This window comes from Delftia sp. WSY_16, assembly GCF_043104415.1.
GTDB lineage: Bacteria > Pseudomonadota > Gammaproteobacteria > Burkholderiales > Burkholderiaceae_C > Comamonas > Comamonas tsuruhatensis.
Genome location: NZ_JBICKS010000005.1, coordinates 54846 through 111342, shown reverse-complemented (window position 1 = coordinate 111342; position 56497 = coordinate 54846). Strand labels below are relative to the sequence as shown.

Here is a 56497-nt window from a genome sequence, read left to right as displayed (position 1 = left end):
CACGGTCTCGGTCAGCGAGGGCAGCAGGCTGACGATGCGCTGCGGCGGCTGTGGCAGCTCCACCGGAACGCCCCGCCCGTCCGTGACCCGGATGGCAGCCTGCGCCGCAGACAGCGCCAGTGCCAACGCCAGGCCCCACAGGGCGGGACGCCATGGCCTCACGGCTGCGGGCCCTTGAGCGCCAACGGCAGGCCGGCGCACATCAGCGTGACGGTTTCGCAGCTTTGCGCCGCGCGCTGGTTGAGCACGCCCAGCGCATCGACGAAGGCCCTCACCTGCGATCCCAGCGGGATCACGCCCAGGCCGATCTCGTTGCCGACCAGGATCACCGGACCGGGCGCGCCCTGCAAGGCGTCAAGAAAGGCCGCACATTGGCCCGACCATCCACGCGTCAGTTCCTCGGAAGGCTGGGCCGGCATCATCCAGTTGGTCAGCCACAGCGTCAGGCAGTCCACCACCAGCAGGCGCTGCGGCGTGCTGTGCCGCGCAAGCATGGCGGCCAGGTCCAGGGGCTCCTCAAGCGTGGCCATGCCGGGCACGCGCTCGGCGCGGTCGCGCCGGTGGCGGGCGATGCGCTCGCGCATTTCGTCGTCCCAGGGCTGGCCGGTGGCGATCAGCGCGGCCTCGCGGTCCGGTGCGCCATCGAGCCAGGCGCGCGCCAGCAATTCGGCGCGGCGCGACTTGCCGCTTTTCTGGCCGCCCACAATGAGCTGGCTGCGGGGAAGCGAAACGGTGGAGATGGGCTCGGTCATCACGCGGTCCCCGGATGAATGTCGGCGCCCAGCAGCGCGGCCACGGCACGCGGCTGCGAGGCAAACCAGGCATGGAAATAGCTGGCATGCACGCTGCCGTGGCGGTACAGCGCCTCGCCCCGGTCGGGATGGGCGTCCTGTCCCGGACGGCTGCTGCGCCCGGCCTCGGTCATGGAAGTCTCCAGCCGGCTGTAGTGAAAGGTGTGGCCGCGCAGCAGGCCCCAGGGCGTGGGCAGCTGCAGCATGCCCAGTCCCGCCAGGCGCGGCTGCATGCAGGCATGGCCGGGCAACAGGCCCCAGAGGTCCGTGGTCCGGCCCGCGGTGTCGGTCAGTCGCTCGCACAGCGCCAGCATACCGCCGCACTCAGCCCAGACCGGGCGGCCGGCAGCCACGTGGCCGGCGATGTCGCCGCGCAGCGCGGCATTGGCGGCCAGAGCATCCAGGTGCAGCTCGGGATAGCCGCCGGGCAGCCACAGCGCATCGCAATCCGGCAGGCGCTCGCCGGCCAGCGGCGAGAAAAACGCCAGCCGCGCGCCCATGGCACGCAGGCAGTCGAGGTTGGCCGCATAGATGAAGCTGAAGGCCGCATCGCGCGCCACGGCCACGGTGCGGCCCGCCAGCCAGGGCTGCACCTGCTCGGTGCGTTCGGCAGGCAGCTCAAAATCCACGGACCAGTCCTGCCAGCTGGCGCCCTGCCCCGGCCCGGCCTGCCAGGGCAACTGGCCCAGCGGCGTAGCCTGCAGCGCATCGGCGGCCACGTCCAGGCGCACCAGCGCATCGTCCAGTTCATGTGCGGCGACCAGGCCCAGGTGTCTTTCGGGCAGCAGCGAGGCGGCGCCTTTGCCCTGCACGCGCGCCAGCGCGCCCAGCCACAGCGAGGGATCGCGCAGGCCGGCACGCAGCAGATCGGCATGGTGGGCGCTGCCCACGCGGTTGGCCAGCAGGCCGGCCCAGCGCAGGCCCGGCCGATAGTGCTGCAGGCCATGGGCCAGCGCGCCAAAGGTGCCGGCCATGCCCGAGGCGTCGATGACGGCCAGTACCGCCAGGCCCAGCCGCTCGGCCACATCGGCCGCGCAGGGCGTGCCGTCGAACAGCCCCATGACGCCTTCCACCAGGATGAGATCGGCCTCGCAGGCGGCTGCGTGCAGGCGTGCACGCATGTCGGACTCGCCCGTCATCCACAGGTCTACGCTGTGCACGGGCGCGCCGCTGGCCAGTTCATGCCAGTGCGGATCCAGGAAGTCGGGGCCGCACTTGAACACGCGCACGCGCCGGCCCTGGCGCGCATGCAGCCGCGCCAGCGCAGCCGTCAGCGTGGTCTTGCCCTGGCCCGAAGCCGTGGAAGTGATCAGCAGCGCCGGGCAGCGTGCCCCGCCCTGGCCAAGGTCAATGTTCATGTGTTCGCTCCGCGCGGCGCATTGTAGTGCGCGCCCGCACCGCGGCCGCAACCAATGCTTACGCAATACATCCCGCCGAAGCAGACGAGTCCTACAGATGGCGCTACGATTTTGTGAGACAGTCTGGCGCTCGCTCTCCAATACCCGAGCAAGGCGCTGACGTCAAGCCGTGTACGCCTGCCTGTTACCAGGTTTCCTCGGATACTTCCACGGAATGTGCTCACTTCGTTCGCACGTCCTACAATCTCAGCGTCTATGACCTCCCAGACTTCCCTCGACCACATTGCAGAGCGCGTGGAGCGCCTGCTGGTTCGCCACGAGGAACTGCAACGCACCAATGCGCTGCTCGCCGAGCAGGTGGCGGCCCTGACCCAGGAGCGTGATTCGCTGCGCTCGCGGCTCAACGCCGCCCGGGCCCGCGTCGATGCCCTGATCGAGCGCCTGCCCTCCAACCAGGGGGCCTGACCCCTTCGCAACCGCCGACGCCCCGAACGCCCATGAAGCAGATCGAAGTGCAAATCCTGCAGCAAAGCTATGTGCTGACCTGCCCCGATGGCCAGGAAGAGCGTCTGCTCGAAGCCGTGCGCCGTGTGGACACGGCCATGACCCGCATCCGCGACAGCGGCAAGGTCCGCTCCCGCGAGCGCGTGGCCGTGCTGTCCGCGCTGAACATGGCCTTCGACGTGCTGGACCGCGAAGCCCAGGAAAGCGCCATGGCCACGGCCCAGGCCGAGATGCAGTCCCTGCATGACGAGGCCGCTTCCCAGCACAACGCCCCATCCCAGCCGCCCGAGCCCAGCCCCGAGGAGCTGGCCGAGCGTGCGCGCCAGCAGGCCCTTGCCGAGCAACTGGTGCTGCGCCTGGACCAGGCCCTGGAGGGCGATGCGCGGCTGATCTGAGCCTGGGCCGCCGCTGCCTTTCCTTGCCCCGCACGACAGCCTCTTCGGAGGCTGTTTTCATTGCATCGCCCATGTCAATGAAAAGCCCATGCCGTTCAAAGAACTTGATCGCGGGCCTGATCAACGGCCTTAGAATGGAGGCGTCTGCAAACCCGCCGGGCTTTATAGTTCCTTGGACCAATGCTCTATGAGCCCGGGCTTGGTACATTGCCATTCGAGCGTGATCGTCTCGCGTCAGATGAACCCAACGTCTGGCTGCCCTTGCCCCCCTGAACCCCGGTTCAGGATGACGGCCCGGTGGTCTTTGCAGACACCTGATTCCAACCCGGCGCACCTCCACGGTGCGCCGGGTTTTTTGTTGCCCGCCCCTCCACTACCGATCTGCCGCCGCATGCCTGATCTGCTGTTTCTCGAACTGGCCCTGCTGGGCCTGTGCTCCGGTTTCCTGGCCGGCCTGCTGGGAGTGGGCGGCGGCATGGTGCTTGTGCCGTTTCTGACCTACTTTCTCGACAAGCGCGGGGTCGGCCCGGACCTGTCCGTGAAGATGGCGATCGCCACGGCCATGGCCACCATCGTGTTCACCTCGATCTCCAGCCTGCGCGCCCACCACGGTCGCGGCGCCGTGCGCTGGGACATCGTGCGCAGCCTGGCGCCGGGCATCATCACGGGCGGGCTGCTGGCCAGCCTGGGAGTCTTCGCACTGCTGCGTGGCAAGTACCTGGCGCTGTTCTTTGGCGTGTTCATCGGCTACATGGCGCTGCGCATGCTGCGCAGCAACAGCCAGCCCACGGCCACGCGCGCCCTGCCGGGGCCACTGGGGCTGTACGGTGCCGGCACGGGCCTGGGCTTCATCTCGGGGCTGGTGGGGGCAGGCGGAGCCTTCATCAGCGTGCCCTTCATGATGCGCTGCTCGGTGCCCATGCACATGGCCGTGGGCACCAGCGCGGCGCTGGGCTTTCCGATTGCCGTGGTGAATGCGGCAGGCCTGATCTTCACAGGCGCCGGTGATGCGGGACGCCCCGAATATTCGCTGGGCTACCTGTGGCTGCCGGCCCTGCTGGCCCTGGCCTGCTGCAGCGTGCTGACCGCGCCGCTGGGCGCGCGGGCCGCGCACCGGCTGCCCGTGGCCCAGCTCAAGCGGATCTTCGCCACGCTGCTGTTCGGCCTGGCGGCCTACATGCTCTGGAAGGGCTTGAGCGCGGGCAGCTGAGCGCTTGCCACCTGGGCCATTCTCTGCCGGTAGGCGATGGCGCCGATGCCGGCGCGCTGGGCTTGCAGGCATTCGCCGAATTGCTCGCGCGGCAGGCCCGGCGCGCACAGAAAGCCCTGGAAGTAGTGGCCCTGCATGCGGTGGATGGCCGTCAGCTGCTCGTGCGTTTCCACGCCCTCGGCCACGATCTCCACGCCCAGCGCCAGACCCAGGCTGATAATGGCGCCGACGATGGCCTGGTCGCCCTCGTCGCTGGGCAGGCCGCGCACGAAGCTCTGGTCGATCTTGATCTTGGAGATGGGCAGCTTCTTCAGGTAGGCCAGGTTGGAGTAGCCGGTGCCGAAGTCGTCAATCACCATGCCCACGCCCAGATCGGCGATCTGGCATACGCGCAGCGCCATGTCCTGTGCATCCTGCAGCAGGATGCTTTCGGTCAGCTCCAGCTCCAGCAGATGGGGCTCCAGGCCATAGCGGCGCAGCAGCTCGGTCACGCGCTCGACAAAGCCCGACTGGCGAAATTCCAGCGCCGAGACGTTGACCGACACCTTGATCGGCATGCCCTGCTTCTGCCAGCGCGCAGCCTCCTGCACCGCCTGCTCCATGACCCAGGCGCCCAGCGTGACGATGTAGCCCGACTCCTCGGCCAGCGGGATGAAGACACCGGGCGAGACCACGCCGAATTCGGGGTCGGTCCAGCGCAGCAGCGCCTCGGCCGCGACGATGCGGTCGCTGTCGATGTGCACCTGGGGCTGGAAGTACACGGCCATGCGGCCATGCTCCAGCGCCTGGCGCATGGCATGCTCCAGCTTCATGCGCGACAGCAGGCCCGCGCTCATTTGCGGCTGGTAGAAGCTGAAATGGCCCCGGCCCCGCTCCTTGACGCGGTACATGGCCGTGTCGGCCTGGCGGATCAGCTCGTCCAGCGTGAGGCCGTCGGCCGGGTACTGAGCCACGCCGATGCTGCACTGCACGGAAAAACCCAGGCCGTCGAGCAGGAAGGGCCGCTCCATCTCCTGCAGGATGCGCCTGGCCACCGCGGCAGCCAGCTCGGCGTTGCAGCCGTGCAGGTAGAGCACGAACTCGTCGCCGCCCAGGCGGCACAGGATGTCCACGGGCCGCATGCAGTCGCTCAGGCGCTGTGCGACCAGCTTGAGCACTCGGTCGCCGAACTGGTGGCCCAGCGAGTCGTTGATGATCTTGAAGCGGTCCAGGTCGATGAACAGGATGCTGAACACCGTGCCGCCTGCGCGTGCGGCCTCGATGGCCGCATCCACGCGCTCCGTGAGATTGAGCCGGTTGGGCAGGCCGGTGAGCGCGTCGCTGTAGGCCAGCTGTTCGATGCGCTGCTGTGCCACGCGCTGCTGGGTGAGGTCGCGCATGAAGCCGATGCTCTGCACCACGTCGCCCTGCGCATTGCGCAGCGGCACCCAGGACAGGCGCACGGCGCAGCGCGCACCGCCGGCCTGGCGCAGCCACAGGTCGCCCTCCCAGAAGCCGCCTTGATGCCACTGTATGCGGGCCAGGTCGCCCAGCGTGTCGGATGGGTCTTCGGTGGCTTCGAACAGCGATTCCACCGTGCGGCCCTGCACGGGCATGCCGCCCAGCAAGCGTTCGCAGGCCGGGTTGGTACGTGCCACGTCCATGTGGCCATCGGCGATGAAGATGCCGTCCAGGCTGGACTCGAAGACCCGCGCAGCCAGCTCCAGGCCCGCCTGGGTCTGGGCCTCGGCCGTGATGTCGCGGAAGGAGAAAATGCGCCCCATGGGCAGGCCCCGGCGCAGCTGGGGCACGGCGCGGCGCTCCAGGATGCGGCCGTCGCGCAGGTCCAGTACGTCGGACGCTTCCATCAGGGGCTGGGCCGACAGCAGCTTCAACTGCTGCGCGTAGGACTCGGCATCGCGCACCTGGCCGGCCAGGTGATCGAGGATGGCCGCGTCGTTGCGGCGTACCAGCAACGCCTCGGGGATGCCCCAGAGCGTGGCGAATCGGTGGTTGAAGGCGCGGATGCGGCCATCGGGATCGCACACCAGGATGGCGTCGGCCGCCGACTCCAGCGTGGCGCGCAACTCGCCCAGCAGGCTTTCGAATTCGGCCTCGTGCAGCGCCTGCTCGCGCCGGTCCAGCATGCTGACCAGGAGCACCTCGCCGTCGAGCGCGCGCACGCGCATCTCCACGGGCGCCAGCTGGCCGTCGGCACGGCGCACCTCGGAAATGAACTGGGCGCCGGCCTGCCAGTTGAAGGGGTCGCTCCAGAACGCCTGCTGCTGCGGCGTGGCGGCCAGCACCTGCACGGGCAGTCCCACGGCGGCATCGGTCTCATAGCCGGTGACGGATTCGCTGGCGGCGTTGGCGCGCAGCACCTTCAGGCTGCGGGCATCGATCAGCCACAGCGCCTCCTGCAGTGCATCGAGCAGGCGGGGCCAGGCGCGGTTGAGCGCTTGCTTGTTCAAGACGCCACCTTCGGCGGATCCAATTCCACCGCCCGTTCAAAGTAATAGCAGACACGCCGGCGCGGCGACAGATAGTCCAGCGCGTCGCGCGGCAACTGCGCAGGAGCCACGCCCCGGCGTATGCCCAGCGCGGGAAACAGCTCCAGCGCCAGCACGGGCGCCTGGGCGGCCGGCACGCTGGCGTCATGGACCATCACCGAAGGCTTGAGCGGCCGTGATGCATTGACGGACATGACCATGGCATGGCGCCCATCGGTCAGCTCCACCACCGAGCCCGGCGGGAACACGCCCATCATGCGGATGAAGCCATTGAGCACGGGCGCGGCGAACTTGTCGCGCAGCCGGCTGAACAGCATGGACAGCGCCTCGTGCGGCGTGTGCGGCGTCTGCGCATCGCCGGGATTGCACAGGCGGTCATAGGTGTTGACCAGGGCCAGGATCTGGCCCGTGAGCTCCATGTCCTCGGCCACCAGGCTCAGCGGGAATCCCGTGCCGTCGGCCCACTCATGGTGCTGTGCGATGGCGGTGGTGACCTGGGCCGACAGGCCCATGCGCATGGCGATGGCCACCGATTCACCCACATGGCGCTCGTAGCGGTCGCGCAGCGCGTCGGGCACGGAAGACTCCAGGGCCAGGCCGTGCATGCCTTCGGCGCCGGCCACCGGCTTGCCGGCATCGTGCAGCAGCGCCGCCAGGCCCAGGTCGCGCAGCAGCACAGCCTCCAGGCCCAGGGCCCGGCCCAGCAGCAGGCCGAGCACGGTCACGTTGACGGCGTGCACGCTCTGGTTGCTGCCCACGCCATCGGACAGGAGGTGAATCGCCACGTCCTGCGGGCCGGCCAGTTCGGCCAGGCAGCCGTCGACCAGGGCTTCGGTGGGCATGCGCGCCTGCTCGGGCGCGCTGGCAAGGGTGGTTTCGATGGCCACATAGCCACGCTCCACCTTCTGAAAGCGCGCATTGCAGTCCTCCAGCCGGCCGCGCCAGTTGGGCACGGACAGCAGCAGCGGCGCTGCCGGTGCAGGTTCCTCGGCGGGTTCGGCTGCAGCGGCCGCCACAGCGGGCAGCGGCTGCGGCGGCGGAGTGCGCACCTCGGCCGGCCAGGCGTCGCTTTTGTGCGGAACGCAGCGCACCGCCTCCAGGCCCAGGGATTTCAGGGTCTGGATCTGTGCGCTGGAGGTGATCTTGAAGCTGCTGACCGGAAAGGGATGGTTCAGCCATCCAACATCGAGCTGGACAAACATGCCCGGACGGAGGTCTCGGATATCGATGAGGACGGAATGGTTCACGCGCGGCAACGGCCCCGAGGCTGAAGGAATCGGCAAATGTAAGCCGATGATTCGGGCATTATCTCCAGTTCTGAGGGCCTTGCAGGCAATCCGCGACCCTCAGGACCAAGTCTGTCCCCCGCTGTTGTTCATCGGCACCAGAGACTGGGCTTGTAGATCAGGTCCATCCAAAGCGCCCACACGGCCACGCCCACCAGCATCAGGCCGGCCAGCCGCGTGCCCCATTCGGCACGCAGGCCGTTCAGGCGCTGGCGGCCCAGCCGCCACAGCCAGGGGCCGGCCACCAGCCACAGCCCGCTGCCCACGCCAAAGGCCGCCATGGCCAGCGCGCCCTGCAACGGGCCGCCGCTGAGCGCGGCGACCAGCACGGCCGAATACAGCAGTCCGCAAGGCATGAGCGCCCAGGCATAGCCCGCCGCCAGCGTGCCGCCAGGGGCGGACACCCAGGGCTGCACGCGCCGCCAGGCGGCGCGGCCCGCAGACTCCAGCCAGGCGGGCTGGCGGGCCTGCACCATCATGGCCAGGCCCCAGGCCATCACGGCGACATGGGTCAGCGTCCAGAACGGCTGCAGCGCCGTGGTCTGGCTGGTGAGCCAGGACAGGCTTTCCATGGCCAGCGCCGAGGCAGCGCCCAGGCTGGCATAGCCGGCCAGCCGCCCGCTATGGAACAGCGCCGTGCGCAGCCACAGCCGGCTTTGCAGTCCATGGACGGCGACCACCTGCCCACCACCCTGTACCGTGCCCTGCCCCGCCCCGCCCGTGACCACGCCGCAGGGCGCGGCGCACATGGCAAGGCAATGGGGCCCGCCGACGAGCCCCATGATCAAAGCGGTCCAGAGCAGCGACAACAGCATGGGGCCTAGATGATCCTCGAAAACCGCGCCCGGTTCTTGTCGGCCTGCAGATATCGGTCAAACAGCATGGCCACGCCACGCACGAAGTACCAGCCCATGGGCGTGACCTGGAATCCCTCGTCGCTGATCTGCACCAGCCCCTTGGCCTGCAGGTCCTGAAGCGCCGCCAGCTCGGGGGCGAAGTACTCGCGAAAGCCCAGCAGCCAGGCCTGCTCCATGGGCTCGAACAGCACGGCGCCCTGGCACATGATGGCCATGATGACGGCGCGCCGCACCAGATCATCGCGCGACAGTGCCAGGCCGCGCACCACGGGCAGGTGGCCGGCGTCGATGGCGTCGTAGTACTCCTCCAGCGTCTTGGCGTTCTGGCTGTAGCTGGCCCCCACCTTGCCGATGGCCGACACGCCCAGCGCAATCAGGTCGCAGTCGGGCTGGGTGCTGTAGCCCTGGAAGTTGCGATGCAGCCGGCCCTGGCGCTTGGCCACGGCCAGCGCGTCCTCGGGCAAGGCGAAGTGGTCCATGCCGACGTAGACATAGCCGCCGTCCATGAAGGCCGCGATGGAGCGCGAGAGCATGGCCAGCTTGTCGGCGCCCTGGGGCAGGTCCTCGGCCGCGATGCGCCGCTGCGGCTTGAAGCGCTCGGGCAGGTGGGCATAGGCATAGAGCGCGATGCGGTCGGGCCGCAGCGCATTGACCTGGGCCAGCGTGCGCTCGAAGGACTCGGGCGTCTGCTTGGGCAGGCCGTAGATCAGGTCCACGTTGATGGAGGCAAAGCCCAGCTGCCGTGCCGCTGCCACCAGCGCGAACACCTGCTCGGCCGGCTGCACGCGGTGCACGGCGATCTGCACCTGTTCGTCGAAGTCCTGCACGCCGAAGCTCAGGCGGTTGAAGCCCAGTTCCTTGAGCACGGCCAGGCGTTCGACGCTGACGGTGCGCGGATCGACCTCGATGGAGTATTCGCCGCCCGGCTCCAGCTTGAAATGCTCGCGCAGCAGGGCCATCAGCGTGCGCAGTTCATCGTCCGAGAAGAAGGTGGGCGTGCCGCCGCCCAGGTGCAGCTGGCTGACGGCCTGGCCCTTGCCGCAATGGGCCGTGTGCAAGGCCATCTCGCGCGCCAGGTAGTCCAGGTAGACGGCCGCGCGATCGTGGTGGCGCGTCACGATCTTGTTGCAGGCGCAGTAGTAGCACAGCGACTCGCAGAACGGCACATGCACATACAGCGACAAAGGCATGGCCCGCGCTGCGGTACTCGATTTGCGGTGCTCAAGTGCCAGGATATAGTCTTCAGCACCGAAAGCCTCCACGAAACGATCGGCCGTGGGGAACGAGGTGTATCGGGGCCCCGGTACGTCGAAGCGACGCAGCAGCTCTGGGGTGACAGCGGTCATGGGTTTTTTCCTCTAATGTCGTCCACTGTGCCGCAGCCCATTGGCCGCGTCCTTGACTCATATCAAGAGTTGTTCGCGGCAGTGCTGCGACAATTTGATCCAACTCATCGCCATCCACGAGGTCACCGCCGGCGCACTGCTGCGCCGCTGATGTTTACTCCATGAACCTTCAGACCATCAAAGCATCCTGTTCCAATTGCAACCTGCGCGAGCTGTGCATGCCCATGGGCCTGGATGCCGAGCAGATGCAGCGCATCGACGACATCGTGGCCACGCGCCGCAAGGTCAAGCGCGGCGGCCTGCTGTTTCGCAACGGTGAGTCCTTCACCTCGCTGTACGCCATCCGCACGGGCTTCTTCAAGACCTGCGTGGCCACCGAGGACGGGCGCGACCAGGTCACGGGCTTTCAGATGGCCGGCGAGATCATCGGCCTGGATGGCATCGTCAACGACCACCACACCTGCGATGCGGTCGCGCTGGAAGACGCCGAGGTCTGCGTCATGCCCTTCGACAAGCTGGAGGACCTGTCGCGCGAGGTCACGGCCCTGCAAAACCATGTGCACAAGGTCATGAGCCGCGAGATCGTGCGCGAGCATGGCGTGATGCTGCTGCTGGGCAGCATGCGTGCCGAGGAGCGCCTGGCCGCCTTCGTGCTCAACCTGGTGCAGCGCCTGCACGCCCGGGGCTTTTCCAAGTCGGAACTGGTGCTGCGCATGACGCGCGAGGAAATCGGCAGCTACCTTGGCCTGAAGCTGGAGACGGTGAGCCGCACCTTCTCGAAGTTTGCCGAAGAAAACATCATCGAGGTGCGCCAGCGCCATCTGCGCATCCTGGACACGGACGCGCTCAAGCGCATTGTCAACAGCCAGCAGTGCCAGTGAGGCCGCAAGGCCCCGCCCCCCGGCAATGAACAAGGCCCGCTGTCGCGGGCCTTGTTCATTGCCATTGCAGTGCACGCAGGTTCAATCGCGCCCCAGGCCCTGCATGGCCAGATTTGGGTCCGGCTCGGAGACCACGCCGTCGTTGAGATCGTGCGTGGAGCGTCCCAGCATGGTGGTCATGAGGCTGGACAGCATGGTCACGCCCCAGAAGGCGAAGAAGGCCAGCGTGTAGATTCCCTGCCGCGACCAGCCCAGGTCGCCGAGCCAGTGCAGCTCCAGCGGGTCCACGAAGGCGAATACCAGCATCTCCATCACGGCGGCGGCCAGAAAGGCCGGCCAGGCAATCCACATCCAGCGTTGGGCCAACATCAGCGATCTCCTTGAGCTGTCGAGGGGTGGCTTTCATTGTGCGCGCCGCCCGCGCACCGTGCCAAGCCCTGCGCACCCTGCACTGCCTGTAGGAAACCCTTGGCCCTCGCGCATGCTGGAGATGCCATCCACCATGCAAAAAGGCCGCGACTGCGGCCTTGTGCACGGCATTTTCCTGCCTTCAGCGGTCCGTGGGATGGTCCTGCGCGGGCGTGGCCGCGTGGTTGCGGCCGGTGACCGCGGGCGCCAGGCTCTTGGGCACTTCGCGCACGCCATCGGCACGCTCGTTGATGGTGATGCCATTGCGGTAATAGTCAGGATCGATCACGGGATCGGCGCCATTGATCGCAATGACGGCCGTGACCACGCCAGCCACCACGACGGCGGCCGGGCCGGCCACCACGAGCCAGACATGGGCGAACTTCCACCAGGGCTTGCCGGCGTCCGGATGCGAAGGGGCCGTGGCGGGCGCGGAGACTGCGGGACTGGAAGACATGGATAACCTCTTTCTTTCAAACAGCCGGCGCAGCCTGGGCGGTGCCGGCCAGACATATCACCGGGGCACCAGGAAGACGGCCTTTTCGGACGCGCGTCCCGCGCCTGAATGCACGGCATCGATATCGAAGAATACGGTGTGCGAGCCCGGCTCGGCGGAACCGTAGGGAATCTGCAGCCGCGCCGCAATGCCGCGCGTCTCGGCCGGGCCGACCTCGACCTCCTGCTCGGACGCCAGCTCCAGCCCGTCGAGGCCATGGGCGCTGATGCGGTAGCGCTGGGCCTGCTCGGTGGCATTCATGATCTGCAGGCGGTAGACATTTTCCAGCTTGCCGCCCGCGACGATGCGCGACAGCGACGCCCGGTCGCGTATCACGTCGACCTTGACCGACTGGCGCAGCGCCAGGCTCACGATCATGGCCATGCTCAGGCCGATCAGCACGGCCGAGTAGACCAGCACGCGCGGACGGAAGATGCGGCGCAGCACCTGGGCCCGCCGCCACAGGCCGGCCATGGCGTTCTGCGTGGTCAGCCGGATGAGGCCGCGCGGATACTCCATCTTGTCCATGATGGAATTGCAGGCGTCTATGCACAGACCGCAGCCTATGCATTCGTACTGCAGGCCGTTGCGGATGTCGATGCCCACGGGGCAGACCTGCACGCACATCTTGCAGTCGATACAGTCGCCCAGGCCCTGGGCCTTGTAGTCCACCTTCTTGGTGCGAGGCGCGCGCGGCTCGCCCCGGCCCGTGTCGTAGCTGACGATCATGGTGTCGCGGTCGAACATGGCGCTCTGAAAGCGCGCATAGGGGCACATGTACTTGCAGACCTGCTCGCGCATGTAGCCGGCGTTGCCATAGGTGGCGAAGCCGTAGAACAGCACCCAGAAGACCTGCCAGCTGCCCTGCAGCGCCAGCAGCTCGCCGCCCAGCTCGCGGATGGGCACGAAGTAGCCCACGAAGGTGAAGCCGGTCCACAGGGCAATGGCAATCCACAGCAACTGCTTGAGCGACTTCTTCCAGAGCTTTTCAAAGGTCCAGCCGTTCTTGTCCAGGCGCATGCGCGCGCTGCGGTCGCCCTCGACCTTGCGCTCCACCCACATGAAGATTTCGGTGTAGACCGTCTGCGGGCAGGAAAAGCCGCACCACAGGCGACCGGCCACGGCCGTGAACAGGAACAGCGCCAGCGCCGAGATGATCAGCAGGCCCGCCAGGTAGATGAAATCCTGCGGGTACAGCACCAGCCCGAACAGGTAAAAGCGCCGCGCACCCAGGTCGAACAGCACCATCTGGCGCTGCCCCCATTCCAGCCAGGGCAGGCCATAGAAAACCAGTTGGGTGAGAAACACCAGAGCCCATCGCCAGCGTGCGAAGACACCGCTGATGGAGCGCGGGTAGACCTTCTTCTCGGACTCGAACATCGACACCAGCTGGCCCGGGTCCGGGTCGGCAGGCGTGATCGGAATGACTTTGCGGGGAGGCTTCCCGGCATCATCCCCGTTCTCGGGCTTCATGGTGGGTTCCTTGGTTTTTTGGAATATCTGAAAACTCAAAAGGCAAAAAGGCGGCGCCGCAGCGCCGCCCCCTGTCCTTATTGACGGACTGCGCCGTCTTTGTGCGACATGCCCCAGACATAGGAGGCAAGCACCGCGATCTGCGCCTCGGTCAGCTTGTCCTTCTGGGCAGGCATCTCGTTGTGCTTGCCGTTGTTGATCATGGCCGTGATGGCGGCCTCGCCCCAGCCGTGCAGCCAGATGTCATCGGTCAGGTTGGGCGCGCCCAGGGCCTGGTTGCCCTTGCCGTCCATGCCATGGCAGGCGGCGCAGGCCGTGAACTTGGACTTGCCCAGCGAAGCCTTGAGCGAGTCGTGCGGGCTGCCCGACAGGCTCAGCACATAGTGCGAGAGGTTGCGCACATCGTCGGGCGTGCCGACGGCAGCGGCCATGGGCGGCATGATGCCGATGCGGCCCGCCGTGATGGTTTCCCTGATCTTGTCGGGCGTGCCGCCATGCAGCCAGTCGCCATCGGTCAGGTTGGGGAAGCTCTTGCCGCCGCGTGCATCCGAGCCGTGGCACTGCGCGCAGTTGTTCATGAACAGGCGCTCGCCGATGGCCATGGCCTGGGGGTCCTTGGCCATGTCTTCGGTGCTCATGCTCGTGAACTTGGCGTACAGCGGCTCCAGGTCCGCGCGGGCCTTGGCCATCTCGTTTTCATAGGCGCCCAGCTGCGTCCAGCCCAGCTTGCCCGCGAACGAGCCCAGGCCCGGATAGGCCGCCAGGTAGGCGAAGCCGAACACCGAGGTGATGATGAACAGCCACATCCACCACTTGGGCATGGGGTTGTTCAGCTCGCGCAGGTCCTCGTCCCAGACGTGGCCCGTGGTGTTGTCGGCCGAGGGGACCACCTTCTTGCGTGCGGTGAGATACAGCAGCAGCAGGCAGCCGATGATGCCGCCCAGCGTGATCGCCGTGACATAGATCGACCAGAAGTTGTTTACGAAATCGCTCATGGGAAGTTCTCGTTCTGGTGGAGGGACTCAGTCTTGCTCGAACGGCAGCTGGGCGGCCTCTTCGAAACGGGCCTGGTTGCGGCGGGCGAACGCCCACCACCAGATACCGATGAAGCAGGCCAGAGAGGCCAGCGTGGCCACGATGCGCATGGTGGTGATGTCCATGTCGCTCTCCTTTACTTGACCGAACGGCCCAGCACCTGCAGGTAGGCGATGACGGCGTCCATTTCCGTCTTGCCCTTGACCTGCTCGGCGGCGCCGCTGATTTCCTCGTCGCTGTAGGGCACGCCCACCTTGCGCAGCGCGCTCATGTGCTGGGCGACCACGGTGTCATCCACCTTGTTCTTCTCCAGCCAGGAGTAGGCAGGCATGTTGGACTCGGGCACCACGTCGCGCGGGTTGTTCAGGTGGATGCGGTGCCATTCGTCGCTGTACTTGCCGCCCACGCGGTGCAGGTCGGGACCCGTGCGCTTGGAACCCCACTGGAAGGGGTGGTCGTAGACGAACTCGCCAGCCACCGAGTAGTGGCCGTAGCGCATGGTCTCGGCGCGGAAGGGGCGGATCATCTGCGAGTGGCAGTTGTAGCAGCCCTCGCGCAGATAGACGTCGCGGCCCATCAGCTGCAGCGGCGTGTAGGGCTTGAGGCCCGCCACCGCTTCCGTGGTCGACTTCTGGAAGAACAGCGGAACGATTTCCACCAGGCCGCCGACGGCGACCACCAGCAGGGTCAGCACGATCAGCAGGAAATTGTTGGTTTCCACCTTCTCGTGGGAAAAGCTCTTGGGAGCGCTATGGTTGTGATCGGACATGAGTAATGCTCCTAGACGCTCAGGCGTGGGCCACGACGGCAGGCACGGCCACCTTCACGGAACGGCCGGAGATCGCGGTCTTCCAGGTGTTCCACAGCATGACCAGCATGCCGCCCAGGTACAGCAGGCCACCGGCCACGCGGATCACGTAGAACGGATAGCTGGCCTTGACGCTTTCGACGAAGGTGTAGGTCAGCGTGCCATCGGGATTGACGGCGCGCCACATCAGGCCCTGCATCACACCGGCGATCCACATCGCGGCGATGTACAGCACGATGCCGATGGTGGCCATCCAGAAGTGCAGCTCGATGGCGCCCACCGAGTGCATCTTGGTCTTGCCGAACAGGCGCGGGATCAGGTAGTACAGCGAGCCCATGGTGATCAGGCCCACCCATCCGAGGGCGCCCGAGTGAACGTGGCCCACGGTCCAGTCCGTGTAGTGCGACAGCGCGTTGACGGTCTTGATGGACATCATCGGACCCTCGAACGTGGACATGCCGTAGAACGACAGCGACACGATCAGGAAGCGCAGGATGGGATCGTCGCGCAGCTTGTGCCATGCGCCCGACAGCGTCATCACGCCGTTGATCATGCCGCCCCAGCTGGGAGCCAGCAGGATCAGCGAGAACACCATGCCCACGGACTGCGTCCAGTCGGGCAGCGCGGTGTAGTGCAGGTGGTGAGGACCCGCCCACATGTAGGTGAAGATCAGCGCCCAGAAGTGGACGATGGACAGGCGGTAGCTGTAGACCGGACGGCCAGCCTGCTTGGGAATGAAGTAATACATCATGCCCAGGAAGCCTGCGGTCAGGAAGAAGCCCACGGCGTTATGGCCGTACCACCACTGCACCATGGCGTCCTGCACGCCGGCGTAGGCCGAGTAGCTCTTCATCCAGCCGGCCGGAATGGCCGCGCTGTTGACGATGTGCAGCAGCGCCACGGCAATGATGAAGGCGCCGAAGAACCAGTTGGCCACATAGATGTGACGGACCTTGCGGATGCCGATGGTTCCGAAGAACACGATGGCATACGAGACCCAGGTCACGGCGATCAGCAGGTCGATCGGCCACTCCAGCTCGGCGTACTCCTTGCCCTGGGTGTAGCCCAGCGGCAGGCTGATCGCGGCGGCGAGAATGACGATCTGCCAGCCCCAGAAGGTCAGGCTGGCCAGCTTGGGCATGAACAGCCGCGTCTGGCAGGTGCGCTGCACCACGTAGTAGCTGGTTGCGAACAGCGCCGATCCGCCAAAGGCAAAGATCACGGCGTTCGTGTGCAGCGGACGCAGGCGTCCGTAGCTCAGCCATGGAATGCCGAAGTTGAGTTCCGGCCAGGCCAGCTGCGAGGCGATCAACACCCCGACAGCCATGCCCACCACTCCCCAGACGACGGCCATGATAGAGAACTGCCTTACGACGGTATCGTCGTAATAGACAGCGTTGTTATTTGAACTATCCATCGTGCACCCCTTAGATTGCTATCAAAGTGTTACTTTCTTCGCTGTCGGGCGTGTTGACCCACGTCAATCGTCCCGAAGAATGCGTTCGCCCTCTTGTTCCACGCTCTCGAATTGCCCTCGATAGACGGCCCACCACAGGGCCGCGAGGATGGCGAGCACAAGCACCACCGACAGCGGGATCAGTAAATAGAGAATGTCCATAGTCAGAACCTCCCCACCGTTGCGGTGGAGCCCGTCGGCATGGTGACGGACGCTGCGGGCGCAGCAGGCGTGCCCGTGTGATTCGTCAAGGCCAGTGGAAGGCTGCGCGCAAGGCGCGCGGCGTTGAGCACCACCAGCAGCGAACTCAGTGCCATTCCCAGGCCGGCCACCCAGGCAGGCATGAAGCCCGCCAGGGCCAGTGGAATCGACACCGCGTTGTAAGCGGCAGCCCAGGCCATGTTCTGGCGCACCACCTGCAGTGTGCGGCGCGACAACAGACATGCCTGGAGCACCAGTTCCAGGCTGTCGCCCAGAACAACGAAATCTGCGCGCGATTGTGCCAGCGGCACTGCTCTACCAAAAGCAAAAGAGACATGCGCTCCAGCTAAAACTGGGCCGTCGTTGAGGCCGTCGCCCACCATGGCCACATGGTGGCCGGCTGCCTGCGCCTGCTGCAGCCGCTCCAGCTTGTCCTGCGGGCTGCAGCCGCCGTGGGCCTGGGTGATGCCCACGCGCGCCGCCATGGCGCGTGCGGCGTCCTCGCGGTCGCCGGACAGCAGCATCACGGCGATGCCCTGCTTGCCGAGCGCCTGCACGACGGCGGCGGCCTCGGGCCGCACGTCCTCGCTGAGTACAAAACGCGCCAGCGTATGCCAGCCCTGTTCGGTCTGCTCGGCCAGCAACACGCCCTGCACGGGCTGCTCGCCCGCCACGCCCGCATGCAAGGCCGACCCCAGGCGCAGATGGCGGCGTCCGCCCGGGCCCTGCACCCAGGCGTCCAGGCCCAGGCCTGCCACTTCCTGCATGGTGTCCAGCTTCCAGTGCGTCGCGGCATGGGCGCCGGCCTGCGCGATGGCGCGCGAGGCCGGGTGCATGGACTGGCGCGCCAGCAGCGCCGCCAGCGCCAGCACCTCGTCGGCATCCTCGCCGCGCGCAGGCTCGAACGAGGACAGCGCCAGGCCGTCGCGTGTGAGCGTGCCGGTCTTGTCGAACACCAGGGTGTCCACGGCGGCCAGCGCTTCCAGGCCCTGCAGGTTGCGCACCAGCACGCCGCTGCGCGCCAGCGTGCCGGCGGCCGTGAGCATGGCCACGGGCGTGGCCAGCGACAGCGCGCAGGGGCAGGTGACGATGAGCACGGCCACGGCCACCATCATGGCCTTGCCGGGATCGGTGGGCCACCACCAGATGGCAGCGCCCAGCGCGGCCAGCAGCACCACGACCAGGAAGGGCCGCGCCACCTTGTCGGCCAGCTGGGCCAGGCGCGGCTTTTGCAGCGAGGCGCTTTCCATCAGGCCCACGATCTGGGCGAAGCGCGTGTCGGCCCCCACGCCGTCCACGCGCACATCGACCACGGCGTCCAGGTTGTAGCTGCCGGCCGTGACGCTGTCGCCCTCGGCACGCAGCACGGGCGTGGACTCGCCCGTGAGCAGGGCCTCGTCGGCATGGGTGCGGCCGCGCACGATGGTGCCGTCGGCCGGGAAGGCCTCGCCGCTGAGCACGCGCACCAGGTCGCCGGCACGCAGGCGGCGCGTGGCCACGCGCTCGAAGTGGCCGGCCGCGTTCTCGCGCAGCACGGCATCCGGCAGGCGGTTCATCACCGCCTCCAGCGCACCGGCCGTGCGGTCGCGCAGCCGCAGCTCCAGCCAGCGGCCGGACAGCAGGAAGAAGACGAACATGGTCAGCGAGTCGTAGAAGACTTCCTCGCCGAAGGGCCCCGAAGGATCGAAGGTGCCCAGCGAGCTGATCACGAAGGTGATCAGCATGCCCAGCGCCACGGGCAGGTCCATGCTCACGCGGCGCTGGCGTATGTCGCGCAGCGCGCTGGAGAAGAAGGGTCCGCAGCAAAACAGCACCACGGGCAGCGAGATGACCCAGGAGGCCCAGCGCAGCAGCGTCTCCATCTCCTGCGACAGGTCGCCGGGGCGGGCCACGTAGGCGGGCCACGCATACATCATCACCTGCATCATGCAAAAGCCGGCCACCAGCCAGCGCCACAGCGCACGGCGGCTCTCGGCCTGGCGGCGCTCGCGCGCAAAGGCATCGCGCGCAGGAAGCGCCTGGTAGCCGGCGCGCCGCACGGCCTCCATCCACTGGGATGGAAGCACCTGCTCGTGGCGCCAGGTGACTCGCGCGCGGCGCGTGGCTGCGCTGACTTCGGCCTTCTCCACCCCGGGCACGGCCCGCAGCGCATCCTCGATGGTCAGCGCGCATGCGGCACAGTGCATGCCCTCCAGAACGACGTGCGAATCCCAGGCAGGGAAATCGGTGGGTTCTTTGGAAGGGTCGGCGGGAGTTGCGGGGCCTGCGGGCCGTCCGAACGAACTCCACTCCTGCGGATCATCCAGCAGTCGGGCCGTGGCCTGCTGCGAGGGCGAGAGACCTGAATCAGGCGCCGCCACCGCCGCCTCGCTGGATGGGGCTGCAATGGTGTGGGGCATGGTTCTTAGCGTAATCGGGGGGCATGATAAGCGTATTGACATTAATCAACCGTTAACTCATGGTTGGGTCTATGCTGACTTCGTCCCACCCATCAGCACACACGAAAGGAGCACGCATGTACAACCGCATCCTGATCGCCACCGACGGTTCCGAGCTTTCCGACAAGGCCGTGGACAGCGGCCTGGGCCTTGCCGCCTTGTGCGGCGCCAGCGTGATCGTCGTCAAGGTGGTCCAGCACTATCCGCGCAGCTACTTCGAAGGCGGCGAAACCGTGGATCTCAAGCAGATCGAACGCATCGAAGGCCAGTGGACGGCCAACGCGCAGACCGTGCTGGATGCCATCCACGCCAAGGGCCAGGCGCTCAAGGTCCACGTGACCACGGAGATCGTCAAGTCCGACCTGGTGGCCGAAAGCGTGATCGACGTGGCCAAGCGCCGCGACTGCGACCTCATCGTCATGGCCTCGCACGGCCGCAAGGGCCTGCAGCGCCTGCTGCTGGGCAGCGAGACGCAGCACGTGCTCACGCACACCCACATTCCCGTGCTGGTACTGCGCTGAAGGGTAGCGGCAGCTTCGGCTTTCGCTGCACAAAAAAAGGCATCGGCGGCGCCGATGCCTTTTGCTTTTTCAATCAGGCCAGGGCGCGACCCGCGCCTTGGCGACCACTCAGGCGAACAACTGCTTGTGCTGGTCGCGCAGGAGATTCTTCTGCACCTTGCCCATGGTGTTGCGCGGCAGCTCCTGCACCACGAAGCAGCGCTTGGGAATCTTGAAATTGGCCAGCTGGCCCTTGAGCGCATCGACCACCGCCTGGGGCTCGAGCGAAGCGCCAGGACGCGGCACCACCACCACCACGCCCACCTCGCCGAAGTCGGGGTGCGGCACGCCGACCAGGGCGCTTTCGGCCACGCCGGGCAGCTCATTGATGAAGCCTTCGATCTCGGCCGGATAGACGTTGTAGCCGCCCGAGATGATCAGGTCCTTGCTGCGGCCCACGATGCTCACATAGCCCCGCTCGTCGAGCTTGCCCACGTCGCCCGTGCGGAACCAGCCATCGGCCGTGAACTCCTCGGCCGTCTTCTCGGGCATGCGCCAGTAGCCCTTGAACACGTTGGGGCCGCGCACCTGGATGTTGCCGATCTCGCCCACGGCCACCGGCTGGCCTGCGTCGTCCACGATGCGCACGCCCACGCCGGGCAGCGCAAAGCCCACGGTGCCGGCGCGGCGCTCGGACTGGCCGCCGTTGCGGTCATCGGCACGGTAGGGGTTGGAGGTCAGCATGATGGTCTCGCTCATGCCGTAGCGCTCCAGGATGACGTGGCCGGTGCGCTCCTGCCAGTCGCGGTGCGTCTCCACCAGCATGGGTGCCGAGCCCGAGATGAACAGCCGCATGTGGGCCGCCGCCTCGCGCGTGAGCCGCGCATCGGCCAGCATGCGCACGTAGAGCGTGGGCACGCCCATGAAGACGGTGGCATCACGCATGCGCGAGATCACCGTGCCGGGTTCGAACCTGGCCAGCCAGATCATGGGACTGCCGTTGAGCAGCGCGCCATGGATGGCCACGAACAGGCCGTGCACATGGAAGATGGGCAGCGCGTGGATGAGCACGTCGCCGTCCTGCCAGCCCCAGTAGTCCTTGAGCGTCTCGGCGTTGGACAGCATGTTGCCGTGCGTGAGCATCGCCCCCTTGCTGCGGCCCGTGGTGCCGCTGGTGTAGAGGATGGCGGCCAGGTCGTCCTCGCCGCGCTCCACCACCTCTTGCTCGTCGCCATGGTGGGCGGCGCGCTCCAGCAGCGTGCCGCTGCGGTCGTCGCCCAGGGTGTAGACATGGGCCACGCCCGAGGTGAAGGCGATCTTGGACACCCAGCCGAAATTGGCCGGCGTGCAGACCACGACGGCGGGCTCGGCATTGCCCACGAAGTACTCGATCTCGGCGGCCTGGTAGGCGGTGTTCAGCGGCAGAAAGACATGGCCGCTGCGCAGCGTGGCCAGGTAGAGCATCAGCGCTTCCACCGATTTGTCCACTTGCACGGCGATGCGGCTGGCGGGCGGCAGCTGCAGCGACTGCAGCAGGTTGGCCATGCGCGCGCTGCCACGGTCCAGGTCGGCCCAGCTGTAGAACAGGCTGGCGCCGTCAGCGCCTATGGCCTCTACGGCCCACTTTTGCAGATCCTGGGGAAAGGCGGCGCGCAAGGCAGCGAACAGATTGCGGTTGGTCATGGCTGTGAAGAAGAAGGAAGAATCCGCTGGGGACCGGGAAATCTCAGGCACGTTCATGGATTGGCGAAGGCGGCGCCACGGACAGCTCGCGCAGGATGCGCTCGCGGTCCGCGTCCAGCGCGGGCGGCTGCCTGCGCACCAGGGGCTGGCCGAGCGAGGCCTGCAAGGGATTGCCCGCCACGCGCAGCGTCTGGCCGCTGGGGGTCTGCACCTGGGCCAGCATGCCGCGCTCGCGCACCTGGGGGTGCTCGACGATGTCGGCCACGCTGTTGTACTCCCCCGCCGGGATGCCATTATCAGTGAGCAACCCCAGCCAATGCGCCCTGGGACTGTCCCGCAGGCGCGCCTGCAGCGCGGCCTTGAGCTCGGCCTGGTGCTCGCAGCGCAGGGCATTGCCGGCAAAGCGCGCGTCCTCGGCCAGTTCGGGCAATTGCAGCAGGCCGCAGAGCTTGCGAAACAGCGCATCGCTGCCCACGGCGATGACGAACCAGCCGTCCTGCGCCGCGAACACATCGAAGGGCGCCATGGAGGGATGCCGCGTGCCGATAGGCCCCGGCACGCTGCCCAGCGCGCCCAGGCGGGCCACGGGGTTCTCCAGCAAGGCCACCTGGCAGTCGAGCATGGAGACATCGACGCGCTCGCCCTGCCCCGTGCGCGAGCGGCGCATCAAGGCCGCCTGTGTGCCGATGACCGCGTACAGGCCCGCGCCCAGGTCGCCGATGGACACGCCCACGCGGCAGGGCCCGGCGTCCGGGTGGCCGGTCACGCTCATCATGCCGCTCATGGCCTGCACCACCATGTCGTAGGCGGGAAAGCCGCTGTAGGGCCCCGTCTGGCCAAAGCCAGAGACCGAGGTCATCACCAGCCGGGGATGGCGTGCATGCAGGGTCTCCCAGCCATAGCCGAGCTTGTCCATGGTGCCGGGGCGAAAGTTCTCGACCAGCACATCGGCGCCTTGCAGCAGGCGCTCGAAGACCTCGCGGTCCTGGGGCTGCTTGAGGTCCAGCGCAATCGACTCCTTGTTGCGATTGACCGAGAGGAAATAGGCCGAGCCCCCGTCCACGAACGGCCCGATGCCGCGCGCATCGTCGCCCGTGCCGGGCTGCTCCACCTTGATCACGCGCGCGCCCAGGTCGGCCAGCATCTGCGTGCACATGGGGCCGGCCAGCACGCGCGTGAGGTCGATGACGGTAAGGCCTTGCAGCGGCAGGCCCGTGGCTTGTTCATTCATAGGGATTTCCATATCGTTATCTATTGCTTGACGCGACACCCACAACCCATGGGACCGGCGGGGCCCAAGTCCAGGACACCGAGGAAGGGCCGCCCCCCGCACCGAGGGTGTCGTCGCCCCCGCGAAGCGAGAGGGGGAAGGCGCGTGGCGCCTCAGGGGGGGTCTCACTGCAGCCCGGCGCCGGAACGCTGGGTCAGGGCCTTGGACTCCTGCCCTTCCTTGAGGGCCCAGGCACGGAATTCCTCTAGGGATGCCGAGGGCGCGGCCAGATTGCCCTGCTTGGCCAGCCTGGCCTTCACATCGGGGTCTTCCAGCGCCTTGGTGCTGGCATCGAACAGCTTCTTCGCCACGTCCTCGGGCAGACCCGCCGGGGCGAACAGGCCGAACCAGAACGTGTAGTCAAAGCCCGGCACGCCGGACTCCTTCATGCCCGGCAGATCGGGGAACAGCGGCGAGCGTTCGGCCGTGCTCACGGCCAGCATGCGCAGCTTGCCCGCCTGGGCCAGCGGCAGCACCGAGGGCGGCGTGCCGAAGGTCAGGTCCACATCGCCAGCGGCCACGGCCTGTATCGATGGCGCCCCGCCCTTGAACGGCACATGCAGCATGCGCAGGCCGCCGCTGGCGCCCGCGAACGACAGCGTGGCCAGGTGCGTAATCACGCCTGCGCCCGAGGAGGAATAGCTGAGCTTGTCGGGCTGGCTGCGCGCCAGCGCCACCAGATCGCCCACGCTCTGGCCTGGAAAATCCTTGCGCACGGCCAGCAGCATGGGGGCCGAACTCCAGCGCGTGATGCCCATGAAATTGCGCGCGCCCTCATAGCGAGCGCTCTTGTAGAGCAGCTGGTCCGAGCCATAGATGTTGGCGCTGCCCAGCAGCAGCGTGTAGCCGTCGGGCGCTGCACGCGCCACATGCTCGGAAGCCAGCGTGGTGCCGGCGCCCGGGCGGTTGTCCACCAGCAGGGGCTGGCCCAGGATCTTGCCGACCTTGTCGGCCACGATGCGCGCCACCGCATCGGCGCCGCCGCCGGGAGGAAATCCCACGACCAGCGTGACGGGCCGGGCGGGATAGGACTGGGCCATCGCGCCACCGGCCAATCCGGCCAGCAGCAACGACAGTGCAAAACGCTTGAACATGGCTTGTCTCCTCTTTATTGATACCCCCTGAGTCGCTGCGCGCCTTCCCCCAAAGGGGGACGACACCCTCGGTGCGGGAGCGGCCCTTCCTCGGTGTCCCCGAGTTGGGCCGCGCCGGTTCCGTGGGCTGTGGGCGGTAGGCAGCACCACGGGCAATCTGCGTGTATGCGGGAGGATGCTGCTCAGCGCCCCTTGAACTCCGGGCTGCGTTTCTCGCGCCAGGCCCGGCCGCCTTCCTGCAGGTCTTCGGAGGCGATGCTGCGCTGCACCTCGCGCGTGATATCGGCCACGTCATGGCGGCCGCGCGCAATCAGGTTCAGGTGCTTTTTCATGCCGAACAAAGGGATGGGCGCCATGGCGGCCAGCGTGCCGGTGAGCTGGGCCACGGCCGCGTCGAAGGCGGCGGGTTCGGCCAGATGGGTGAGGAATCCGCAGGCCTTCATCTCCGGGGCCTGGATGCGCTCGCAGGTCAGGAACAGCCGCTTGGCCGTGTCCAGGCCCAGGCGCGAGACATAGCGCTCCAGCCCGCCCGCGTAGAAATGCAGGCCCAGGCGCGCGGCCGGCATGAACATTTCGGCCGCCGTGCTGCCCACGCGAAAGTCGCAGGCCAGGGCCATGTCGGTGGCACCGCCGTAGACGCCGCCGTGGATGGCGGCCACGGTCACGGCGCGGCATTGCTCGATGGCGTCCACCATCTCGCCGAAGCTGCTGCCCTCGGTCTGGCTGCCTTGGATCTCTGATATATCATAGCCACTGCAAAAGTACTTGCCCTCGCTGCGCAGCACCACCACGCGCACATCGTCGCGGCGGTTGATAAGCTCCACATGCGCGACCAGCGTGCCCAGGTCTTCGGGGGCCAGCTTGTTGGCCGCTTCGGGGCGCTGCAGCGTGATGGTGGCCAGGTGATCCTGGATGTCGAGTCTGGGTGTCATATGTATCAGTCAATCAATCAGATATATTTGAATTAGAAAATGCTTCCAGCCAAGCAGCCATTGGAGAAAACCCCGGCCACGTCCAGCCTGCAGGAGCGTATACGGCAATCGCTGGAAGACGAGCTGCGCTCAGGCGCCATGCAGCCCGGCGACGCCATCGACGAACCGGCCCTGTGCGAGCGCTTCGGCGCCTCGCGCACGCCCGTGCGCGAGGCGCTGCTGCTGCTGGTGGCCAAGGGGCTGGTGGAGATCGTTCCGCGCTCGGGCATCTATGTGCGGCGCCTGGATGCGCGCGAGCTGGTGGCCATGATGGAAGGCCTGGCCGAGCTGGAAGGCGTGCTGGCCCGGCTGGCCGCCACGCGCATCCATGCGCAGCTGCGCGAGCGGCTGCAGGCGGCGCTGGCGCACACCGCCGCCTGCGCCCAGGCGCAGGATGCCCAAGGCTATGTGCAGGCCAACATGCAGCTGCACGAACTGATATACGAGGCCAGCGGCAACGACTTCATCGTGGAACAGACCCGGCTGCTGCGGCTGCGCATCACGCCCTACCGGGGCCGGATGTTCGAGAAGCCGGGCCGGCTGGCGCGCTCGCAGCAGGAGCACGTGGCCGTGGTGTCTGCGATCTGCGCGGGCCAGGCGGAGCTGGCCGCCGAGGCCATGCGCCAGCACATCTGCGCAGGCGGCAGCGCCTTCACCGACATGGTGCTGGGCGCGCCCGCGCAGGTGGGGTACGAGCGCCCGCGCAAGTCAAGGTAGCCCGAAGAGGGCTCAGGGCCGCACTTCGAAGGCCAGGAACTGCGTGACCTGGTTGTCCGCGAAGTTGTTGTCGGCCACCAGCACCAGGGTGCGGTTGCCGTTGGCCAGGCGCGGGCCCCAGGAGATGCCTTCGATGTTGTCCAGCTTGACGCCCTGGTAGGTCACGGGCATCTCCAGCAGCAGCTCGCGCTTCATGGGCTTGTAGCTGGCGCCCACCAGGCTCTTGAAGCTGCGCACATCGGTGGTGTCCGGCTCGATGGTGGCGCGCGTCAGGCGGATGGTGTTGCCTACGCCGTCGGCAAAGGCGCGCTCGATGGCGATGAACTCGTGGTTGGAGACCGCCAGCAGCTCGGGCAGGCCGTTGTCCGGCGGAAAGCTGCCGCTGGCGGCCTTGTCCAGCGGAATCTTCGGCAGCTGGTAGACGTACTGCGCGCCGGACTTGCCCGTGGCCGGATCGAGCTTGAGGACGCGGACCACGCTGCCCGCCGCCAGCGTGGTGAGGGGGCCGTCTTCCACCAGCGCATCCTCGTTGGCCGTGAACACGCTGCCGTCGGGCGTGACGGCCAGGGCCTCGAACAGCTTGTTGTTGCGCCCTCCGCTGGTGGTGTTGTCCACGTAGTTGAAGGCCGCAGGCGTCTCGAAGTCGCGCACGAAGCTGCCGTCCACCCTGATCTCGCGCACGAAGGGCTGGAACAGGCTGGCGGGGTCGGTGCTGAAGTTGCCCTCGCTGGACACGTAGAGGTTGCCGTTGGGCGCCACGCGGATGCCTTCGGGGTCCACGGTGCGGCGCGTGCCGGGCAGGGGCTGGCCGTCGCGGCCCTTGAGCGTGACCATCTTGCGGATGGTCACGGCCTGGATGGCCTTGTCATCGAACTGAATGCCCAGGTTGTAGAAGCGCGGCGTGCCGCGCTCGCCGCCGCGCTCATCGGAGATGGCCCAGTAGCTGCCATCGGGCACGCGGTCCAGGCCGGAGATGCCGCCGAACTCCACGCCGTCGAACAGTGTCTTGGTCTTGATGCTGTAGTCGCCGATCAGCCGCAGCGAGCCGATGGTCTCGGGGCCGTCGTCGCTGCCGCCGCAGCCTGCCAGGCCCGTGGCCGTGCCGAAAGACAGGACCAACGCGAGCAGCACGGATGCGGGCGAGCGGACCTTGTCTGCCTTGTTCATATTCCCTCCCAGGATGGATCTCAGAAGGGATGGACCGTAGCCAAGGCCCGTGACAGGGTGGTGACATGCACGCGCATACCGCCGCCCTGCCCCCGCCCTGACCGGCCCCTCGTCCGCTACTCCAGCTTGGCGCCCGAGGCCTTGACCACCTGGGCCCAGCGCGCGATCTCGCCATGCACCATGGCCGCGAACTGCTGCTGGTTCATGCCGCCGTAGTCGGCGCCGTTGCGCGCCCAGATGGACTTGATCTCTTCGGCCGAGCCTATGCGCTGCACCTGGTCGATGACCTGGGCCTGCACCGCCTGCGGCGTGCCCTTGGGCGCCCACAGGCCGTACCAGGTGGTGACCGTGTAGTCGGGCAGGCCGGACTCGGCCGCGCAGGGCACGTCCGGGAAGGCGGGGTTGCGCTTGTCGCCCGAGACCATCAGCGCACGGATGCGTCCGCTCTTGATGTGCTGGGCCGAGGAGCCCAGGCCGTCGAACATCATGTCCACATTGCCGGCTATCAGGTCCTGCAGCGCCGGGCCTGCGCCTCGATAGGGAATGTGGGTGATGAAGGTGTTGGTCTGCAGCTTGAACAGCTCTCCGGCCAGATGGTGCGATGTGCCCGCGCCCGCCGAGGCGTAGTTGAGCTTGCCCGGCCGCTTGCGCAGGTCGGCCAGCAGCTCCTGCACGGTCTTGCCCGGCACGTTGCGCGGGTTGACCACCAGCACCTGGGGCACGCTGGCCAGCAGGGCCAGCGCGACGAAGTCGCGCTCCAGGTCATAGTCCAGGCGGGGGTACATGGACGGCGCAATCACATGGTGGGTGCCGCCCATGAAGAAGTTGTAGCCGTCCGGCGCCAGCTTGGCCGCGTAGCTGGCGCCCAGGGTGCCGCCTGCGCCGCCACGGTTGTCGATCACCAGGGTCTTTCCCGCGCTCTTGGCGAACTGGGCCGAGAACGGCCGGGCAAAGGCATCGGTGCCGCCGCCGGCCGGAAACGGCACGACCAGGTTCACGGGTTTGGACGGCCAGTCCGCCGCCGCGCGGGCTGCCATGGGCAGGGCCAGCGCGGCCATCGAGGCCCCGGCCGCGCGCAACACCGCGCGCCGCCCCGTGGGGTGGGAAGCTTGCATGACTTGTCTCCTTGTCGCCTCTTTGAGGCTGTCTTCGTTGTCAGGCGCAGCAATCCCTGTGCAAGAAAAGGGGCACGGCCTGCGCCGCGCCCCTTTTCATTTGCACAGGGCTTCGATGTCCGAGGACACCGGTATGCGGCCCTGCGCCAGCAGGCCGCGATGCTTGTCCAGGCGCTTGAGGTCGTAGAGATAGTTGACCATCAGGCCCAGCGACTGCTTGAGTCCCTTGGCCGACAGGTCGGCCGCCCAGTTGAGCCGCTCCACGCGCGCGCCGTTGCCCAGGTGAAAGCGCGCCACCGGGTCCAGCGGCCGGCCCTTGGCCGTCTCGCGCCCCAGATAGTGGGCAGCGCAAAACAGCAGGGCGCGGCGCACAGGCGCGTCGGGCTTGAGATCCTGCGGCGCATCCAGCGCCGCCAGCAGGTGCTCGGCGCCCATGCCGCCCGCCTTGAGCTTGAAGGCCTTGCGCTGGCGCTCGTCCATCTTCTCCAGGATGGCGTCGCCGTGCTTGGCGATCCAGGCGCGCAGGCCCGGAATGGGCGACAGCGTGGCGAAATGGCGCAGCCGGGGGAATTCGCCCGTCAGCGTCTCCACCACATGCTTGATCAGCGAGTCGCCGAAGCTCACGCCACGCAGGCCGGTCTGGGTGTTGCTGATGGAGTAGAAGATGGCCGTGGTGGCGCGGCCCAGGTCGGAGGCTGCGGCGGTCTCGTCCAGCAGTGGGGCAATGCTGTCGGACATCTTGTCCACCAGCGCCACCTCCACGAAGATCAGCGGCACGGTGGGCATGCGGGGGTGAAAGAAGCCGTAGCAGCGGCGGTCGCTGTCCAGGCGGTTCTTGAGATCGGCCCAGCTGCGGATGTCGTGCACGGCCTCGTACTGGATGAGCTTTTCGATCAGCGAGGCCGGCGAGTCCCAGCTCAGGCGGCGCAGCTCCAGCAGGGCCACGTCGAACCAGGTGGAAAACAGATGCTCCAGCTCGGCATCCAGCGCGGAAAAGCGCTGCTGCTCCGCCTTGGGCAGTGCCAGCAGTTCGGCACGCAGGTCCACCAGAAAGCCCATGCCGCCCTGGGGCTGGGCAAACCGCTGCAGCAGCCGCGTGCGCGGCGACATCAGCGCGCGGCGCAGATCCATCTCGGCATGGCCGCGCTCGGCGTCGCTGGTGGCCGTGTCATAGCGCTTGCGTGCGGTCATCAAGGCGTCGGTGTCGGGGCCGAACTGCTCGACGATCAGCGCCCAGAAATCCTGGCGCGCCGGCAGCTCGGCCTGGGCATACCAGTCCATCAGCTGCTGCGCGTGGCGGCCACCCTCGACATCGCTGAGCGCTGCGTCGGCGGCAGCCTGCAGGTCTTCCATGAGCTTGCGCAGCTCGCGCGGGGACAGCACTTCCTGGCCTCGGCGCAGGGTGGCCTGCAGGCGCTGGGCCGTGCCGCGCGGCGCGGGAGCCTTGGCTGCATCGCCTTCGGCCTTTTTTGCAGGCGCAGCGGCCTCGGTGCTGCGAAAGCGGGACACATTGCGGGCAATCCAGTCGGTAGCCAGACCCATTCAGACACTCCTCCATATCAAGCGGTCACGGGACTGTCATGCCGCCAACGGGCCAATGACAATCCCTTGCTGCTCACATTATGGGAGTCTGTACGCCAGCGCGTGTACGCCGATGTCGCGTTCTTGTCTTCGGGCAATCCCCAGCACGCGCGCGCCACGCCAAAAAGAAAGCGGGCCCAGGGCCCGCTTCGCATTGTGTCCAGCCAGGTTCAGGCCGGCTTGCCCGCATGGGCCGGATAGGCCGGACGCCCCGCCGCCCACAGCCACATGGCAATGCCGCCGATCACCATGGGCACGCACAGCCACTGGCCCATGCTCATTCCCAGCGACAGCAGGCCCAGGAAGTCGTCAGGCTCGCGGAAGTACTCGGCAATGAAGCGGAAGGCACCATAGCCGGTCAGGAAGACCGCCGCCACCTGGCCCGGCTTGTGCTCCTTGCGTGCATACAGCCACAGCAGCACGAACAGCAGCAGGCCCTCGAGCAGGAACTGGTAGACCTGCGAAGGATGGCGCGGCAGCATGGAGCCGCTTTGCGGGAAGACCATGGCCCAGGGCAGCTCGGGGCTGGCAAAGCGGCCCCACAGTTCGCCATTGATGAAGTTGCCGACACGGCCCGCCGCCAGGCCCGTGGGCACGCAGGGCGCGACGAAGTCGGCCACCTCCAGCCACGAGCGTGCGCGCGAGCGCGCGAACCAGACCATGGAGCCGATGACACCGATCAGCCCGCCATGAAAGCTCATGCCGCCCTGCCAGACGTAGAAGATTTCCAGCGGATGGCTGAGGTAGTAGCCGGGCTTGTAGAACAGGCAGTAGCCGAGCCGCCCGCCGACGACCACGCCGAGCACGCCCAGGAAAAGAATGTCTTCCACGTCCTTGCGCGTCCAGGCGCGGTCGCCCTGCATGCGCACGAAGGGCGGGTGGCGCAGCCTGCGCGTGCCCAGCCAGAGGAAGAGGCCGAAGGCGGCCAGATAGGTCAGGCCGTACCAGTGCACGGCGAGGGGCCCGATCTGCAGGGCCACGGGATCGATCTGCGGGTACATCAGCATGGTCGGCATTGTGCCGCAGCGCCGCATGGCCGGCGCCGGCCAGGGGTTGGAAAGATGGCGTCCCGCCCGCTCAGCCTTGCGGGCCTTCCTGGATGGCCGTGAGCTTGTCCAGGGCAGACAGCAGATGGCGCTGCTCGGTGGCGGTGAGCAATTGCTCCAGTTCATCTTCCAGCTGCACCACCACGCCTTCGGCCCGCGCCTGCAGTGCGCTGCCGTCGTCCGTCAGGTGCAGCTGCTGCAGCCGGCGGTCGCGCGGATCGGGCTGGCGCCCGATGAGGCCGCGCTGCACCAGGCGCTCGACCACGGGCACCAGGTTGGAGGGCGAGATGTCCAGCGCCTCGCCCAGCTGGCGCAGGTAGATGCCCGGGTTGGCGTGGATGAGCACCAGGATGGAGAACTCGCTGGGCTTGAGGTCCAGTTCGGCCACGCGCCGCGCAAACAGCTTGTGGATGTGGATTTCCGCGCGCGTGAGGCGGTAGCCCAGAAAGCGCTGCAGGCGCGACTGGTCGACGGCGGGTTCGAAGGAGCTGTCCATGGACACGGATCCGGAAGAGGAAGAAGGCGCAACGAAGCAAGGCCGCACCGGCGCCTGCGGTTCTGCAGGGCCGGTGCGGCGTTCCATCATAAAAGCCCCGGCAGCCCGCTCAAGCCAGGGCGGCTGGCAGCGGCGTACGGGCAGCGGCCTCGGTGCGGCGCAGCCAGTGCTCCGCATCCAGCAGGCCATGCGCAAGGAACCAGGCCGCGCTGTCCGCCTTGGAGCGGCGCAGCGCCGGATCGGCCAGCGGCAGGCTGACGCGCGCCGCGCGTGCCCAGGCAAAGGCCATGCACAGCGTGCCGACCAGTCGCAAGTAGTCCTCGGCACAACGCGCCAGCAATTGCCTGTCGCCGGCAGCGCCGGTACACAGCTCGCCCGTCAGCGCTTGCATGCGCTCGGCCCAGCTGCGCAGCGCGCCTGCAAAGCCGGTCTCCATGCCCGCGGCGTCGCAGGCATCGGCCTCTTCACGCAGCACCTTCAGCAGCGGCGCCAGCGCGGCACCGCCGCTGGAGGCCACCTTGCGCTGCAGCAGGTCCAGCGCCTGGATCTGGTTCGTGCCTTCGTAGATCATGGCGATGCGGGCATCGCGCAGCGTCTGCTCGATACGGTACTCGTGCACATAGCCGTAGCCGCCGAAGACCTGCAGCGCCTCGCTGGCCAGCGCAAAGCCCCGCTCGGTGAAAAAGGACTTGACCACGGGCGTGAGCAGCGAGGCCAGCGCATGGGCCTGGGCGCGCTCCTCGGCATCCGGCGCCTGTTCGGCCAGGTCCAGCTGGTGCGCCACCCAGCCTGCAATGGCGCGCATGCCTTCGGTCCAGACGCGCAGGTCGGCCAGCATGCGCTGCACGGCCGGCTGCAGGGCGATGGGGTCGGCGGGGCCCTGCGCATCGGCAGGCCGGGGCTGGGCGCGCATCTGGCGTCGCTCGGCCGCATAGGCGCGCGCCAGCTGCCAGGCCATCTCGGCATGGCCCAGGCCCTGCAGGCCCACGTGCAGGCGGGCCGAGTTCATCATCACGAACATGGCAGCCAGGCCCTGGTGGGGCTGGCCCACCAGCCAGGCCTGCGCGCCCTCGAAGCGCATGGCGCAGGTGGCGCTGCCCTTGATGCCCATCTTCTTTTCGATGCCGTCGCAGTGGATGGCGTTGGGCAGAAAGCTGCCGTCGTCCCGGGGAATGCCGCGCGGCGCCAGGAACAGCGACAGGCCGCGCGTTCCCTCAGGCGCATCGGGCAGGCGCGCCAGCACCAGGTGGACGATGTTCTCGCTCATGTCCTGGTCGCCGCCCGAGATGAAGATCTTGCTGCCGTCCAGGCTGTAGCTGCCATCGCCCCGGGGCCTGGCCTGGCTGCGCAGCAGGCCCAGGTCGGAGCCGGCCTGGGGCTCGGTCAGGCACATGGTGGCCAGCCAGCGGCCGCTGACGATGTGGGGCAGGTAGGTGGCGCGCAGGTGCTCGTCGCCATGCGCGTGCAGGCAGGCATAGGCGCCGTGCAGGATGCCCGGATACATGGTCCAGCCATGGTTGGCCGAGGCCAGCATTTCGTGCAGCGCGGCGTCCAGCAGCTGGGGCAGGCCCTGGCCGCCAGCGTCGGGGGCGCAGGCCAGTGCGGGCCAGCCTGCCTCCACGAAGGCTGCATAGGCGGCGGGAAAGCCGTCGGGCGTGCGCACCCTGCCCTCTTGCAAGCGGCAGCCCTGCAGGTCGGCCGGGCCGTTGAGCGGGGCCAGCACGTCGGCGCAAAAGCGCCCGGCCGCCTCGACCACCATATCGGCCGTCTCCTGGTCCAGGGCTTCATGGGCCGGCATGCGGCGCCAGTCGCCCTCGGCGCCCAGCCAGTGCTGCTGGACGAAGCGGATGTCCTGCAGCGGCGGCTGGTAGTGCGAGCAATGTGATGCCTGCGCGCTCATGCCCGGCCCTCCGTGGCCGCGACCAGGCGGCGGTAGGGACCGATGGCGCTGGCCAGGCACAGCACGGACAGCAACGCGGCCAGTGCGGACACCAGGCCCAGCGACAGGCCCACGAGCTTTTCGTCATGGAAGACGAAGTCCGTGAAAAAGGCCACGAGGAAGGGACCGAGGCCCAGCCCGATCAGGTTGATCAGCAGCAGGTAGATGGAAGTCACCTGGCCGCGCAGCTGGTTGGGCGTGACCGCCTGCAGGATCGGCGGCGCCAGCGCCACCGGCATGCCCAGGAAGAAGGTGGTGGCCGCCACGGCCACCAGGGCCACCGTGGGCGTGGGCGCAAAGGCCAGCACCAGGCCGGTGATGACGAGCACGCCGGTGGCCACCAGCGAGATGACGATCGACCCCACCTGCTTGCCGCGCGCCGTGAGGTAGTCGGCCAGGAAGCCGCTGAGCAGCATGCCGCCAATGCCGAAGGTCAGGATGATGACGCCGTAGGCCGGGCCGATCTCGCCAGGCGTCCAGCCCCACTGGCGGATGAAGGTGGCCGGCAGCCAGGCCGTGACGCCGAAGGTGATCATGGCCGTGATGCCCGGCGCCAGCAGCAGCGGCAGGAAGGCGCGCTTGTTGCGCAACACATGGGACAGGTCGGGCGCCGGTCCCGCGGGCGCGGCCACTTTGGCGGACGCGGCCCGGGCCTGCAGGCCCCGGCGCAGCGGCTCGCGCACGGTGTACATCAGCGCCACCAGCGGAATGCCGGGCAGGGCCACGAAGATGAAGGCCGCCTGCCAGGGCTTGAAGCTGCCCAGCAGCGGGAACACCACCTCGCCGGCCTGGCTGGTGGCCTGGATGACCAGGCCGCCCACGATGAAGGCCGTGGCCGAGCCGATGTACACGCCCGAGGTGTAGATGCTCATGGCGCGTGCGCGGCGCTCGGGCGGGAAGTAGTCGGCCAGCATGGAATAGGCCGCCGGCGACAGTGCCGCCTCGCCCACGCCCACGAACATGCGCGCCACGAACAGCGAGACGAAGCCCGTGACATAGCCGCCCGCCGCCGTGGCCACCACCCAGATCGCCATGCCGATGACGATGAGGTTGCGGCGGTTCCAGCGGTCGGCCAGGCGCCCCAGGAAGATGCCGACGAAGGTGTAGAAGATGGCGAAGGCAAAGCCGTGGACGATGCTGAAGACCCAGTCCGACAGCTGCAGATCCTTCTTGATGGGCTGCACCAGCAGGCCCAGGATCTGGCGGTCCACGAAGGACAGGGTGTAGGCCAGCAGCAGGATGATGGTGACGTAGTAGGCATAGCCGAGTCCGTTCGACTCGGCCGGCGCGGGCGTGGACACGCGGCCCGGCGGGTAAGGCAGGCTCATGGAGACCTCCTGTGGAGGAAGGGAAAGCGGAAAAAAGAAAGCGGGAAAGCGAGACAGGGCTGCGCATGAAAAGGGCCGGCGCGCCGCGCCAGCCCTTGCGCGGGCATCAGCCGGCGCTGTGCTCGACCAGCATCAGCGCATCGAGCGCCACCACGCCCTGCCCTTCGGGCAGCACGATGACCGGGTTGAGGTCGATCTCGCGGATGGCCGGCGTGCCGCGCAGCACCTGGCCCAGGCGCACGATGAGTTCGGCCAGCGCCTGGCGGTCCAGCGCCGGGGCGCCACGGTAGCCGTGCAGCAGCGGCGCGCCCTGCAGGCGGTCCAGCTCGCGCAGCACCTCGCTGGTGGACAGGTCGGCGTCCAGCAGGCGCGCGTCGCGCATGATCTCGGCCGTCACGCCGCCCAGGCCCGCCAGGATCACGGGACCCCACTGCGGATCGTTGCGCGCGCCGATGATCATCTCCAGGCCACGCCGGCCCATGGCCTCGACCAGCACGCCGTCCAGCGCAATGGCGCTGTCATAGGCGGCCACATTCGCATGCAGCCGGCTCCAGGCCTCGCCCATGGCCTGCGCATCGGCAATGTTCAGGATCACGCCGCCTGCATCGCTCTTGTGGCTGAGGTCGGCCGACTGCGCCTTGAGCGCCACGGGCCAGCCGATCTCCGCCGCAATCGCCACGGCCTGCTCGGCTGAGGTGGCCAGGCGGCCCTTCGCAAACGGCACGCCGGCCTGGGCCAGCACGGCCTTGGATTCGTACTCGGGCACCACCGTGCGGCCTGCGGGCAGGGCCAGTGCGACGGGCTGGGCATCGGTGCGCTCGAAACTGCGCTGGCTGAAGGCGGTCAGGCGCTGCACGGCGCGCAGGGCACGCTCGGTGCTGGGGAAATACGGCACGCCCAGCGCACGCATCTCGGCGATGAACTCGGCAGGCACGGCCGCGCCCTCGTCCAGGCCCGCCACGATGACGGGCTTGGCCGGCCGCAGCTCGCGCACGGCGCGCAGCACGGGCGGCATCTTGATGCCGCAGGTCACCGGGTCGCCCTGGATAAGGCCGACGATGATGGTGGAAAAGCGCGCATCGCCAAACAGCGCATCCAGCGTGCGGAAATACAGGTCCGGCTCGACCAGGCCCTGGGCCGTGAGGTCCAGCGGGTTGCTCACGCCCACGAACTCGGGCAGCGCAGCCCGCAGCGCGGGCGAGTCGTCGTCGCCGATGGCGGGCAGCGCCAGGCCCAGCTCCTCGGCCCAGTCCAGCGTCAGCGCCTTGAAGGCGCCGGACTCGCCCAGCACGGCAACTCCAGCTGCAGCTGCTGCACCGGCTGCACCAGCCGATGGCAGCACCGGGCAGCGGATGGCGATCTCGGCGATGTCGCCCAGCTCCTCCAGTGTCTCGGCAAACACGGCGCCTGCGCGTTCCAGCTTGGTGCGCATCAGCGCATAGTCGCCGGCCATGGCGCCGGTGTGCGTGGCGGCCGAGGCGCGCGCCGCGCTGCTCTTGCCCGGATGCAGCAGCACCACGGACTTGCCCAGGCTGCGCGCGCGGGCCACGGCAGCCAGAATGCGCCCGGGCTGGCGGAACTGCTCGACGATCATGGCGACCACGCGCGTGGAAGGCTGCTCCAGCAGGAAGTCCACATAGTCCTCGGCATGGCTGGCGGCCTCGTTGCCCGTGGAGATGGCGTGCGACAGCGGCAGCGCGCGGCTGGCCAGCGTGGTGCACAGCACGGTCATCATGGCGCCGCTTTGCGAGACCACGCCAATGGCGGGCCGCGCGGCATCGACCTGCTGCGCGTCGATATTCACCTCGACAAAGGTCAGCGGCACGCGCTGCAGGTAGTTGATGCAGCCCAGGCAGTTGGGGCCCTCCACCACCATGCCGGCCTCGGCGGCGATGCGTGCGATCTCGCGCTGCTCGGCCATGCCGCGCTCGCCTGCCTCGGCAAAGCCGGCCGAGAAAATCACCACCGCGCCCACGCGCCGCGCCGCCAGCGCGCGCACCGTGTCCAGCACAAAGGGCTGGGGGATGGCCAGCACGGCCACGTCAACGCCCTCGGGCAGCTGGTCCACCGAAGCCAGGCAGGCCCGGCCGGCGATCTCGCTGCGCTTGGGATTGATCAGGTGGATGTCGCCAGCGAAGCCGTTGCGCTCCAGATTGCCCAGCACCGATGCGCCCAGCGCACCCGGCGTGGCCGAGGCGCCGACAATGGCGATGGAACGCGGCCTCAGCAGCCTGCCGATGTCGGGCCGCACTGCGGCCGCCATCTCTGTCGTTGTCATTCTTGTCTCCAATGATTAAAGCTGGGAGGCCTACCGCGCGTGGTGGACGCTGCCCAAGCGAGGGACACCGAGGAAGGGCCTAAGCCGGCCGCGCCGCCCCGCACTGAGGGTGTCGTCCCCCTCCCTCGCGAAGCGAGTTAGAGAGGGGGAAGGCGCGAAGCGCCTCAGGGGTTGACTTGCTTGCTCAAGTCGTAGGTTCCGAGACCTGGCTTGTAGGTCTTGTCGTCCAGGAACTGGCGCATGCCTTCCTTGCGGCCTTCGTTGTCGAAGCTGTTGGCGGCTTCCTGGGCACGCACCAGATAGTCCTCGGCGTTGTCGTAGCTCATGTCGCGCACGCGGCGGATGGCATCCTTGGTGGCCTTCAGGGCGATGGGGTTCTTCTGCAGCAGGGCCTCGGCCACTTCGGTGACGCGGGCCTGCAGGCGGTCGGCCGGCAGGGATTCGTTGACCAGGCCCCACTCGGCCGCCGTGCGGCCGTCGATGTTCTCGCCGAGCATGGCGTGGTACATGGCGCGGCGAAAGGACAGCAGCTCCACCGCCACCTTGGAGGCGCCGCCGCCGGGCAGGATGCCCCAGTTGATTTCGGACAGGCCGAACTTGGCGTCATCCGAGGCAAAGGCCAGGTCGCAGGCGAACAGCGGGCCGTAGCCGCCGCCGAAGCACCAGCCGTTGACCATGGCGATGGTCGGCTTCTGGAACCAGCGCAGGCGGCGCCACCAGCCATAGCTCTCGCGCTGGGCCTTGCGGGTGCCGGCCAGGCCCGTGGCCTCGGTCTCGCGGAAGTATTCCTTCAGGTCCATGCCGGCAGTCCAGGCCGTGCCCTCACCGGCCAGAACGACCACGCCCACGTCGTCACGGAACTCCAGGTCGTCGAGCACGCGCATCATCTGGCGGTTGAGCTGGGGGCTCATGGCATTGCGCTTTTCGGGGCGGTTGAATTTCACCCAGGCCACGCGGCCTTCGACGGTGCAGGACACGGTCTGTTCTTCGGTACGTTCGGTGCTCATTGCGCTTCCTTGTGCAAAAGGGAAATGGGAGGTTGGACACCGATGCTTCGGATCCATAATCGTTATGATAAATAACTATTATTCGACATAGCAATACAGCGTTTACCCTAGGCCGGTCACCACCCAGACCGGTGGCGATGCGAATGCTTCTGCGTCGCGCATGCATGCAATGCGCGGCACGCGGGGAATTGCGGCAGGTGTTTTGGCCGATCCGGGGGTTCACGCGATACTTGCGGTGTTCAACACAGTCAGGAGAAGAAGAACATGCAAGGCCAGCCAGAAGTCATCGAATGCCTCATAGAGCTGCTGCGCGGCGAACTTTCCGCACGCGACCAGTACTTCATCCACTCGCGCCAGTACGAGGACCAGGGCCTGCTGCGCCTGTTCGAGCGCATCGGCCATGAGATGGAAGAGGAAACCCAGCACGCCGACGCCATCCTGCGCCGCATCCTGTTCCTGGGCGGCCGCCCCGACATGCGCCCGCACGAGTTCACGCCCGGCGAGACCGTCGAAGAGATGCTGCGCAAGGACCTGGCCACCGAATACCGCGTGCGTGACAGCCTGCGCTCGGCCATGGCCCTGTGCGAGCGCCACGGCGACTACAACAGTCGCGACCTGCTGCTGGCCCAGCTGCGCGACACCGAAGAAGACCACGCCTACTGGCTGGAGAAGCAACTGGGCCTGATCGAGAAGATCGGGCTGCCCAACTACCTGCAAAGCAAGATGGGCGAGCCGGCCTGAATGAAGCTCCCCCTGAGGCGCTTCGCGCCTTCCCCCTCTCTCGCTTCGCGGGAGGGGGACGACAGCCTCGCGGCGGGGCGGCCCTTGCTCGCTGTCCCTTGTTTTGGCCGCGCCAGTTTTTCAGGCACTTCCCATAAATGAGAGTGGGCTGTTTGCTCCACGATGAAAACCCGAACCGGCAGCCACGATGAAACGGCAAGCCGGTCGCCCCACGATGAAACAAGAGCCCTCAAGGGCCTGAGAGAAGAGAAAAGAAAAAGGGATGGAAAGCCGCAAGGCCTTCCATCCCTTTTCATTTCCATCGGGTGCGCACCGCCGGGCAGCGGTGCAGCCCGGTGTCAGTCGTCCAGCAGCGACAGGTCGCGCACGGCGCCCTTGTCGGCCGACATCACCAGCTTGGCATAGGCCTTGAGCGCGGCCGAGACCTTGCGCGGGCGCGGCTGGGCGGGCTTCCAGCCCTTGGCATCCTGCTCGGCGCGGCGGCGGGCCAGTTCCTCGTCGGAGACCAGCACGTTGATGCTGCGGTTGGGAATGTCGATGCGGATGCGGTCGCCGTTCTTCACCAGACCGATGGCGCCGCCAGCGGCAGCTTCGGGAGAGCAGTGGCCGATGGACAGGCCCGAGGTGCCGCCCGAGAAGCGCCCGTCCGTCAGCAGCGCGCAGGCCTTGCCCAGGCCCTTGGACTTGATGTAGCTGGTCGGGTACAGCATTTCCTGCATGCCGGGGCCGCCCTTGGGGCCTTCGTAGCGCACGATGACGATGTCACCGGCCTTGACCTTGTCGTCCAGGATGTTCTGCACGGCCTCGTCCTGCGACTCGGTCACGTGGGCCGTGCCCTCGAACACATGGATGCTTTCGTCCACGCCGGCCGACTTGACCACGCAGCCGTCCAGGGCGATGTTGCCCGTCAGCACGGCCAGGCCGCCCTCCTTGGAGAAGGCGTGCTCGTAGGACCGGATGCAGCCTTCGGCACGGTCCAGGTCCAGGCTGGGCCAGCGCGTGTTCTGGCTGAAGGCCACCTGGGTGGGGATGCCGGCCGGTCCTGCCAGGTAGAAGTGCCGCACGGCTTCGTCCTGGGTGGTGGTGATGTCCCACTGCGCCAGGCCTTCGCCCAGGGTCTTGGCGTGCACGGTGGGCACGTCGGTGTGCAGCTTTCCGGCGCGAGCCAGCTCGCCCAGGATGGCGAAGATGCCGCCGGCGCGGTGCACATCCTCGATGTGGTACTTCTGCGTGTTGGGCGCGACCTTGCACAGCTGGGGCACCTGGCGCGAGAGGCGGTCGATGTCGGCCATGGTGAAGTCGATCTCGGCTTCACGGGCAATGGCCAGCAGGTGCAGGATGGTGTTGGTGGAGCCGCCCATGGCGATGTCCAGCGTCATCGCGTTCTCGAAGGCCTTGAAGCCCACCGAGCGCGGCAGCACGGATGCGTCTTCCTGCTCGTAGTACTCGCGGGCCAGCTCGACGATGCGGCGGCCGGCGCGCTTGAACAGTTCCTCGCGGTCGGCATGCGTGGCCAGCACCGTGCCGTTGCCGGGCAGGGACAGGCCCAGGGCCTCGGTCAGGCAGTTCATGGAGTTGGCGGTGAACATGCCCGAGCACGAACCGCAGGTGGGGCAGGCCGAGCGCTCGACCTGGGCGACCTGCTCGTCGGTGTAGTTGGAGTCGGCCGCGATCACCATGGCATCGACCAGGTCCAGCTTCTTGAACTCCAGCGTGTGCGTGGTGGGATTGGCCAGCTTGGTCTTGCCCGCTTCCATGGGGCCGCCCGAGACGAAGATCACGGGAATGTTCAGCCGCATGGCAGCCATCAGCATGCCGGGGGTGATCTTGTCGCAGTTGGAGATGCACACCAGCGCGTCGGCACAGTGGGCGTTGACCATGTACTCCACCGAGTCCGCGATGATGTCGCGGCTGGGCAGCGAATACAGCATGCCGTCGTGGCCCATGGCGATGCCGTCGTCCACGGCGATGGTGTTGAATTCCTTGGCCACGCCGCCTGCGGCCTCGATCTCGCGCGCCACCAGCTGGCCCAGGTCCTTGAGGTGGACGTGGCCGGGCACGAACTGCGTGAAGGAATTGGCGATGGCGATGATGGGCTTGTCGAAGTCGCCATCCTTCATGCCGGTGGCACGCCACAGGGCGCGCGCACCAGCCATGTTGCGGCCGCCGGTGGAAGTCTTGGAACGGTATGCGGGCATGGGCAATCCAGTTGTCTGTCGTCTCGGTCCGTCCCTGGTCCTGTGGGGAAGGCCAGGGTCTGGGCGAAGATTATGGCGCAGCACCCGCCGCACCGCTGGGGCGCAGGAATGCCCCGGCCGGCGTGGACCGCCCCTTTGCAGACCCCAGGCATCGCCTGCGGCGAAGCCTGCTGCGCAATTCAGATCCGATCAGCGGCGCGAACGCGTGCCCGTGCCCATGGCTTCCTTGTTCTTTTCGATGCGCTTCAGGCGCCGCTGCTCGATCTTGTCAGCCGCGCGCCGCTTGGTGTAGCCCGACATGTCCGCCCAGGCCCACCAGGCCGCCGTCAAGCCATAGGCGCCCAGGATGACGTACCACGACCAGGTGGCGACAGGTTCGATATCGGCCAGCTTGAGCAGGGTGAGCAGGACCGCAATTCCCAACAGATACATCACTTCTCCTTCGCCACAAAGCGCTTCACACGAGGTAACGCATCACGCATGCGCGCCCACTACAATGGTTCGCATAATTATTCCCGACAACACCCCAGGAACTCATGATGAAGCAGACATTGATTGCATTTGCCCTGACCGTCGCCGCCGTGGCCCCCGCCATGGCCGACCAGGCACTTGCCACCTCCAAGAACTGCATGGCATGCCACGCAGTGGACAAGAAGCTGGTGGGCCCCTCCTACAAGGATGTGGCCGCCAAGTACGCCGGCCAGAAGGACGCCGTGGACAAGCTGGCAGGCAAGATCATGAAGGGCGGCAGCGGCGTCTGGGGCCCGGTTCCCATGCCCGCCAACCCCCAGGTCAACGAAGCCGATGCCAAGAAGCTGGCCGCCTGGGTGATGTCGCTGAAGTAGGCTCCGCCTTTCCTTCGGGGCCCCGCCTCAGGGCCCGCAAAAAAACCGCGCAACGCAAGTCGCGCGGTTTTTTCATGGTCCGCCGGTGAATCCGGGCCCGGCCCCCTTACCTGTAGTCCGCAGCGCCCGTGCCGGGCTGCTGGTGCAGGCGTACCTGCTGCTCCAGCTGCCCCACATAGGCGGCCGTGCTGTTGTCCGACTCCTGGGCGCGCTGCACCAGATGGGCCTCCAGCGCATCCAGCCGCGCCATCAGCACCTCCTTGTCACGCGCATGCAGGTCTTCCAGCACGGTGCGCAGCTCGGTGAAGCGCGAGGCCTCGGCCTTGTCGGCCAGGTCGCGCTGGGCCTGCATTTCCTTGGCGTGTCGGCGCGCCTCCATCAGCACCGAGCCCTGCAGCCACAGCACATAGGCGACGAAGAACACGCCCAGCAGGCAGGTCAGCGCCAGCATCAGCACGCCCAGCGGCGCCTGGACATCGGTGACGCCCAGCGACACGACGGATGGTGCGGCCAGGGTGTTCCAGTTGAATGCCGCCAGCAGCGCAATCAGGGCCACGGTGATCAGCAACGACAGGGTTCTCAGATTCATGGTGAAAGGCCTCCCTCGGCAGTGGTGAAAGCAACAGCTTCGGTTGTACCGCAACCATCATGCCTGAGCTGTCGGCCCACACAAAATAGGACTGCAAGACAGGGCGCCGCCCGCAGTCCGGCCAAGAAAAAACCGGAGCCAGGGCTCCGGTTCTTCATGGCGGTCGTGTCGGACCTCAGTTCGTCTCGGCCAGCTGGTCGAGGATGGCCGGGTTCTCCAGCGTGCTCGTGTCCTGGGTGATGGCCTCGCCCTTGGCGATCGAGCGCAGCAGGCGGCGCATGATCTTGCCGCTGCGCGTCTTGGGCAGGTTGTCGCCGAAGCGGATGTCCTTGGGCTTGGCGATGGGGCCGATTTCCTTGGCCACCCAGTCGCGCAGCTCCTTGGCGATCTGCTTGGCTTCCTCACCCGTGGGGCGTGCCCGCTTCAGCACCACGAAGGCGCAGATGGCCTCGCCGGTCAGGTCGTCGGGGCGGCCCACGACGGCGGCCTCGGCCACCAGATCCGTCTTGGCGACCAGGGCCGATTCGATCTCCATCGTGCCCATGCGGTGGCCCGAGACATTGAGCACGTCGTCGATGCGACCGGTGATGCGGAAGTAGCCCCGGTCCTCGCTGCGCACGGCGCCGTCGCCTGCCAGATAGGTCTGCCCGCCGAGTTCGGCCGGGAAATAGCTCTTCTTGAAGCGCTCGGGGTCGCCCCAGATGGTGCGGATCATGCTGGGCCAGGGCTTGGTGACCACCAGCAGGCCGCCTGCGCCGTTGGGCAGTTCGTGGCCGGTCTCGTCGACGATGGCGGCCATGATGCCCGGCAGCGGCAGCGTGCACGAACCCGGCACCAGCGGGGTGGCACCCGGCATGGGGGCGATCACGTGGCCCCCGTTTTCGGTCTGCCAGAAGGTGTCCACGATGGGGCAGTGCTCGCCGCCCACATGCTTGTGGTACCACATCCAGGCCTCGGGATTGATGGGCTCGCCCACGCTGCCCAGCAGGCGCAGGCTGGACAGGTTCCAGTTCTTCGGATGCACGGCGGCATCGCTGTCGGCGGCCTTGATCAGCGAGCGGATGGCCGTGGGCGCCGTGTAGAAGATGGTGCAGCCGTGGCGCTCGATCATCTGCCAGAAGCGGCCCGCATTGGGGAAGGTGGGCACGCCCTCGAACACGATCTGCGTGGCGCCAGCGGCCAGCGGGCCGTAGGCCACGTAGGTGTGGCCCGTGATCCAGCCGATGTCGGCCGTGCACCAGAACACGTCGCTGGGCTTGAGGTCGAAGGTCCACTCCATGGTCTGCTTGGCCCACAGCACGTAGCCGCCCGTGCAGTGCTGCACGCCCTTGGGCTTGCCGGTGGAGCCGCTGGTGTAGAGGATGAACAGCGGGTGCTCGGAATCCACGGCCACGGGCGCGCACTCCGTGCTCTGGCCGGCCAGGATCTCGCCGAAGGTCTTGTCGCGGCCCGCCGTCATGGCACAGGCCGTGGCCGTGCGCTCGTAGACGAAGACATGGCGCACGGCCTCGCAGCCGCCCAGCGCCAGCGCGTCGTCCACGATGGCCTTGAGCGGCAGTTCCTTGCCGCCGCGCATCTGGTAGTTGGCGGTGATCACGGCCACGGCGCCCACGTCGACGATGCGTTCCTGCACCGCCTTGGCCGAGAAGCCGCCGAACACCACGCTGTGCGTGGCGCCGATGCGCGCGCAGGCCTGCATGGCCACCACGCCCTCGATGGTCATGGGCATGTAGATCAGGACACGGTCACCCTTTTGCACGCCCTGGGCCTTGAGCGCGTTGGCGAACTGCGAGACGCGCTCCAGCAGCTCGCGGTAGCTGACCTTGGTGACCTCGCCGCCATCGGCCTCGAAGATGATGGCCGTCTTGTGCTCGACGTCCGTGCCCATGTGCTTGTCCAGGCAATTAGCGCTGGCGTTGAGTTCGCCGTCGGCGAACCAGCGGAAGAAGGGGGGATTGCTGTCGTCCAGCACCTGGGTGAAGGGCTTGGACCAGACCACGTTCTCGCGCGCCAGGCGGGCCCAGAAGCCCTGGTAGTCGTTCTCTGCCTCGGCGCACAGCGCCTTGTACTGCTCCATGCCGGAGATACGGGCCTTGGCGGCAAAGTCTGCCGGCGGCGGGAAGACCCGGTTCTCCACCAGTACCGATTCAATGGGGGATGCTGTTGCGGTGCTCATGCTTGCTTGTCTCCTGGGCTGGCCAAATAAAAATTGTGGTGTGACTGTCGGGGGCCGGTCTTACATGCCACTGACTGAAACACCCTTGGGCGCGTCTACCTGGGGATTCCCCGCAGTTCCTGGCTGTCACCGGCAATGGCCTGTTTCGCCGCTAAAATCGCGCGCCCGTTTTCCACGGCCATTGTCCCCTCCCATCCACGCCCCCACGCAAGACAAGCGCGACCGACCACCATGGCCCGCCAGCAAAACTCCAACCGAGCCCCCGGCTCCCCCCTGCGTCCCCTGCCCTCCCTGATCTTCGCCAGCCGCTGGCTGCAGCTGCCGCTGTACCTGGGCCTGATCGCCGCCCAGGGCGTCTATGTCTGGCACTTCCTGCTGGAGCTGTGGCACCTGATCGAGGCCGCCTTCGGCAACCAGGAAGCGCTGCAGGCGCTGATCACCAGCATCGGCTACAAGCACGATGCGCCCATCGGCGCGCTCAACGAAACCATCATCATGCTGGTGGTGCTGGCGCTGATCGACGTGGTGATGATCTCCAACCTGCTGATCATGGTCATCGTGGGCGGCTACGAAACCTTCGTCAGCCGCCTGGGCCTGGACAGCCACCCCGACCAGCCCGAGTGGCTGGGCCACGTGAACGCCTCCATCCTCAAGGTGAAGCTGGCCCTGTCCATCATCGGCATCAGCTCCATCCACCTGCTCAAGACCTTCATCAACGCAGGCAGCTACGACGTCAAGGTGCTGATGTGGCAGACCATCATCCACGTCACCTTCCTGGCCAGTGCCCTGGCCATCGCCTACACCGACAAGCTGATCAACAGCACGGCCGGCAACCACTGAGCCGGCGGCATCCCTCACCGAAGCCCCGCAGCGCCAGCCGCTGCGGGGCTTTTTTCATGGGCGGGCGCAGGCACGCTTTTTGCCGCAGATCGGGCCTGAAGCTTTCCTCAAGCTGACGCTTGACCGATTTTATTCATCGATGACAGCATATGCCTTTTGAATCATGATCTCTATGCTCTCATTAAGTGAGCAAATACTGACCGGATTGCAGCCCTCAAGGGCTTGAAACAGCCCGAAACAGGCCTTTTCCAGCTCATGCGTTTTGACGCAGTAAAACCTGTTTTATATAATTTCGGCTTCTTTACAACCTGCCAAGCAGGTCATCGGCACCGTCTTCACGGCCTGCCGATCCCTCCGGCGGATCGTTGTGCTCCCGGCACAGCCCCGTCAACCGGGCCGAAACTCGGTCCTGATGTTGTGGGGCATCGCGCTGGCTGATCTTCAGCCACGATGCCCGCCTGAGACACCGCGCGCGCTTGCCGCCGGCTGCTCTCGACCTCTGGCTCTTGCGCACCGCTTCGCGTGCCATCCGAGCCGTCTCGGGTGCTTTCGCACCTGTTTGAATTCCAGCAACGGGGGACGGCCGTCCCCTGCAGCGAACGGCATCAGGGCTTCATTTTTGGCTTGCGCGCCAGCGTCTTCGCCCGTCGAGGACGCTGGACTGTGTTCCATCTCACCCAAAAGGAGAACGCCACAGTGGCCAAGCAGATCATCATCGATCATGTGTTCAAGGTTTTCGGGGACGACCCCAGGACCGCACTCGAGCTCGTCCAACAAGGCCTGAGCAAACAGGAGATCCTGGAGCGCACGGGCCAGTCCATCGGCGTGTTCGACGCCGACTTCACCATCGAGGCCGGCGAGATCTTCGTCGTCATGGGCCTGTCGGGCTCGGGCAAGTCCACCCTGGTGCGCATGCTCAACCGCCTGATCGAGCCCACGGCCGGGCGCATCGTGGTCGATGGCCAGGACATCAATGCCCTGAGCGAGCGCGATCTGCGCGCGCTGCGCCGCAAGGACATCTCCATGGTGTTCCAGTCCTTTGCGCTGATGCCGCACATGACGGTGCTGGACAACACGGCCTTCGGCCTGGAGCTGGCCGGCGCCGACAAGGCCGAGCGCCAGAAGCAGGCCCAGGCCGCGCTGGAGCAGGTGGGCCTGGGCGCCTGGGGCGCCAGCTATCCCGACGAGCTGTCGGGCGGCATGCAGCAGCGCGTGGGCCTGGCCCGGGCGCTGGCGTCCGATCCGTCCATCCTGCTGATGGACGAGGCCTTCTCGGCCCTGGACCCCATCATCCGCACGGAGATGCAGTCCGAGCTGCTGCGCCTGCAGCAGATCCAGCGCCGCACCATCGTCTTCATCTCGCATGACCTGGACGAGGCCATGCGCATCGGCGACCGCATCGCCATCATGAAGGACGGCCAGGTGATCCAGGTCGGCACGCCCGACGAGATCCTGCGCAGCCCTGCCGACGACTATGTGCGCAGCTTCGTGCGTGGCGTGGATGCGGCCTCTGTCTTCAAGGCCGGGGACATTGCGCGCCAGGCCCTGACCGTGGTGTCGGAGCACAGCGACCGCGGCTGCCGCGCCGCCCAGCGCCTGCTGGAGGACTCCGACCGCGACTACGCCTATGTGGTCAACGCGCGCCGCCGCTTCCTGGGCGTGGTGTCCTCGCAATCGCTGCGCGACGCACTGCATGGCCGCCCGGGCATGCTGGGCCTGAGCCACGCCTTCCTGCCCAACGTCGAGCCGCTGTCCGCAGGCACGCCGGTGGCCGAGCTGTTCGGGCCCGTGGCCGCTGCGCCCTGCGCGCTGCCGGTGACCAACGACGACGGCCAGTTCATGGGCGTGGTCAGCCGCACCACCATGCTGCGCTTCCTGGACCGCGACACGCCGCCCGTGCCGCCGCCGCAGGAGATCGTGCCGCCCGTCACGCTCAACCCGCATTTCCCGGCCTCCAACGCCCCAACCGTCGCCCCCACCGTCGCCCCCACCGTCGCGCCGACCGTGGAGCCGATCGAACAACGACAAGGAGATGCCGCATGAGCGATGCCAACAACAGCCTGAACCCGAACACCGCCGCTGCCGCCACCGATCCCTGGTCCGAAGCAAGCGCCAATGCAAACGCAGCCCCTGCTGCCGCCGATGCCGCGGCCCCCGCAAGCGCCGATCCCTGGGCAGCCGCCTCCACGCAGGCGCCCGCCGATGCGTCGCCCGATCCCTGGGGCGCTGCCAGCAGCGGTGATGCACCGGGCGGCGACTGGCTGGGCGCGTCGGCCGGGGTTCCCGACGACGCCCATGCCAGCCTCTGGCACCAACTGACCACCGACGGCCTGCCCGTGCAGGGCTGGATCAACAGCGGCCTGGAATGGGTAGTCCACCATTTCCGCCCCTTCTTCCAGGCCGTGCGCACGCCCATCGACGGCACGCTGTCGGGCATCACCGATGCCATGCTGGCCCTGCCCTGGCCGCTGCTGATCCTGATCCTGACCCTGGTGGCCTGGCAGTTCGCGGGCCGCGCCATGGCCATTGGCGCCGCCGTCTCGCTGGTGGTGGTCGCCATGCTGGGCATCTGGCCCGAGGCCATGGTGACGCTGTCCCTGGTGCTGACCTCGCTGGTTTTCTGCATGGTCATCGGCTTGCCCGCGGGGATTTTGCTGGCCTCCAGCGACCGTGCGCAGCGCTGGACACGCCCGCTGCTCGACGCCATGCAGACCACGCCGGCCTTCGTCTACCTGGTGCCCGTGGTGATGCTGTTCGGCATCGGCAACGTGCCCGGCGTGATCGTGACCATCATCTTCGCGCTGCCGCCGCTGATCCGCCTGACCAACCTGGGCATCCGCCAGGTGCGCCCCGACCTGATCGAAGCCAGCCGCGCCTATGGCGCATCGCCCTGGCAGTTGCTGTGGAAGGTGCAGTTGCCGCTGGCCATGCCGTCCATCATGGCGGGCGTGAACCAGGCGCTGATGCTGTCGCTGTCCATGGTGGTGATCGCTTCCATGATCGCCGTGGGCGGCCTGGGCCAGATGGTGCTGCGCGGCATCGGCCGCCTGGACATGGGCCTGGCCACCGTGGGTGGACTGGGCATCGTGCTGCTGGCCATCGTGCTGGACCGCATCACCCAGGCCATGGGGCAGACGACCCGTGGCGGTGCGCGCTGGTGGCACAGCGGCCCCGCCGCCTGCATTGCCCGCCTGCTGGGCGCCGGCAACAAGCCGGTCCATCGTGGCAGCACCAGCTGAATGCCTTCACTGCGGCGCGGATGGGCCCACTGCCGCGCCGCCTTCCCGAAAAGCGGCCAGCCAGGCTGGCCGCCCACTCCCCTTTCATCACACAACGGAGGAACCCGAGGATGAACCAAGCCCTGAACCACAATCGACTGCCAACTGCCACTGCCAGCCACTGGCTGCGCACCGCCACGATGGCTGCCGGCATCGCACTGGCCTGCGCAGGCGCATCGGCCGCCAGCGACCAGCCCGGCAAGGGCGTGAAGGTGTCGCCGCTCAAGAGCTCCATCGCTGAAGAAAGCTTCCAGACCCTGATCGTCATGAAGGCCCTGGAGAAACTGGGCTACGACGTGCAGCCCTTCCAGGAAGTCGAGTACCCCACGGCCCACGTGGCGATTGCCAATGGCGATGCCACTTTCCTGGCCACGCACTGGAACCCGCTGCACGCCGACTACTACAAGAACGCGGGCGGCGACGCCAAGCTGTTCCGCAAGGGCGTGTACTCGGACAACGCGGCCCAGGGCTATCTGATCGACAAGAAGACGGCCGACGAATACAAGATCACCAATATCGGCCAGTTGAAGGACCCCAAGATCGCCAAGCTGTTCGACTCGGACGGCGACGGCAAGGCCGACCTCACCGGCTGCACGCCGGGCTGGGGCTGCGAGGCCGTGATCGAGCACCACCTGACGGCCTACAAGCTGCGCGACACCGTGACCCACAAGCAGGGCACGTACTCGGCGCTGATCGCCGACACCATCTCGCGCTACAAGGCCGGCAAGCCCATCCTCTACTACACCTGGACGCCCTACTGGGTGAGCAACGTGCTCAAGCCCGGCAAGGACGTGGTGTGGCTGGAGGTGCCCTTCTCCTCGCTGCCCGGCGAGCAGGCCAAGTTCGATACCAAGCTGCCCAACGGCAAGAACTACGGCTTCGTGGTGAACAAGCAGCAGATCGTGGCCAACAAGGCCTTCACCGACAAGCACCCCGACGCCGGCAAGCTGTTCGAGCTGATGCAGCTGCCCGTGGGCGACATCAGCGCGCAGAACCACATGATGAGCCAGGGCCAGAACAAGCCCTCGGACATCAACCGCCATGTGGACGGCTGGATCAAGGCCCACCAGAAGACCTTCGACGGCTGGCTGGAACAGGCCCGCGCCGCAGCCCGCTGAACGCTGCGGGGGAGCTGCTCCAGGCGTTCCCCCGGCTCCTGCTTCAAAGGCCCGCTTCAAAGGCCCGCTTCGGCGGGCCTTTTGAACATGCGCAGGGCGATGGCCGTGACCACCACGCCCGCCACCAGCGCCACCGCATACATGGCCACGTGGGTCACGGCGTTGGGAATGGGCGCGACGAAGATGCCGCCATGCGGCACCTTCAGCTCCACACCCGCCAGCATGGACACGGCGCCGGCCACGGCCGAGCCCAGCACCAGGGCCGGAATCGTGCGCAGCGGATCGCGCGCCGCGTAGGGAATGGCCCCCTCGGTGACAAAGGCCAGGCCCAGCACGCCGGCCGAGGCGGCGCTGCCGCGCTCCTCGCGCGTGAAGCGGTCTGCAAACAGGCGCGTGGCCAGGGCCAGCCCCAGCGGCGGCGTCATGCCGGCGATCATGGCTGCAGCCATGGGCGTGTAGACCTGGCTCGCGATCATTCCCGTGGAAAACGCATAGGCGGCCTTGTTCACCGGCCCGCCCATGTCAAAGGCCATCATCGCGCCCAGCAACAGGCCCAGCAGCAAGGCACTGGCACCCTGCATGCCGCGCAGCCAGGCGCTCAGCCACTGCAGCAGCTCGGCCACGGGCGCACCGACCAGATAGAACATCAGCAGCCCCGTGAACAGGCTGCCCAGCACAGGCAGGATCAGCATGGGCAGCAGGCCCTTGAGCGCCTGCGGCAGCCGGATGTGCGCTGCCATGAAGGCCACGCCGTAGCCTGTGATGAAGCCGGCCGCGATGCCGCCGATGAAGCCTGCGCCCATGCTGGACGCGATCATCCCGCCGATCATGCCCGGCGCAATGCCGGGCCGGTCGGCAATGGAATAGGCGATATAGCCGGCCAGTGCCGGCACCATCAGCGCAAAGCCGCCCTTGGCGCCGATCTGGAACAGCGTCCATCCCAGCGTGCCCTGGTGGGCATCGTCATGGACATAGATGCCGCCCAGCGCAAAGGCCATGGCGATCAGAATGCCGCCGGCCGTGACGAAGGGCAGCATGAAGGACACGCCGGTCATCAGGTGGCGATAGGCACCGCCCTGGGTCCGGGCCGGCATGGGCGCGGCGCCGCCTGCAGCAGCGCCCACGGCGGCACCATGCACGGTGGCTTCGGCCAGCGCCCGGGTGATCAGCCCCGAGCCGTCGCGTATGGCCGGCTTGGTGCCGCTGCGCAGCAGCGGCTTGCCCGCGAAGCGCGAAAGATCGACCTCGCGGTCGGCGGCGATGATGACCAGGTCGGCCTCGGCAATCTCCTGCGGCGTCAGCGCATCGAGCGCGCCCACCGAGCCTTGTGTCTCCACGCGCATGGCGTGGCCCAGCGCCGCCGCGCCGCGCTGCAGTCCCTCGGCCGCCATGAAGGTATGGGCGATGCCTGTGGGGCAGGAGGTGACGGCCACGATCCGCTTGCCCGTGCGCTGTGCTGCGGGACTGGCGGCAGCGCAGCGTGCAAGCACGCCGGCCGGATCGTCGAGCGCCTCGCGCAGGCTGCAGCGCTCGACGGCGGCCTGCACGAAGCGGGAGGCATCGGCGGCGGTGTCTGCATCGTCATCGGTGCCGGCATCCCCCACGATCAGCAATTGCCCGGCCTGCGCGGCGGCATCGGCCGCATGCAGCCCGATCACACCGCCGCTGGCGCGCACTTCCACGGCCAAGGGACGCTGTCCGGCCGCATGGCGCAGGGCTTCGGCGGCCAGCAGCGCTTCGGCGTCGTGCCCGGCGGCTGCGATCACCACAAAAAGAGGGTTCATGAAAGCTCCTGAAGAATGGGGGATCACGGCCACTGGCATGGCTCCAGCAGCACGCTGGCGGCCAGGGCCTGGACGCGGTTGGCATCGACTTCGCGCGCGGGCGCGGCCTGCAGCCAGGCCAGCGCACTGGCCGTGGACAGGCGTGCGGTGTCCGCCAGATCCAGTCCGCGCAGCCGCGCGGCCACCATGCCCGCGACCATGGCATCGCCCGCGCCCACGGAGCTGCCGCGTGCCCGCTGCGGCGGCCGCGCAATCACCGCGCCTTGCGCGCTGGCGAACAGCGCGCCCTCCTCGCCCATGGACACCACGGCCAGCCCCAGCCCCCTGTCCAGCAGACTGCGCGCGGCGGCCAGAAGCGCATCGCGGCCGTCCAGGCGCTGGCCGGTGGCGGCCTGCAACTCCTCCCGGTTGGGCTTGATGGCCCAGGGCATGGCCGCATAGGGGGCCGTCGCCAGGGCGGCGGCCAGGGGGGCCTCGCTGGTGTCCAGCAGCACGTCGGCACCGGCGGCCACGGCCTGGGCCTGGAGCCGGGCCCAGCTGTCCGCAGGCAGGCCGGCGGGCAGGCTGCCCGACAGCACCACGGCCAGGCCGGGCCGCAGATACCGGGCCAGCGCGGACATGACGGCGTGCAGATGCGCTTCGGCCAAGGCCAGGCCCGGCAGGTTGATGTCCGTGGTCTGGCGTCCGCCGTCGGCCACCAGCTTGATGTTGGTGCGCGTCTGGCCCGGCACGCGCAGGCAGGCGTCGGCAATGCCGCGCTGGGCGAACAAGGCCTCGAACATGCCGGCGTTGTCACTGCCCAGCACGCCCAGCGCGGCCGTGGAAATGCCCAGGCCCGCCAAGGCGGCGGCAACATTGATGCCCTTGCCGCCCGGCGCCTGCACGCTGCCCAGCGCGCGCTGCACCTGGCCGGGCAGCAGCGCGTCCAGGGTCACAAGCTGGTCTATGGCCGGGTTCAGGGTCACGGTAATGGCTTGCGGGGCGTTCATGCCGTCACCTCCTTGGCCAGTGCCCGCACCTGCGCGGCATCCTCGCAGCCGAGCGCCCTGTCTGCGAGCGCCTGCAGCTGCCGCAGGCTGGCCGCGCGCAGGCCGGCCTTGACACCGGCGATGTCGTTGGGCGTCATCGACAGCTCGCCCACCCCCAGCCCGGCCAGCAGCAGCGCACCGAACGGGTCGCCGGCCAGTCCGCCGCAGACGCCCACGGGGCGCGCGCAGGTGGCAGCGCCCTGCACGGTGGCACGCACCATCCGCAGCACGGCCGGATGCAGGCTGTCGGCCTCGGCCGCCAGTTGCGGGTTCTGGCGGTCCATGGCCAGCACGTACTGGGTCAGGTCGTTGGTTCCTATGGAGAAGAAATCGGCATGGCGGGCCAGTGCGTCGGCCTGCACGGCGGCGGCGGGCACCTCGATCATGATGCCCAGCGGCAGGACCGGAGCGTCCAGTTCGGCGCGCAGCCGTTCGCAGGCCGCGCGCAGCGCCAGCAGTTCCTGCACGCTGGTGACCATGGGAAACATCACCGACAGCCTTGCGCCATCGCGGGCCGCCCGGTACAGGGCGCGCATCTGGGGCTCCAACAGGTCGGGGCGGCGCAGCAGCAGCCGCGCACCGCGCACGCCCAGGAAGGGGTTGTCCTCGCGCGGCAGCTCCAGGTGGGCGACCTGCTTGTCGCCGCCGATGTCCAGCGCGCGAACGATCAGCGGCCGCCCCTCCAGCGCCTGCGCCATGGCGCGGTAGGTTTCGTACTGCTCGTCCTCGCCGGGCGTGCTGCCGCGCTCCAGGAACAGGAATTCCGTGCGCATCAGGCCCACGCCCTCGGCGCCCTGGGACAGGGCCAGCGGCACCTGCTCGGGCAGGTTGACGTTGGCGCAGACTTCGATGCGCACGCCATCGGTGGTGATGGCAGGCAGGCTGCGCTGCGCGGACACGCGTTCCTGCAGCGCCCGCTGCTCGGCCATGTGGGCACGCGCCGAAACCAGGTCCTGCTCCGAGGGATCAAGGTAGATGCGGCCATTGGCGCCATCGACGATGGCCAGGGCCCCATCGGCCATGCCCAGCACGCCGCCGCCCGCCGCCACGGCGGCCGGCAGCCCCAGCGTGCGCGCGAGTATGGCCGTGTGCGAGGTGGGACTGCCCTGCGCCGTGACCAGCGCGGCCACGCGCGCCGTGTCCAGCTGGGCGGTTTCCGAGGGTGAAAGATCGGCCGCGACCAGGATGCAGCCGCCTTCCGGCAGGCCATCCGGTCCCGCCGCTGCCAGCGAGGGCTGCAGTTGCACCAGCACGCGCCGGCCCACGTCGCGCAGATCGGCGGCACGCGCGGCCAACGCGGGGTTGTTCAGCGCCTGGAGACGGGCAGCCCCCTCCTCCACGGCCTGGTCCCAGGCCCAGGCCACGCCGTGGCCCTGGACCATGAACTGGCAGGCGCGCGTGATGAGTCCGGTGTCGCCCAGCCACTCGGCCTGCGCGCTGAAGATGGCCGCATCGCCTTCGCCCAGGCGGCGGCGGGTGTCGTCATGCAGGGCGCGCAGCTGGCCCTGTGTCTCGGCCAGCGCCGCATGCAGCCGCGCACCGCCCACGCTGAGCGGCTCGGGCAGGTCGGGGATCTCGGCTGCCTCCACACGCCACTGGTGGATGCGGGCCACGGCCAGCCCCGGGCTGGCGCCCAGGCCCACAAAGGCAGGCCGCGCCAGCGGCGGCAGCCAGCCCGTGGCGGGCGATTCGGCCGCCTTGCGCGCAGCGGCGTCGGCATCGGCACGTTCCTGGACCACCAGGGCCTGGGCCACGGCACACAGGCGCTGGACCGCGGCACTGGCGTCGGGACCCCCTGCCGAGACAGTGACCTTGTCGCCTTCGCGCAGTCCCAGCTGCAGCAGGCTGGCCATCTGCCGCGCATCGGCCACCTCGTCGCCATGGCGCACCTGGATGCGCGAGGCAAAGCCGCGCGCCGCCTCCGCCCAGCGCGTGGCAGGCCGCGCATGCAGGCCGTTGGGATAGGCAATGGTCCATTCGCGCGCCTCGGCCAGGTCCACTGCCGCCGGGCGGGCGGCAGGCGGCGCCGGGTCCGCTTGCCCCTGGAGTGCATCGATGACCTGCTGCGCATCGCCGGTGGTGAACAGCGCCTGCAGCCGGGGTGTCTGCAGCAGGCCGGCCAGACGGCGCAGCAAGGTGATGTGGGCATCGGAGCGTGCCGCCACCGCCACCACCAGATGCACGTTCTGGCCGGCATTCCAATCCAGGCCCTCGCGCACCTGGAGCACGGCCACCGCGTCGCGCAGCACCAGGGCCCGGTCTTCGGCGCGGCCATGGGGAATGGCCACGCCGTGGCCCAGAAAGGTTTCGGCCTGGGCCTCGCGCGCCTGCATGCCGGTGGCATAGCCAGGGGCCACGCAGCCACGGTCCTGGAGCAGCCGGGCCGCCTGGGCGATGGCGTCGGCCTTGTCGCGCACCCTGGCGTCGAGGCGCACGGCGATCTGCAGGCCCGCAGAAGCGGTGGGTGCAACCGCCGGGAGGGATGAATGGGCATTGATCATGGCGCGGATTGTGGGAACGTTCCCAACCATCAGTCAATCTGCACTGCAACATAACCTGGCCACAATCCGGCCATACCTCGGCATTTCTTTGGAGTTATCCTCTGCGGCACACCACAACCAACGGGAACGATTGCATTGAGCATCAGCATCAACGATGTGGCCCGTGCGGCCGGGGTTTCCAAATCAACGGTATCGCGCGCGCTGGCGGGCGGCTCGGTCAGCGAAGAAGTCCGGGCGCGGGTCGCGGCCGCCGTGCAGGCCACGGGCTACCGGCCCAATCTGATGGCGCGCCGGCTGCGCGCGCGCGACGCAGGGCCCATGGGCGTGCTGGTGGCCGACATACGCAACCCGTTTTTCACGGCCCTGATCCGCGCGGTCGAGGCCGAGGCCTATCGCCAGGGCCGGCGCGTGCTGTTGTGCAATACCGACGAAGACCCGCAGCGCGAAGCCATGTACCTGCAGCTCATGCAGGAAGAGCGCATCGCGGGGCTGATCTTTGCGCCCACCCAGGCCAGCCTGCACAAGCTCGAGCGCATGCAGCTGGAGTTTCCCGTTGTCCTGGTGGACCGGGCGGGCGCCCCGGCCTTCCATGACAGCGTGGTGCTGGACAACGCCCAGGCCTGCGCCACCCTGGTCAGGCATCTGGTGGAACAGGGCCGCCGCCGCATTGCAGGCGTCTTCGGCAGCACCAGCAGCACGGCGCGCGAGCGCTGCGACGGCTATCTGGCCGCCATGCGCGATGCAGGCCTGGAGCCCGACTTGCGCCAATTGCCCCCGACCAGCGATGCCGCCGAGGCCGAAGTCACGCAATGGCTGCGCCAGCCGCAGCGGCCCGACGCCTTCGTGGCCAGCAACGGCCTGCTGCTGGAAGGCTGCCTGCGCGCGATACGCGCAGCCGGCCTGCGCATACCTGCCGATGTGGCGCTCGCCGGTTTCGACAACGAGCGCTGGACAGAACTGGTGGCCCCCGCCATCACCGTCATCGAGCAGCCGATCGACGCCATGGGCCGAACGGCCTTCAGCCTGCTGATGGAGCGGCTGCATGCGCCCGAGCTGCCCGTGCGCAAGGTGGTCATGCAGGGGCGCTGCATAGTGCGCGAGTCCACGCAGGCGATTCGCTGAGCGCGGCTTTCGGGGCCGCCTGCCAAGCCCCGCCTCAGGAGGGGGCACATGGACTTTCAATGTTACAAACAGTCGCAAACAACGGACTTGCACCCATAATCGCTCACAATTTTGTCCCGTTGACCTCATGAACCAGCCCCAACATCCCATCGTCCATGGCACGGAAGACGTGCTGATCAGCCTCTGCAACTCCGTCTCGCGCGTGCTCCAGGTGGCCACGCAGTGCCAGATCCAGTATTCGGGCATGGTGCAGCGCATCACCAAGACCAGCCTCAAGCCCGACATCGGCTGCTTTGTCCTGGTGGACGGCGGCTTTTCGGGCCTGGTGATCATCAACTTCTCGGCCGCCGCCGCCATGGAGCTGTACCGCAGCTACATGCTGAGCATGGGCATGGGTGAGGAGGACCTTGCCAGCTCCTACACCTCCGACGATGTCAGCAACGTCATGGGCGAGCTGATGAACCAGGTGGTGGGCGACTTCACCAGCAAGGTCCAGCGCGAGCTTCAGACCTACATCACGCAAAGCCAGCCCAAGATGATCCGCCTGAACAAGCAGGTCAACCTCAGCGTGGATGCCAACCTCGACTCTCCCGAGGCGCGCCGCGTGACCTTCTACACGGGCAACAACAACATCTTCTATCTCGAGCTGGCCA

The 56497-nt window shown here is 67.7% G+C and carries 50 protein-coding genes (2 of these 50 only partly in view); 14 read left to right on the top strand and 36 right to left on the bottom strand.

Annotation, left to right across the window (positions count from 1 at the left end; all coding sequences use genetic code 11):
- The 3 genes in view from ACF8O7_RS03615 to ACF8O7_RS03605 are tightly spaced (each overlapping or abutting the next) and all read right to left on the bottom strand, a layout consistent with a single transcriptional unit that may run on beyond the window.
- A protein-coding gene (locus ACF8O7_RS03615; protein ID WP_392442372.1) for an ABC transporter substrate-binding protein crosses the window boundary here: on the bottom strand, nt 1-162 show its beginning. The gene continues 717 nt to the left of window position 1, outside the view; the window shows 162 of its 879 coding nt (coding positions 1-162); its start codon is at nt 160-162; its stop codon lies off the left edge, out of view.
- Nucleotides 159-752, bottom strand: coding sequence for a bifunctional adenosylcobinamide kinase/adenosylcobinamide-phosphate guanylyltransferase (locus ACF8O7_RS03610; protein WP_016445213.1), 594 nt, complete (start codon nt 750-752; stop codon nt 159-161). Before ACF8O7_RS03610 ends, ACF8O7_RS03615 begins: the two co-directional genes overlap by 4 nt.
- Complete coding sequence (locus ACF8O7_RS03605; protein ID WP_017407403.1) at nt 752-2149, bottom strand: cobyrinate a,c-diamide synthase; 1398 nt, start codon at nt 2147-2149, stop codon at nt 752-754. Before ACF8O7_RS03605 ends, ACF8O7_RS03610 begins: the two co-directional genes overlap by 1 nt.
- 255 nt (nt 2150-2404) lie before the next feature.
- Between ACF8O7_RS03605 and ACF8O7_RS03600 the strand changes: the two genes are divergently transcribed.
- The 3 genes from ACF8O7_RS03600 to ACF8O7_RS03590 all read left to right on the top strand — a co-directional run bounded on the left by ACF8O7_RS03600 (nt 2405) and on the right by ACF8O7_RS03590 (nt 4258).
- The gene (locus ACF8O7_RS03600) at nt 2405-2614 is read left to right on the top strand and encodes a hypothetical protein (protein ID WP_012204637.1); all 210 of its coding nucleotides are present in this window, start codon (nt 2405-2407) and stop codon (nt 2612-2614) included.
- Between the two features lie 32 nt (nt 2615-2646).
- Complete coding sequence (locus ACF8O7_RS03595) at nt 2647-3048, top strand: cell division protein ZapA (protein ID WP_016445211.1); 402 nt, start codon at nt 2647-2649, stop codon at nt 3046-3048.
- Between the two features lie 391 nt (nt 3049-3439).
- Complete coding sequence (locus tag ACF8O7_RS03590; RefSeq protein WP_016445210.1) at nt 3440-4258, top strand: sulfite exporter TauE/SafE family protein; 819 nt, start codon at nt 3440-3442, stop codon at nt 4256-4258.
- On the opposite strand, the gene ACF8O7_RS03585 is transcribed toward ACF8O7_RS03590, so the two are convergent.
- The 4 genes from ACF8O7_RS03585 to hemN form a co-directional block, all read right to left on the bottom strand.
- Nucleotides 4222-6708, bottom strand: coding sequence for a bifunctional diguanylate cyclase/phosphodiesterase (locus ACF8O7_RS03585; protein WP_017407404.1), 2487 nt, complete (start codon nt 6706-6708; stop codon nt 4222-4224). The genes ACF8O7_RS03590 and ACF8O7_RS03585 overlap by 37 nt on opposite strands.
- On the bottom strand, nt 6705-7949 hold the full coding sequence (locus ACF8O7_RS03580; RefSeq protein WP_392412338.1) for an HD-GYP domain-containing protein: 1245 nt from the start codon (nt 7947-7949) through the stop codon (nt 6705-6707). Before ACF8O7_RS03580 ends, ACF8O7_RS03585 begins: the two co-directional genes overlap by 4 nt.
- Before the next feature lie 173 nt (nt 7950-8122).
- The gene (locus tag ACF8O7_RS03575; protein WP_392442370.1) at nt 8123-8848 is read right to left on the bottom strand and encodes a sulfite exporter TauE/SafE family protein; all 726 of its coding nucleotides are present in this window, start codon (nt 8846-8848) and stop codon (nt 8123-8125) included.
- Nucleotides 8849-8853: 5 nt separating this feature from the next.
- Complete coding sequence (gene hemN / locus ACF8O7_RS03570) at nt 8854-10236, bottom strand: oxygen-independent coproporphyrinogen III oxidase (RefSeq protein ID WP_016445206.1); 1383 nt, start codon at nt 10234-10236, stop codon at nt 8854-8856.
- A gap of 161 nt (nt 10237-10397) precedes the next feature.
- Between hemN and fnr the strand changes: the two genes are divergently transcribed.
- Nucleotides 10398-11117 carry a fumarate/nitrate reduction transcriptional regulator Fnr gene (gene fnr / locus ACF8O7_RS03565; RefSeq protein WP_016445205.1) on the top strand — a complete coding sequence of 240 codons (720 nt, stop codon included), beginning with the start codon at nt 10398-10400 and terminating at the stop codon, nt 11115-11117.
- 81 nt (nt 11118-11198) lie between these two features.
- Here the strand turns inward: fnr and ACF8O7_RS03560 are convergent, their stop codons facing one another.
- From ACF8O7_RS03560 to ACF8O7_RS03520, 9 genes are all read right to left on the bottom strand, one after another.
- Complete coding sequence (locus ACF8O7_RS03560; protein ID WP_016445204.1) at nt 11199-11486, bottom strand: hypothetical protein; 288 nt, start codon at nt 11484-11486, stop codon at nt 11199-11201.
- 181 nt (nt 11487-11667) lie between these two features.
- The gene (locus ACF8O7_RS03555) at nt 11668-11982 is read right to left on the bottom strand and encodes a FixH family protein (RefSeq protein ID WP_016445203.1); all 315 of its coding nucleotides are present in this window, start codon (nt 11980-11982) and stop codon (nt 11668-11670) included.
- A gap of 57 nt (nt 11983-12039) precedes the next feature.
- The gene (ccoG, locus tag ACF8O7_RS03550) at nt 12040-13494 is read right to left on the bottom strand and encodes a cytochrome c oxidase accessory protein CcoG (protein WP_016445202.1); all 1455 of its coding nucleotides are present in this window, start codon (nt 13492-13494) and stop codon (nt 12040-12042) included.
- A gap of 77 nt (nt 13495-13571) precedes the next feature.
- Nucleotides 13572-14489 carry a cytochrome-c oxidase, cbb3-type subunit III gene (gene ccoP / locus ACF8O7_RS03545; RefSeq protein WP_016445201.1) on the bottom strand — a complete coding sequence of 306 codons (918 nt, stop codon included), beginning with the start codon at nt 14487-14489 and terminating at the stop codon, nt 13572-13574.
- A 27-nt stretch (nt 14490-14516) separates the two neighbouring features.
- Complete coding sequence (locus tag ACF8O7_RS03540; RefSeq protein ID WP_016445200.1) at nt 14517-14654, bottom strand: cbb3-type cytochrome c oxidase subunit 3; 138 nt, start codon at nt 14652-14654, stop codon at nt 14517-14519.
- Nucleotides 14655-14665: 11 nt separating this feature from the next.
- Nucleotides 14666-15298: a cytochrome-c oxidase, cbb3-type subunit II gene (gene ccoO / locus ACF8O7_RS03535; RefSeq protein ID WP_016445199.1), complete on the bottom strand. Its 633-nt coding sequence runs from the start codon at nt 15296-15298 to the stop codon at nt 14666-14668.
- A 19-nt stretch (nt 15299-15317) separates the two neighbouring features.
- Nucleotides 15318-16754, bottom strand: coding sequence for a cytochrome-c oxidase, cbb3-type subunit I (gene ccoN, locus ACF8O7_RS03530; RefSeq protein WP_016445198.1), 1437 nt, complete (start codon nt 16752-16754; stop codon nt 15318-15320).
- 63 nt (nt 16755-16817) lie between these two features.
- Entirely contained in the window at nt 16818-16955 is a 138-nt protein-coding gene (gene ccoS, locus ACF8O7_RS03525) for a cbb3-type cytochrome oxidase assembly protein CcoS (protein WP_013803228.1), read from the bottom strand.
- A 2-nt stretch (nt 16956-16957) separates the two neighbouring features.
- On the bottom strand, nt 16958-19393 hold the full coding sequence (locus ACF8O7_RS03520) for a cation-translocating P-type ATPase (protein ID WP_047327124.1): 2436 nt from the start codon (nt 19391-19393) through the stop codon (nt 16958-16960).
- Nucleotides 19394-19509: 116 nt separating this feature from the next.
- On the opposite strand from ACF8O7_RS03520, the gene ACF8O7_RS03515 reads away from it, so the two are divergent.
- Entirely contained in the window at nt 19510-19953 is a 444-nt protein-coding gene (locus ACF8O7_RS03515) for a universal stress protein (protein WP_016445196.1), read from the top strand.
- 108 nt (nt 19954-20061) lie between these two features.
- Here ACF8O7_RS03515 and ACF8O7_RS03510 read toward each other — a convergent pair whose 3' ends face one another.
- From ACF8O7_RS03510 to ACF8O7_RS03495, 4 genes are all read right to left on the bottom strand, one after another.
- Nucleotides 20062-21615 carry a malonyl-CoA synthase gene (locus ACF8O7_RS03510; protein ID WP_061287663.1) on the bottom strand — a complete coding sequence of 518 codons (1554 nt, stop codon included), beginning with the start codon at nt 21613-21615 and terminating at the stop codon, nt 20062-20064.
- Nucleotides 21616-21658: 43 nt separating this feature from the next.
- Nucleotides 21659-22846, bottom strand: coding sequence for a CaiB/BaiF CoA-transferase family protein (locus tag ACF8O7_RS03505; RefSeq protein ID WP_126311833.1), 1188 nt, complete (start codon nt 22844-22846; stop codon nt 21659-21661).
- Between the two features lie 164 nt (nt 22847-23010).
- Nucleotides 23011-23979, bottom strand: a complete 969-nt coding sequence (locus tag ACF8O7_RS03500; RefSeq protein WP_126311834.1) for a tripartite tricarboxylate transporter substrate binding protein — start codon at nt 23977-23979, stop codon at nt 23011-23013.
- Nucleotides 23980-24161: 182 nt separating this feature from the next.
- Nucleotides 24162-24911 carry an enoyl-CoA hydratase/isomerase family protein gene (locus ACF8O7_RS03495; protein ID WP_016453083.1) on the bottom strand — a complete coding sequence of 250 codons (750 nt, stop codon included), beginning with the start codon at nt 24909-24911 and terminating at the stop codon, nt 24162-24164.
- Nucleotides 24912-24950: 39 nt separating this feature from the next.
- Here ACF8O7_RS03495 and ACF8O7_RS03490 point away from each other — a divergent pair, with 39 nt between their 5' ends.
- Nucleotides 24951-25667, top strand: a complete 717-nt coding sequence (locus tag ACF8O7_RS03490; RefSeq protein WP_126311835.1) for a GntR family transcriptional regulator — start codon at nt 24951-24953, stop codon at nt 25665-25667.
- A 12-nt stretch (nt 25668-25679) separates the two neighbouring features.
- Here ACF8O7_RS03490 and ACF8O7_RS03485 read toward each other — a convergent pair whose 3' ends face one another.
- From ACF8O7_RS03485 to ACF8O7_RS03445, 9 genes are all read right to left on the bottom strand, one after another.
- A complete protein-coding gene (locus ACF8O7_RS03485) occupies nt 25680-26834 on the bottom strand; it encodes an esterase-like activity of phytase family protein (protein ID WP_392442365.1) in 1155 nt (384 codons plus the stop codon).
- A 116-nt stretch (nt 26835-26950) separates the two neighbouring features.
- Nucleotides 26951-27949, bottom strand: coding sequence for a tripartite tricarboxylate transporter substrate binding protein (locus tag ACF8O7_RS03480; RefSeq protein ID WP_016453085.1), 999 nt, complete (start codon nt 27947-27949; stop codon nt 26951-26953).
- A gap of 96 nt (nt 27950-28045) precedes the next feature.
- Nucleotides 28046-29491, bottom strand: a complete 1446-nt coding sequence (locus ACF8O7_RS03475) for a malonyl-CoA decarboxylase (RefSeq protein ID WP_392442363.1) — start codon at nt 29489-29491, stop codon at nt 28046-28048.
- 209 nt (nt 29492-29700) lie between these two features.
- Nucleotides 29701-30546 carry a prolipoprotein diacylglyceryl transferase gene (gene lgt / locus ACF8O7_RS03470; protein WP_223275185.1) on the bottom strand — a complete coding sequence of 282 codons (846 nt, stop codon included), beginning with the start codon at nt 30544-30546 and terminating at the stop codon, nt 29701-29703.
- A 61-nt stretch (nt 30547-30607) separates the two neighbouring features.
- The gene (locus ACF8O7_RS03465; RefSeq protein ID WP_016445187.1) at nt 30608-31072 is read right to left on the bottom strand and encodes a MarR family winged helix-turn-helix transcriptional regulator; all 465 of its coding nucleotides are present in this window, start codon (nt 31070-31072) and stop codon (nt 30608-30610) included.
- Between the two features lie 109 nt (nt 31073-31181).
- Nucleotides 31182-32972, bottom strand: coding sequence for an acyl-CoA dehydrogenase (locus ACF8O7_RS03460; RefSeq protein ID WP_392442360.1), 1791 nt, complete (start codon nt 32970-32972; stop codon nt 31182-31184).
- Nucleotides 32969-34339 carry an MFS transporter gene (locus tag ACF8O7_RS03455; RefSeq protein WP_017405759.1) on the bottom strand — a complete coding sequence of 457 codons (1371 nt, stop codon included), beginning with the start codon at nt 34337-34339 and terminating at the stop codon, nt 32969-32971. The genes ACF8O7_RS03460 and ACF8O7_RS03455 overlap by 4 nt, the downstream gene beginning before the upstream one ends.
- A gap of 106 nt (nt 34340-34445) precedes the next feature.
- Nucleotides 34446-36617, bottom strand: coding sequence for an acetate--CoA ligase family protein (locus ACF8O7_RS03450; RefSeq protein WP_392442358.1), 2172 nt, complete (start codon nt 36615-36617; stop codon nt 34446-34448).
- A 164-nt stretch (nt 36618-36781) separates the two neighbouring features.
- Nucleotides 36782-37624, bottom strand: coding sequence for a p-hydroxycinnamoyl CoA hydratase/lyase (locus ACF8O7_RS03445; protein ID WP_209669803.1), 843 nt, complete (start codon nt 37622-37624; stop codon nt 36782-36784).
- A 264-nt stretch (nt 37625-37888) separates the two neighbouring features.
- Between ACF8O7_RS03445 and bfr the strand changes: the two genes are divergently transcribed.
- Nucleotides 37889-38365: a bacterioferritin gene (bfr, locus tag ACF8O7_RS03440; RefSeq protein WP_016445182.1), complete on the top strand. Its 477-nt coding sequence runs from the start codon at nt 37889-37891 to the stop codon at nt 38363-38365.
- A gap of 338 nt (nt 38366-38703) precedes the next feature.
- Here bfr and ilvD read toward each other — a convergent pair whose 3' ends face one another.
- Complete coding sequence (ilvD, locus tag ACF8O7_RS03435) at nt 38704-40563, bottom strand: dihydroxy-acid dehydratase (protein WP_016445181.1); 1860 nt, start codon at nt 40561-40563, stop codon at nt 38704-38706.
- Nucleotides 40564-40752: 189 nt separating this feature from the next.
- A complete protein-coding gene (locus tag ACF8O7_RS03430) occupies nt 40753-40995 on the bottom strand; it encodes a TIGR04438 family Trp-rich protein (RefSeq protein WP_016445180.1) in 243 nt (80 codons plus the stop codon).
- Between the two features lie 107 nt (nt 40996-41102).
- Between ACF8O7_RS03430 and ACF8O7_RS03425 the strand changes: the two genes are divergently transcribed.
- Nucleotides 41103-41408 (top strand): c-type cytochrome, encoded by a 306-nt coding sequence (locus ACF8O7_RS03425; RefSeq protein ID WP_016445179.1) that lies wholly within the window; start codon nt 41103-41105, stop codon nt 41406-41408.
- Nucleotides 41409-41514: 106 nt separating this feature from the next.
- Here ACF8O7_RS03425 and ACF8O7_RS03420 read toward each other — a convergent pair whose 3' ends face one another.
- A complete protein-coding gene (locus ACF8O7_RS03420; RefSeq protein WP_016445178.1) occupies nt 41515-41997 on the bottom strand; it encodes a hypothetical protein in 483 nt (160 codons plus the stop codon).
- A 175-nt stretch (nt 41998-42172) separates the two neighbouring features.
- Complete coding sequence (acs, locus tag ACF8O7_RS03415) at nt 42173-44173, bottom strand: acetate--CoA ligase (protein ID WP_126311840.1); 2001 nt, start codon at nt 44171-44173, stop codon at nt 42173-42175.
- Between the two features lie 231 nt (nt 44174-44404).
- On the opposite strand from acs, the gene ACF8O7_RS03410 reads away from it, so the two are divergent.
- The 4 genes from ACF8O7_RS03410 to proX all read left to right on the top strand — a co-directional run bounded on the left by ACF8O7_RS03410 (nt 44405) and on the right by proX (nt 49409).
- Nucleotides 44405-45013, top strand: coding sequence for a TIGR00645 family protein (locus ACF8O7_RS03410; RefSeq protein ID WP_016445176.1), 609 nt, complete (start codon nt 44405-44407; stop codon nt 45011-45013).
- A gap of 696 nt (nt 45014-45709) precedes the next feature.
- On the top strand, nt 45710-47056 hold the full coding sequence (proV, locus tag ACF8O7_RS03405; RefSeq protein WP_155525076.1) for a glycine betaine/L-proline ABC transporter ATP-binding protein ProV: 1347 nt from the start codon (nt 45710-45712) through the stop codon (nt 47054-47056).
- Nucleotides 47053-48252 (top strand): glycine betaine/L-proline ABC transporter permease ProW, encoded by a 1200-nt coding sequence (gene proW, locus ACF8O7_RS03400; protein WP_126311842.1) that lies wholly within the window; start codon nt 47053-47055, stop codon nt 48250-48252. The genes proV and proW overlap by 4 nt, the downstream gene beginning before the upstream one ends.
- A gap of 110 nt (nt 48253-48362) precedes the next feature.
- The gene (proX, locus tag ACF8O7_RS03395) at nt 48363-49409 is read left to right on the top strand and encodes a glycine betaine/L-proline ABC transporter substrate-binding protein ProX (protein WP_088165310.1); all 1047 of its coding nucleotides are present in this window, start codon (nt 48363-48365) and stop codon (nt 49407-49409) included.
- Between the two features lie 56 nt (nt 49410-49465).
- On the opposite strand, the gene ACF8O7_RS03390 is transcribed toward proX, so the two are convergent.
- From ACF8O7_RS03390 to ptsP, 3 genes are read right to left on the bottom strand one after another with little or no spacing between them, the layout of a single operon-like run.
- A complete protein-coding gene (locus tag ACF8O7_RS03390; protein ID WP_126311843.1) occupies nt 49466-51193 on the bottom strand; it encodes a PTS fructose transporter subunit IIC in 1728 nt (575 codons plus the stop codon).
- Nucleotides 51194-51216: 23 nt separating this feature from the next.
- The gene (locus tag ACF8O7_RS03385; protein ID WP_126311844.1) at nt 51217-52182 is read right to left on the bottom strand and encodes a 1-phosphofructokinase family hexose kinase; all 966 of its coding nucleotides are present in this window, start codon (nt 52180-52182) and stop codon (nt 51217-51219) included.
- The gene (gene ptsP, locus ACF8O7_RS03380) at nt 52179-54722 is read right to left on the bottom strand and encodes a phosphoenolpyruvate--protein phosphotransferase (protein ID WP_126311897.1); all 2544 of its coding nucleotides are present in this window, start codon (nt 54720-54722) and stop codon (nt 52179-52181) included. The genes ACF8O7_RS03385 and ptsP overlap by 4 nt, the downstream gene beginning before the upstream one ends.
- A 135-nt stretch (nt 54723-54857) precedes the next feature.
- Here ptsP and ACF8O7_RS03375 point away from each other — a divergent pair, with 135 nt between their 5' ends.
- Nucleotides 54858-55844, top strand: coding sequence for a LacI family DNA-binding transcriptional regulator (locus ACF8O7_RS03375; protein ID WP_016453093.1), 987 nt, complete (start codon nt 54858-54860; stop codon nt 55842-55844).
- Nucleotides 55845-55971: 127 nt separating this feature from the next.
- Nucleotides 55972-56497, top strand: partial view of a DUF3334 family protein gene (locus ACF8O7_RS03370; protein WP_016445168.1) — the 5' portion only. It continues 161 nt past the right edge of the window; 526 of the gene's 687 nt are visible here — the first part of the coding sequence; it begins with the start codon at nt 55972-55974; its stop codon lies beyond the right edge, outside the window.

Coding starts and splice junctions, on each gene's coding strand:
- ACF8O7_RS03610 (WP_016445213.1), bottom strand. CDS start 752: ATGACCGAGCCCATCTCCACCGTTTCGCTTCCCCGCAGCCAGCTCATT.
- ACF8O7_RS03605 (WP_017407403.1), bottom strand. CDS start 2,149: ATGAACATTGACCTTGGCCAGGGCGGGGCACGCTGCCCGGCGCTGCTG.
- ACF8O7_RS03600 (WP_012204637.1), top strand. CDS start 2,405: ATGACCTCCCAGACTTCCCTCGACCACATTGCAGAGCGCGTGGAGCGC.
- ACF8O7_RS03595 (WP_016445211.1), top strand. CDS start 2,647: ATGAAGCAGATCGAAGTGCAAATCCTGCAGCAAAGCTATGTGCTGACC.
- ACF8O7_RS03590 (WP_016445210.1), top strand. CDS start 3,440: ATGCCTGATCTGCTGTTTCTCGAACTGGCCCTGCTGGGCCTGTGCTCC.
- ACF8O7_RS03580 (WP_392412338.1), bottom strand. CDS start 7,949: ATGTTTGTCCAGCTCGATGTTGGATGGCTGAACCATCCCTTTCCGGTC.
- ACF8O7_RS03575 (WP_392442370.1), bottom strand. CDS start 8,848: ATGCTGTTGTCGCTGCTCTGGACCGCTTTGATCATGGGGCTCGTCGGC.
- hemN (WP_016445206.1), bottom strand. CDS start 10,236: ATGACCGCTGTCACCCCAGAGCTGCTGCGTCGCTTCGACGTACCGGGG.
- fnr (WP_016445205.1), top strand. CDS start 10,398: ATGAACCTTCAGACCATCAAAGCATCCTGTTCCAATTGCAACCTGCGC.
- ACF8O7_RS03560 (WP_016445204.1), bottom strand. CDS start 11,486: ATGTTGGCCCAACGCTGGATGTGGATTGCCTGGCCGGCCTTTCTGGCC.
- ACF8O7_RS03555 (WP_016445203.1), bottom strand. CDS start 11,982: ATGTCTTCCAGTCCCGCAGTCTCCGCGCCCGCCACGGCCCCTTCGCAT.
- ccoG (WP_016445202.1), bottom strand. CDS start 13,494: ATGAAGCCCGAGAACGGGGATGATGCCGGGAAGCCTCCCCGCAAAGTC.
- ccoP (WP_016445201.1), bottom strand. CDS start 14,489: ATGAGCGATTTCGTAAACAACTTCTGGTCGATCTATGTCACGGCGATC.
- ACF8O7_RS03540 (WP_016445200.1), bottom strand. CDS start 14,654: ATGGACATCACCACCATGCGCATCGTGGCCACGCTGGCCTCTCTGGCC.
- ccoO (WP_016445199.1), bottom strand. CDS start 15,298: ATGTCCGATCACAACCATAGCGCTCCCAAGAGCTTTTCCCACGAGAAG.
- ccoN (WP_016445198.1), bottom strand. CDS start 16,754: ATGGATAGTTCAAATAACAACGCTGTCTATTACGACGATACCGTCGTA.
- ccoS (WP_013803228.1), bottom strand. CDS start 16,955: ATGGACATTCTCTATTTACTGATCCCGCTGTCGGTGGTGCTTGTGCTC.
- ACF8O7_RS03520 (WP_047327124.1), bottom strand. CDS start 19,393: ATGCCCCACACCATTGCAGCCCCATCCAGCGAGGCGGCGGTGGCGGCG.
- ACF8O7_RS03515 (WP_016445196.1), top strand. CDS start 19,510: ATGTACAACCGCATCCTGATCGCCACCGACGGTTCCGAGCTTTCCGAC.
- ACF8O7_RS03510 (WP_061287663.1), bottom strand. CDS start 21,615: ATGACCAACCGCAATCTGTTCGCTGCCTTGCGCGCCGCCTTTCCCCAG.
- ACF8O7_RS03505 (WP_126311833.1), bottom strand. CDS start 22,846: ATGAATGAACAAGCCACGGGCCTGCCGCTGCAAGGCCTTACCGTCATC.
- ACF8O7_RS03500 (WP_126311834.1), bottom strand. CDS start 23,979: ATGTTCAAGCGTTTTGCACTGTCGTTGCTGCTGGCCGGATTGGCCGGT.
- ACF8O7_RS03495 (WP_016453083.1), bottom strand. CDS start 24,911: ATGACACCCAGACTCGACATCCAGGATCACCTGGCCACCATCACGCTG.
- ACF8O7_RS03490 (WP_126311835.1), top strand. CDS start 24,951: ATGCTTCCAGCCAAGCAGCCATTGGAGAAAACCCCGGCCACGTCCAGC.
- ACF8O7_RS03485 (WP_392442365.1), bottom strand. CDS start 26,834: ATGAACAAGGCAGACAAGGTCCGCTCGCCCGCATCCGTGCTGCTCGCG.
- ACF8O7_RS03480 (WP_016453085.1), bottom strand. CDS start 27,949: ATGCAAGCTTCCCACCCCACGGGGCGGCGCGCGGTGTTGCGCGCGGCC.
- ACF8O7_RS03475 (WP_392442363.1), bottom strand. CDS start 29,491: ATGGGTCTGGCTACCGACTGGATTGCCCGCAATGTGTCCCGCTTTCGC.
- lgt (WP_223275185.1), bottom strand. CDS start 30,546: ATGCCGACCATGCTGATGTACCCGCAGATCGATCCCGTGGCCCTGCAG.
- ACF8O7_RS03465 (WP_016445187.1), bottom strand. CDS start 31,072: ATGGACAGCTCCTTCGAACCCGCCGTCGACCAGTCGCGCCTGCAGCGC.
- ACF8O7_RS03460 (WP_392442360.1), bottom strand. CDS start 32,972: ATGAGCGCGCAGGCATCACATTGCTCGCACTACCAGCCGCCGCTGCAG.
- ACF8O7_RS03455 (WP_017405759.1), bottom strand. CDS start 34,339: ATGAGCCTGCCTTACCCGCCGGGCCGCGTGTCCACGCCCGCGCCGGCC.
- ACF8O7_RS03450 (WP_392442358.1), bottom strand. CDS start 36,617: ATGACAACGACAGAGATGGCGGCCGCAGTGCGGCCCGACATCGGCAGG.
- ACF8O7_RS03445 (WP_209669803.1), bottom strand. CDS start 37,624: ATGAGCACCGAACGTACCGAAGAACAGACCGTGTCCTGCACCGTCGAA.
- bfr (WP_016445182.1), top strand. CDS start 37,889: ATGCAAGGCCAGCCAGAAGTCATCGAATGCCTCATAGAGCTGCTGCGC.
- ilvD (WP_016445181.1), bottom strand. CDS start 40,563: ATGCCCGCATACCGTTCCAAGACTTCCACCGGCGGCCGCAACATGGCT.
- ACF8O7_RS03430 (WP_016445180.1), bottom strand. CDS start 40,995: ATGTATCTGTTGGGAATTGCGGTCCTGCTCACCCTGCTCAAGCTGGCC.
- ACF8O7_RS03425 (WP_016445179.1), top strand. CDS start 41,103: ATGAAGCAGACATTGATTGCATTTGCCCTGACCGTCGCCGCCGTGGCC.
- ACF8O7_RS03420 (WP_016445178.1), bottom strand. CDS start 41,997: ATGAATCTGAGAACCCTGTCGTTGCTGATCACCGTGGCCCTGATTGCG.
- acs (WP_126311840.1), bottom strand. CDS start 44,173: ATGAGCACCGCAACAGCATCCCCCATTGAATCGGTACTGGTGGAGAAC.
- ACF8O7_RS03410 (WP_016445176.1), top strand. CDS start 44,405: ATGGCCCGCCAGCAAAACTCCAACCGAGCCCCCGGCTCCCCCCTGCGT.
- proW (WP_126311842.1), top strand. CDS start 47,053: ATGAGCGATGCCAACAACAGCCTGAACCCGAACACCGCCGCTGCCGCC.
- proX (WP_088165310.1), top strand. CDS start 48,363: ATGAACCAAGCCCTGAACCACAATCGACTGCCAACTGCCACTGCCAGC.
- ACF8O7_RS03390 (WP_126311843.1), bottom strand. CDS start 51,193: ATGAACCCTCTTTTTGTGGTGATCGCAGCCGCCGGGCACGACGCCGAA.
- ACF8O7_RS03385 (WP_126311844.1), bottom strand. CDS start 52,182: ATGAACGCCCCGCAAGCCATTACCGTGACCCTGAACCCGGCCATAGAC.
- ptsP (WP_126311897.1), bottom strand. CDS start 54,722: ATGATCAATGCCCATTCATCCCTCCCGGCGGTTGCACCCACCGCTTCT.